The organism is Arthrobacter sp. Hor0625 (genome assembly GCF_052567525.1).
The window spans coordinates 3,401,649-3,451,454 of the sequence record NZ_CP199586.1 but is presented as its reverse complement, the minus strand read 5'-3'; the positions used below and the strand labels follow the sequence as shown (position 1 = coordinate 3,451,454).

Annotated in this window: 44 protein-coding genes and 1 tRNA gene (1 of these 45 cut by a window edge); 34 read left to right on the top strand and 11 right to left on the bottom strand. The window is 67.8% G+C overall.

Annotation, left to right across the window (positions count from 1 at the left end):
• Window positions 1-684: 684 nt before the first annotated feature.
• Window positions 685-1,722, bottom strand: a complete 1,038-nt coding sequence (locus tag ACTWLI_RS15830; protein ID WP_445154701.1) for a hypothetical protein — start codon at window positions 1,720-1,722, stop codon at window positions 685-687.
• Here ACTWLI_RS15830 and ACTWLI_RS15825 point away from each other — a divergent pair.
• From ACTWLI_RS15825 to ACTWLI_RS15760, 14 genes are all read left to right on the top strand, one after another.
• Window positions 1,675-2,559: a hypothetical protein gene (locus tag ACTWLI_RS15825; protein WP_445154700.1), complete on the top strand. Its 885-nt coding sequence runs from the start codon at window positions 1,675-1,677 to the stop codon at window positions 2,557-2,559. The genes ACTWLI_RS15830 and ACTWLI_RS15825 overlap by 48 nt on opposite strands.
• Window positions 2,560-2,564: 5 nt before the next feature.
• A complete protein-coding gene (locus ACTWLI_RS15820) occupies window positions 2,565-3,557 on the top strand; it encodes an HAD-IIA family hydrolase (protein WP_445154699.1) in 993 nt (330 codons plus the stop codon).
• Window positions 3,558-3,567: 10 nt separating this feature from the next.
• A complete protein-coding gene (locus tag ACTWLI_RS15815) occupies window positions 3,568-3,810 on the top strand; it encodes a hypothetical protein (protein ID WP_445154698.1) in 243 nt (80 codons plus the stop codon).
• Complete coding sequence (locus ACTWLI_RS15810) at window positions 3,807-4,613, top strand: TlyA family RNA methyltransferase (protein WP_445154697.1); 807 nt, start codon at window positions 3,807-3,809, stop codon at window positions 4,611-4,613. Before ACTWLI_RS15815 ends, ACTWLI_RS15810 begins: the two co-directional genes overlap by 4 nt.
• 46 nt (window positions 4,614-4,659) lie before the next feature.
• Window positions 4,660-5,685 carry an NAD kinase gene (locus ACTWLI_RS15805; protein ID WP_445154696.1) on the top strand — a complete coding sequence of 342 codons (1,026 nt, stop codon included), beginning with the start codon at window positions 4,660-4,662 and terminating at the stop codon, window positions 5,683-5,685.
• Between the two features lie 3 nt (window positions 5,686-5,688).
• Window positions 5,689-7,422 carry a DNA repair protein RecN gene (recN, locus tag ACTWLI_RS15800; protein ID WP_445154695.1) on the top strand — a complete coding sequence of 578 codons (1,734 nt, stop codon included), beginning with the start codon at window positions 5,689-5,691 and terminating at the stop codon, window positions 7,420-7,422.
• A 76-nt stretch (window positions 7,423-7,498) separates the two neighbouring features.
• Window positions 7,499-9,259, top strand: a complete 1,761-nt coding sequence (locus ACTWLI_RS15795) for a CTP synthase (protein ID WP_445154694.1) — start codon at window positions 7,499-7,501, stop codon at window positions 9,257-9,259.
• A gap of 27 nt (window positions 9,260-9,286) precedes the next feature.
• The gene (locus ACTWLI_RS15790) at window positions 9,287-9,949 is read left to right on the top strand and encodes an NUDIX domain-containing protein (RefSeq protein WP_445154693.1); all 663 of its coding nucleotides are present in this window, start codon (window positions 9,287-9,289) and stop codon (window positions 9,947-9,949) included.
• A gap of 146 nt (window positions 9,950-10,095) precedes the next feature.
• Window positions 10,096-11,067 (top strand): site-specific tyrosine recombinase XerD, encoded by a 972-nt coding sequence (xerD, locus tag ACTWLI_RS15785; RefSeq protein WP_445154692.1) that lies wholly within the window; start codon window positions 10,096-10,098, stop codon window positions 11,065-11,067.
• Window positions 11,068-11,236: 169 nt separating this feature from the next.
• The gene (locus tag ACTWLI_RS15780; RefSeq protein WP_445154691.1) at window positions 11,237-12,952 is read left to right on the top strand and encodes a DUF222 domain-containing protein; all 1,716 of its coding nucleotides are present in this window, start codon (window positions 11,237-11,239) and stop codon (window positions 12,950-12,952) included.
• 85 nt (window positions 12,953-13,037) lie between these two features.
• Entirely contained in the window at window positions 13,038-13,541 is a 504-nt protein-coding gene (locus tag ACTWLI_RS15775; RefSeq protein WP_445154690.1) for an RNA polymerase sigma factor, read from the top strand.
• A gap of 2 nt (window positions 13,542-13,543) precedes the next feature.
• Window positions 13,544-14,311, top strand: a complete 768-nt coding sequence (locus ACTWLI_RS15770; RefSeq protein ID WP_445154689.1) for a hypothetical protein — start codon at window positions 13,544-13,546, stop codon at window positions 14,309-14,311.
• 36 nt (window positions 14,312-14,347) lie between these two features.
• Window positions 14,348-14,836 (top strand): 8-oxo-dGTP diphosphatase, encoded by a 489-nt coding sequence (locus ACTWLI_RS15765; RefSeq protein WP_445154688.1) that lies wholly within the window; start codon window positions 14,348-14,350, stop codon window positions 14,834-14,836.
• A gap of 156 nt (window positions 14,837-14,992) precedes the next feature.
• On the top strand, window positions 14,993-15,886 hold the full coding sequence (locus ACTWLI_RS15760) for a hypothetical protein (protein ID WP_445154687.1): 894 nt from the start codon (window positions 14,993-14,995) through the stop codon (window positions 15,884-15,886).
• 77 nt (window positions 15,887-15,963) lie between these two features.
• Here the strand turns inward: ACTWLI_RS15760 and ACTWLI_RS15755 are convergent, their stop codons facing one another.
• The 4 genes from ACTWLI_RS15755 to ACTWLI_RS15740 are packed head-to-tail and all read right to left on the bottom strand — an operon-like array spanning window position 15,964 to window position 20,235.
• Window positions 15,964-17,103 carry a bifunctional 2-methylcitrate synthase/citrate synthase gene (locus tag ACTWLI_RS15755; RefSeq protein WP_445154686.1) on the bottom strand — a complete coding sequence of 380 codons (1,140 nt, stop codon included), beginning with the start codon at window positions 17,101-17,103 and terminating at the stop codon, window positions 15,964-15,966.
• Window positions 17,104-17,163: 60 nt separating this feature from the next.
• On the bottom strand, window positions 17,164-18,066 hold the full coding sequence (prpB, locus tag ACTWLI_RS15750) for a methylisocitrate lyase (protein WP_445154685.1): 903 nt from the start codon (window positions 18,064-18,066) through the stop codon (window positions 17,164-17,166).
• Window positions 18,066-19,586, bottom strand: coding sequence for an MmgE/PrpD family protein (locus tag ACTWLI_RS15745; protein ID WP_445154684.1), 1,521 nt, complete (start codon window positions 19,584-19,586; stop codon window positions 18,066-18,068). The genes prpB and ACTWLI_RS15745 overlap by 1 nt, the downstream gene beginning before the upstream one ends.
• Entirely contained in the window at window positions 19,579-20,235 is a 657-nt protein-coding gene (locus ACTWLI_RS15740) for a GntR family transcriptional regulator (RefSeq protein WP_445154683.1), read from the bottom strand. The genes ACTWLI_RS15745 and ACTWLI_RS15740 overlap by 8 nt, the downstream gene beginning before the upstream one ends.
• Window positions 20,236-20,409: 174 nt before the next feature.
• Between ACTWLI_RS15740 and ACTWLI_RS15735 the strand changes: the two genes are divergently transcribed.
• Window positions 20,410-22,305 (top strand): propionyl-CoA synthetase, encoded by a 1,896-nt coding sequence (locus ACTWLI_RS15735; protein WP_445154682.1) that lies wholly within the window; start codon window positions 20,410-20,412, stop codon window positions 22,303-22,305.
• A 126-nt stretch (window positions 22,306-22,431) separates the two neighbouring features.
• Here the strand turns inward: ACTWLI_RS15735 and ACTWLI_RS15730 are convergent, their stop codons facing one another.
• Entirely contained in the window at window positions 22,432-23,151 is a 720-nt protein-coding gene (locus ACTWLI_RS15730; protein ID WP_056740854.1) for a response regulator, read from the bottom strand.
• Complete coding sequence (locus tag ACTWLI_RS15725) at window positions 23,148-24,812, bottom strand: sensor histidine kinase (protein WP_445156209.1); 1,665 nt, start codon at window positions 24,810-24,812, stop codon at window positions 23,148-23,150. Before ACTWLI_RS15725 ends, ACTWLI_RS15730 begins: the two co-directional genes overlap by 4 nt.
• Window positions 24,813-24,946: 134 nt before the next feature.
• Between ACTWLI_RS15725 and ACTWLI_RS15720 the strand changes: the two genes are divergently transcribed.
• From ACTWLI_RS15720 to ACTWLI_RS15670, 11 genes are all read left to right on the top strand, one after another.
• Complete coding sequence (locus ACTWLI_RS15720) at window positions 24,947-26,308, top strand: cation:dicarboxylate symporter family transporter (protein WP_445154681.1); 1,362 nt, start codon at window positions 24,947-24,949, stop codon at window positions 26,306-26,308.
• A 331-nt stretch (window positions 26,309-26,639) separates the two neighbouring features.
• Entirely contained in the window at window positions 26,640-27,539 is a 900-nt protein-coding gene (locus tag ACTWLI_RS15715; RefSeq protein WP_056740860.1) for a ParA family protein, read from the top strand.
• Between the two features lie 14 nt (window positions 27,540-27,553).
• The gene (locus tag ACTWLI_RS15710) at window positions 27,554-28,396 is read left to right on the top strand and encodes a segregation and condensation protein A (protein WP_445154680.1); all 843 of its coding nucleotides are present in this window, start codon (window positions 27,554-27,556) and stop codon (window positions 28,394-28,396) included.
• Window positions 28,397-28,497: 101 nt separating this feature from the next.
• On the top strand, window positions 28,498-29,043 hold the full coding sequence (gene scpB, locus ACTWLI_RS15705; protein ID WP_445156208.1) for an SMC-Scp complex subunit ScpB: 546 nt from the start codon (window positions 28,498-28,500) through the stop codon (window positions 29,041-29,043).
• Between the two features lie 49 nt (window positions 29,044-29,092).
• Entirely contained in the window at window positions 29,093-30,280 is a 1,188-nt protein-coding gene (locus ACTWLI_RS15700) for a pseudouridine synthase (protein WP_445154679.1), read from the top strand.
• Window positions 30,281-30,283: 3 nt separating this feature from the next.
• Complete coding sequence (locus ACTWLI_RS15695; protein ID WP_445154678.1) at window positions 30,284-31,393, top strand: prephenate dehydrogenase; 1,110 nt, start codon at window positions 30,284-30,286, stop codon at window positions 31,391-31,393.
• Entirely contained in the window at window positions 31,393-32,130 is a 738-nt protein-coding gene (cmk, locus tag ACTWLI_RS15690; RefSeq protein WP_445154677.1) for a (d)CMP kinase, read from the top strand. Before ACTWLI_RS15695 ends, cmk begins: the two co-directional genes overlap by 1 nt.
• Before the next feature lie 49 nt (window positions 32,131-32,179).
• The gene (locus tag ACTWLI_RS15685) at window positions 32,180-32,878 is read left to right on the top strand and encodes a lysophospholipid acyltransferase family protein (protein WP_445156207.1); all 699 of its coding nucleotides are present in this window, start codon (window positions 32,180-32,182) and stop codon (window positions 32,876-32,878) included.
• The gene (der, locus tag ACTWLI_RS15680) at window positions 32,875-34,425 is read left to right on the top strand and encodes a ribosome biogenesis GTPase Der (RefSeq protein ID WP_445154676.1); all 1,551 of its coding nucleotides are present in this window, start codon (window positions 32,875-32,877) and stop codon (window positions 34,423-34,425) included. Before ACTWLI_RS15685 ends, der begins: the two co-directional genes overlap by 4 nt.
• Window positions 34,426-34,586: 161 nt before the next feature.
• A tRNA-Pro gene (locus tag ACTWLI_RS15675) sits at window positions 34,587-34,660 on the top strand.
• Between the two features lie 951 nt (window positions 34,661-35,611).
• Window positions 35,612-36,115: a hypothetical protein gene (locus ACTWLI_RS15670; protein ID WP_445154675.1), complete on the top strand. Its 504-nt coding sequence runs from the start codon at window positions 35,612-35,614 to the stop codon at window positions 36,113-36,115.
• 593 nt (window positions 36,116-36,708) lie between these two features.
• Here ACTWLI_RS15670 and ACTWLI_RS15665 read toward each other — a convergent pair.
• Window positions 36,709-36,900, bottom strand: a complete 192-nt coding sequence (locus ACTWLI_RS15665; protein WP_445154674.1) for a hypothetical protein — start codon at window positions 36,898-36,900, stop codon at window positions 36,709-36,711.
• Window positions 36,901-37,461: 561 nt separating this feature from the next.
• Here ACTWLI_RS15665 and ACTWLI_RS15660 point away from each other — a divergent pair.
• On the top strand, window positions 37,462-38,424 hold the full coding sequence (locus ACTWLI_RS15660; RefSeq protein WP_445154673.1) for a CBASS cGAMP-activated phospholipase: 963 nt from the start codon (window positions 37,462-37,464) through the stop codon (window positions 38,422-38,424).
• Window positions 38,421-39,758: an SMODS domain-containing nucleotidyltransferase gene (locus ACTWLI_RS15655; protein WP_445154672.1), complete on the top strand. Its 1,338-nt coding sequence runs from the start codon at window positions 38,421-38,423 to the stop codon at window positions 39,756-39,758. The genes ACTWLI_RS15660 and ACTWLI_RS15655 overlap by 4 nt, the downstream gene beginning before the upstream one ends.
• 571 nt (window positions 39,759-40,329) lie before the next feature.
• Here the strand turns inward: ACTWLI_RS15655 and ACTWLI_RS15650 are convergent.
• Window positions 40,330-41,199, bottom strand: coding sequence for an Fpg/Nei family DNA glycosylase (locus ACTWLI_RS15650; RefSeq protein WP_445154671.1), 870 nt, complete (start codon window positions 41,197-41,199; stop codon window positions 40,330-40,332).
• A gap of 153 nt (window positions 41,200-41,352) precedes the next feature.
• On the opposite strand from ACTWLI_RS15650, the gene gcvH reads away from it, so the two are divergent.
• The 5 genes from gcvH to ACTWLI_RS15625 all read left to right on the top strand — a co-directional run bounded on the left by gcvH (window position 41,353) and on the right by ACTWLI_RS15625 (window position 44,482).
• Entirely contained in the window at window positions 41,353-41,739 is a 387-nt protein-coding gene (gene gcvH, locus ACTWLI_RS15645; RefSeq protein ID WP_056740880.1) for a glycine cleavage system protein GcvH, read from the top strand.
• A 142-nt stretch (window positions 41,740-41,881) separates the two neighbouring features.
• Entirely contained in the window at window positions 41,882-42,355 is a 474-nt protein-coding gene (locus ACTWLI_RS15640; protein ID WP_445154670.1) for an FHA domain-containing protein, read from the top strand.
• 23 nt (window positions 42,356-42,378) lie between these two features.
• Complete coding sequence (gene ftsR / locus ACTWLI_RS15635) at window positions 42,379-43,095, top strand: transcriptional regulator FtsR (RefSeq protein WP_056740884.1); 717 nt, start codon at window positions 42,379-42,381, stop codon at window positions 43,093-43,095.
• Entirely contained in the window at window positions 43,095-43,598 is a 504-nt protein-coding gene (locus ACTWLI_RS15630; RefSeq protein ID WP_445154669.1) for a bifunctional nuclease family protein, read from the top strand. The genes ftsR and ACTWLI_RS15630 overlap by 1 nt, the downstream gene beginning before the upstream one ends.
• 287 nt (window positions 43,599-43,885) lie before the next feature.
• Window positions 43,886-44,482: a MerR family transcriptional regulator gene (locus tag ACTWLI_RS15625; protein ID WP_445154668.1), complete on the top strand. Its 597-nt coding sequence runs from the start codon at window positions 43,886-43,888 to the stop codon at window positions 44,480-44,482.
• Between the two features lie 101 nt (window positions 44,483-44,583).
• Here the strand turns inward: ACTWLI_RS15625 and ACTWLI_RS15620 are convergent, their stop codons facing one another.
• Window positions 44,584-45,426: a ParA family protein gene (locus tag ACTWLI_RS15620; RefSeq protein WP_445154667.1), complete on the bottom strand. Its 843-nt coding sequence runs from the start codon at window positions 45,424-45,426 to the stop codon at window positions 44,584-44,586.
• 304 nt (window positions 45,427-45,730) lie between these two features.
• Between ACTWLI_RS15620 and ACTWLI_RS15615 the strand changes: the two genes are divergently transcribed.
• Window positions 45,731-49,129, top strand: coding sequence for a pyruvate carboxylase (locus tag ACTWLI_RS15615; protein ID WP_445154666.1), 3,399 nt, complete (start codon window positions 45,731-45,733; stop codon window positions 49,127-49,129).
• Window positions 49,130-49,209: 80 nt separating this feature from the next.
• On the opposite strand, the gene ACTWLI_RS15610 is transcribed toward ACTWLI_RS15615, so the two are convergent.
• On the bottom strand, window positions 49,210-49,806 hold the 3' portion of the coding sequence (locus ACTWLI_RS15610) for an AMP-dependent synthetase/ligase (protein ID WP_445154665.1). Its footprint extends 1,224 nt past the window's final position; the window shows 597 of its 1,821 coding nt (coding positions 1,225-1,821); the start codon falls outside the window, past its right edge; it ends in the stop codon at window positions 49,210-49,212.

Sequence of the window (49,806 nt, the reverse complement as noted above, 5' to 3'; positions counted from 1 at the left end):
CACACAACAAAACCTTCCCTCACAACCGGCGGGTATGGAACCGACGCCCCCTCAGAACGGGTGCCTATCCGCGGAACGCTCCCTCAGGACCGGCGGGTATGGTTCGGACGCTCCCTCAGCACCGGTGAAGTCCCGGACGGCCCTCCCGCAGATCACCCCGGCACACCACCAATCCTGAGAAACGACAGCCCCGAAGGCGCCGGAGGTAAGGGAGCCTCAGATGAGGCGGAACGGTTGGCGCGGACCACCAGGGACTCGGTCGCGACGCTCCCGCCCAGTTACCCAGGCGGGCAGCCGAGCGAGTCCGCGCCAACCCGGGGATTACCGAGGGAATCACGGCCGCGGAGCAGCGGTAACTGGGCTGGAGCGTCCGCACCAGGCCGCCGGGTGTCAGGAGGCGAGGGACCGAGCATCCCTCACATCAGGCAGGCCGGGAAGGTTCGAAAATCCATGGTGCCCACCCGGTATTCGGGTACGCAGCTCTTGCGGCTCGTCCTCGGTACGAGTGTCCTGGCACTGCTGTGAGACGCGCCACCGCCGGCTCTTCTGACGGCTACGGCGTTAGCCGGGCGCCGACGTCTCGCCTAGAATTGAATGAGATTTACGGACTTCGAAGCGCTTGATTTCGGGTTGCGTAGGAACGAAACACGGAACAGAGCGGCTGCGATTGCGCCAGTGGTCAGCTCATAACAGGAGGAATCCAGCATGGCTGAGCACAACGGCCCGCACCGCGGTGGCAATGACCGCGGCAACTTTGGCGGCGGACGGAATTCGGGCGGCGGCGGTTTCCGTGGCGCCAACAATTCGGGCGGCGACCCCCGAGGCTTCCGCGCCCGGGATGACCGTGAGGGTGGTGAGCGGCGCAGCTTCGGCGGTGACCGTGATCGCAAGCCCTTCAGCGGTGGCGACCGTGATCGCAAGCCGTTTGGTGATCGTCCGTCGCGTGAGGGTGGTGAGCGGCGCAGCTTCGGCGGTGACCGTGATCGCAAGCCCTTCAGCGGCGGTGACCGTGATCGCAAGCCCTCTGGTGATCGTCCGTCGCGTGAGGGCGGTGAGCGGCGCAGCTTCGGCGGTGACCGTGATCGCAAGCCCTTTGGTGATCGTCCGTCGCGTGAGGGCGGTGAGCGGCGCAGCTTCGGCGGTGACCGTGATCGCAAGCCCTTCAGCGGCGGTGACCGTGATCGCAAGCCCTTCAGCGGCGGTGACCGTGATCGCAAGCCCTTTGGTGATCGTCCGTCGCGTGAGGGCGGTGAGCGCCGTAGCTTCGGCGGTGACCGTGATCGTGCGTCGCGTGAGGGTGGTGAGCGCCGTAGCTTCGGCGGTGACCGTGATCGTGCGTCGCGTGAGGGTGGTGAGCGGCGCAGCTTCGGCGGTGACCGCGACCGCAAGCCGTTCAGCGGCGGCGACAACCGGAAGCCCTTCGGCAGCCGCGATGACCGACCCGCCCGCAGCTTCGACCGTGGCGACTCCGGCCCGCGCCGGTTTGAGCGCTCCGAGGACCGTCCCGTCCGCGAGCCGAATGCCAAGGACCTGCGGAGCGCCAACCGCCCTGACCGTGAGCGGTCGCCGCAGATCGACGAGGACGTCACCGGCAAGGAGCTGGACCGCACTACACTGCGCCAGGTCAAGACGCTCGAAGACAAGAGTGCCGAATGGGTGGCCCGCCACCTCGTCATGGCCGGCCGTCTGATCGAGGACGAGCCCGAACTGGCCTTCCAGCACGCCCTTGCAGCCAGCCGCCGCGGCGGACGCCTCGCAGCAGTGCGTGAAGCCGTAGGCCTGACCGCCTACGCTGCCGGCCACTACGGTGAGGCGCTCCGGGAGTTCCGGACCTACCGCAGGATCAGCGGATCCAACATGCACCTGCCCGTGATGGCCGACTGCGAGCGTGGCCTCGGCCGCCCCGACCGTGCCCTCGACGTGGCCCGCTCGGAAGAAGCCAAGGACCTCGACGCCCCGGGCAAGGTGGAGCTGGCCATCGTTGCGGCCGGCGCCCGTGCCGACCTCGGCCAGTTCGACGCTGCGGTCTCGGAACTGGAGATCGCCCAGCTGGACATCAACCGCGCCTTCTCCTACAGCCCGCGGCTCTTCCGCGCCTACGCGGACGCCCTGACGGCGGCCGGACGCGGCGCCGAAGCCGGCAAATGGGAGCGCCAGGCGGTCGTGGCGGAAAACGCCCTGGGCCTCGGCGAGGATGAGGAACCGGACATCATTGACCTCGGCTGGGACGAGGAAGAGGAAGCCCGCGAGGAGCAGCAGCGCCGTCGGATGCTCGAAGAGCAGGCCGCGCGCCGGTCCGGGGCCGATGAGGCACCCCGTGCGGCTAGCGCCGCCGCCGTGGCCGGTCTCCCGGAGACCGAGTCCGCCCAGTCCGCAGACCGCGACCTGGCAGCCGGCGGCGACGACGAGGAAGCCGGCTACTTCGAGTCCGACGACGCGGAGTCGGACCAGGACTCCGTGGAAGCAGACGAGTTGGAAGCAGGGGAGCACGGCGCGGACGACGACGCCACTGACACCTACGCCAACGGGTCCGGCACTCCGGAACGCGCCGAGGACTAGGACCCATGGCTGAAGCCGAGCTGATTTCGCGGTTCGATGCGCTGCTGTCCGATCTGGACGGCGTCGTCTACGCGGGGCCGCACGCCATCCCGGGCGCCGTCGAATCCCTCAGCCGGCTTGCCGGCATTGGCGTCGGCCTGGGCTACGTGACCAACAACGCCTCACGGACCCCCGCCGAGGTGGCGCAACACCTGCGCGACCTCGGCGCCCCGGCCGAGGACCACCAGGTGGTGAGTTCCCCGCAGGCCGCCAGTGAGCTGCTCGCGTCGCTGCTTCCCGCCGGCGCCCGGGTCCTCGTCACCGGCGGTGCGGCGCTGGCCCGCGAGGTGGAGTTCGTCGGCCTCGTACCGGTGCGCACCGAGGCCGAGGACCCGGTCGCCGTCGTTCAGGGCTTCCACCCGGACCTGGCGTGGAAGGATCTCGCGGAGGCGGCGTACGTCGTCGCGGCCGGCGCGCTGTGGGTGGCCACCAACATGGACCGTTCCATCCCGCAGGCGCGTGGCATGGCGCCCGGCAACGGCACCCTCGTGGACGCCGTCGCCGCCGCCACCGGCCGCGAGCCGCTGGTCGCCGGCAAGCCCGAAGCCCCGCTGTTCCACGCCGCCGCCAAGCGGCTGGCTGCCGAACGCCCCCTCGTCGTCGGCGACCGCCTGGACACGGACATCCTTGGCGGCAACAACGCCGGATTCGCCACCGTCGCGGTGCTGACCGGCGTCGACACCCGCGAATCCATCCTCGCGGCGCGGACCGCCGAACGTCCCACCTACCTGATCAATGACCTCACCGACCTCTACCGGCCGTACCCGGCGGTGGACGCCGACGCCGGCGGCCAGTTCCGCTGCGGCGCCGCCGCCGCCGTCGTGCACGGAAACACCGTGCAGGTCACCGGCGACCCCGCCGACCTCGACTCCTGGCGCGCGGCCTGCGCGGCGTGGTGGGCCGCGACCCCGGACGCGCCCACTGCCCAGGCCCCCGGCCTCGAATGGCTGCATCACTAGACTGGAGAGCATGACCGAGCCGAACCACAGCACCGACCCGCACCCGGACCACGCCGGTTCCGGCCCCGAGTGGCCGGCCCCGACCGACGGCACGGGTGACGCCTCCGTTGATGCCGTGCTGCTCCGGCTGGCTGACCTGCCGGACATGCCGGTCGCTGACCACGGCGAGGTCTACGCGGGGCTGCACGAGGACCTGGCGGCTGCCTTGAACGAGGACGTCGCCGGGGCGCCGGCGGGGGACACCCGCCCATGACCCGGCTCGACCAGGCCCTCGTCAGCCGCGGGCTGGCGAGGTCCCGCACCCACGCAGCCCGCCTGATCGCCGAGCGCAAGGTCAGCTCGGGCGGCGAGGTGCTCGCCAAAGCCTCCCTGCAGGTCGGCGACGACACCGCACTGGACGTCGCCACCGGCGCCGAGGACGACTACGTCAGCCGGGCGGCCCACAAACTGGCCGGTGCCCTGGACGCCTTCCCGGCGGTCGCGGTGGCGGGCAAGCGCTGCCTGGACGCGGGAGCCTCCACCGGCGGCTTCACCGAGGTCCTGCTCCGGCGGGGCGCCGGACACGTCGTCGCAGTCGACGTCGGACATGACCAGCTGGTGCCACAAATCCGCAACGACCCCCGGGTCTCCGTCCACGAGGGCCTCAACGTCCGCTATATGGGCCCGGACGACATCGGCGGGCCGGCCGCACTGATCGTGGCGGATCTGTCCTTTATTTCCCTGACCCTGGTGGTCGGGCCGCTGGCCGCGTGCACCGACCCCGGCGGGGACTTGCTCCTGATGGTGAAGCCGCAGTTCGAGATCGGCAAGGAACGGCTGGGACGCACCGGGGTGGTCGGCTCCGACCGGGAGCGCCGCCTCGCCGTCGGCAAGGTCGCCGCCGCGGCGTTCGACGCCGGACTGGCACTGAAGGGATTGGCGCAGAGCCCGCTGCCCGGCCAGGACGGAAACGTGGAGTACTTCCTGTGGATAGCACGCGGTAACGGCGAAGACCCGCCTAAGATCGAGGAGCGGGACGCGGCCGTTGCCACGTTACTTGGAACGATCTGGTCGTAGCCCTGAAAGCACAAGCAGCACGAGAAGCACTAGAAGGCGGAACCCGATGAGCAGGCGTGTCCTGATCCTTGCCCACACCGGCCGGGAAGAGTCCCTCAAGGCCGCGTGGGACGCGTGCGCCCAGCTGCACGCCTCCGGCATTGTGCCCGTGATGCAGAAATCCGAGCTCAGTGACATGGTCCGGTACTACGGCCGGCTGGACCAGCCCGTGGAGGTGCTCCACGACCACGTCAGGCTGCCCGACGTCGAACTCGTCATGGTGCTCGGCGGCGACGGAACCATCCTCCGCGCCGCCGAACTCGTCCGCGAAGTCGATGTGCCGCTGCTCGGCGTCAACCTCGGCCACGTCGGCTTCCTGGCCGAAAGCGAACGCGCAGACCTCGCCCAAACCGTCGAATGGATCGCCAGCCGCCAGTACACGGTGGAAGAACGGATGACCATCGACGTGCAGGTCTGGGTCCGAGGCCAGAAGATCTGGCACACCTGGGCGCTGAACGAAGCCGCCATCGAAAAAGGCAACCGGGAACGGATGCTCGAGGTCGTCACCGAGGTCGATGAACGTCCGCTGACCTCCTTCGGCTGCGACGGCGTCGTCCTCGCCACCCCCACCGGCTCCACCGCCTACGCCTTCTCGGCCGGCGGCCCTGTGGTGTGGCCGGAGGTCGAAGCCCTGCTAATCGTGCCCATCAGCGCGCACGCGCTGTTCGCCAAGCCGCTCGTGGTCTCGCCCAGGTCCCGGCTCGCCGTCGAGATCCTGAACCGCACCGACGCCCAGGGCGTGCTGTGGTGCGACGGCCGGCGGTCCGTGGACCTGCCGCCGGGAGCGCGGGTAGAGGTGACCCGTTCGGCCACGCCGGTCCGGCTTGCCCGCACACACCAGACCCCGTTCTCCGGCCGCCTGGTCCGCAAGTTTGAACTTCCCATCCAAGGCTGGCGCGGCCCCATGCCGCAGGCCGACGCCATCCCCACCGGGCCCGTCCCGGTGGTACGCACCCCGCGGCAAAGCCGAACGCTGCCCGCCCCGCGCCACGCGGGCCCGGACGCACCGACCGACCCCACGACTGCGAAGTGACCCATGCTTGAAGAACTGAGAATCCGCGACCTTGGCGTCATTACCGACGCGACCCTGCCGCTGGGCCCGGGCCTGAGCGTGGTGACCGGCGAAACCGGCGCCGGCAAGACCATGGTGGTCACCGCCGTCGGACTGCTCCTCGGTGCCAGATCCGACGCCGGCGCCGTCCGCAGCGGCGCGAAAAGCGCCTCCGCTGAGGCGGCCCTTAAGCTCGACGCCGGTCACGCCGCGATCCACCGCGCGCTGGAGGCCGGGGCGGACGTCGAGGAGTTCGACGGCGGCGCTGAGCTGCTGCTGGCCCGCAGTGTCGGCGCCGACGGCCGCAGCCGGGCCTATCTGGGCGGCCGCGCCGCGCCGGTGGGTGTCCTCGCCGAGATCGGCGGCTCCCTCGTGGTGGTCCACGGCCAGTCGGACCAGATCCGGCTGAAGAGCCCGGTGGCCCAGCGCGAGGCGCTGGACAAGTTTGCGGGGGAGCAGCTGGCCGGAGCCCTCGCCGCCTACCGCGAGCTGTACGCGCACTGGAACGCCAGCCAGGCCGAGCTTGATGGCCTCCGCAATGCCGCCCGAGAACGGCTCCGGGAAGCCGAATCGCTTGAGGCAGCCCTGGCCGAGATCGACGCCATCGACCCGCAGCCCGGGGAGGATGACCTGCTCAAGGCCGAGGCCGTCAAGCTGGCAAACGTCGAAGAACTCCGCATCGCCGCCAGCACCGCCCACCAGGCCCTCATCTCCGAGGACTTCGGCGAGGAAGCCGATGCGACCACGCTGGTGGACGCCGCCAAACGCACCCTCGAGCACGTCGCCGAACACGATACGGAACTGGGCGCTGCGGCGGCGCGCCTGGCCGAGGTCGGTTTCCTGCTCAACGACATCGCCAGTGAGCTTGCCAGCTACCAGGCCTCGCTGGACACCGAAGGGCCCGAGCGGCTCGCCGAAATCGAGGACCGCCGCGCCGCGCTGGCCAAGCTGGTGCGCAAGTATGCGCCCAGCATCGACGAGGTGCTGGTCTGGGCGGAGCAGTCCCGGGCGCGGTTTGAAGAGCTGCAGGACGATTCCACCCGGATCGAGGCGCTGGACGCCGAGGTGGCTCGCGCCGAGGCGGAACTGCGCAAGCAGTCCGCCGCCATCAGCAAGGCCCGCAAGAAGGCCGCCAAGGACCTGTCCTCACGGGTCAGCGCCGAACTCACCGCCCTCGCCATGGCCGATGCCACCCTGGTCATCAACATCGAGCCGGCCGGGCAGCTGGGCCAGTTCGGCGCCGACGAGATTTCCTTCCTGCTCCAGCCCCACTCCGGAGCGCCGGCCCGGCCCCTGGGCAAGGGCGCCTCGGGCGGTGAACTGTCCCGCGTGATGCTCGCCATCGAGGTGGTGCTGGCCGCCGTCGACCCCGTCCCGACCTTCGTGTTCGACGAGGTCGACGCCGGCGTGGGCGGCCGCGCCGCCGTCGAGATCGGCCGACGCCTCGCCATGCTGGCCCGGCACGTGCAGGTCCTCGTGGTCACCCACCTGCCCCAGGTCGCGGCGTTCGCCAACCAGCACATCCGGGTCACCAAAACCTCCGTGCGCGGGACGGACGGCGGAACCGCCACGGGCTTCACCTCCAGCGACGTGCAGTTGCTGGACGAGGCCGAGAGGGTCCGTGAACTCGCCCGGATGCTGGCGGGCCAGGAGGATTCGGAATCGGCGCAGGCGCACGCCCAGGAACTGCTGGACGACGCGCGGCTGCTGCCACAGTAGCCACAGCAGCCCCCTCCGCGGGGGACTGGGATGACCATCACAGCCGCGTTTCATCGACCCAAGGAAGCCCGATTTGATGATAGGCTCAAACTCCGTGGTGCAGCGATCAAATTCTCGTGTAAATTCCCGGTTCCCGGGCTCGTCCAAGACGACCAAACACATCTTCGTAACCGGTGGTGTGGCGTCCTCGCTCGGTAAGGGGCTGACGGCTTCGAGCCTCGGCCACCTGCTGCGGGCGCGCGGCCTGTCTGTAACTATGCAAAAGCTCGATCCCTACCTCAACGTGGATCCGGGCACGATGAACCCCTTCCAGCATGGCGAAGTCTTCGTCACCGACGACGGCGCGGAGACCGACCTCGACGTCGGCCACTACGAGCGCTTCCTCGACGAAAACCTCGAAGGCTCGGCCAACGTCACGACCGGCCAGGTCTACTCCACGGTCATCGCCAAGGAGCGCCGCGGCGAATACCTCGGCGACACCGTCCAGGTCATCCCGCACATCACCGATGAGATCAAGCGCCGCATGCGGCTGCCTGCCGAGGGCAAGAACGCTCCCGATGTGATCATCACCGAAATCGGCGGCACCGTCGGCGACATCGAGTCCCAGCCGTTCCTCGAATCGGCCCGCCAGGTCCGCCAGGACGTCGGCCGGAACAACGTGTTCTTCCTGCACGTCTCCCTCGTGCCCTACATCGGCCCCTCGCAGGAGCTCAAGACCAAGCCGACGCAGCACTCTGTCGCCGCGCTGCGCTCCATCGGCATCCAGCCCGAGGCGATCGTGATCCGCTCCGACCGCGACGTGCCCCAGGCCATGCGCGAGAAGATCGGCCGCATGTGCGACGTCGACATCGACGCCGTCATTGGCTGCCCGGACGCCCCCAGCATCTACGACATCCCCAAGACGCTGCACTCCCAGGGCCTGGACTCCTACATCGTCCGCGCCCTGGACCTGCCGTTCAAGGACGTTGACTGGACCAGCTGGGACAAGCTCCTCGAAGCCGTGCACAACCCCAAGCACGAGGTGGAGGTTGCCCTCGTCGGCAAGTACATCGACCTGCCGGATGCCTACCTGTCCGTCACCGAGGCCCTGCGGGCCGGCGGTTTCGCGAACGACACCAAGGTCAAGATCCGCTGGGTGCCGTCGGACGAATGCGACACCGAAGCCGGTGCGAAGAAGTCCCTGGCCGGCGTCGACGCGATCTGCGTGCCCGGCGGCTTCGGCATCCGCGGCCTCGAAGGCAAGCTCGGCGCGCTGAAGTTCGCCCGCGAATCCAAGCTGCCGGTGCTGGGCCTGTGCCTGGGCCTGCAGTGCATGGTGATCGAATACGCCCGCAACGTGGTGGGCCTCGAAGGCGCGTCTTCCTCCGAATTCGAGCCGGACTCGAAGTACCCGGTCATCGCCACCATGGAAGAGCAGCTCGACATCGTCGAGGGCAAGGGCGACCTGGGCGGCACCATGCGCCTGGGCCTCTACGAAGCCAAGCTGGACGAGGGGTCGGTCGTGGCCGAGACCTACGGCACCACCACGGTCAGCGAACGCCACCGTCACCGGTACGAAGTGAACAACAAGTACCGTGACCAGATCGCCGCCGAGGGCCTCGTGTTCTCCGGTACCTCCCCGGACGGCAAGCTGGTCGAGTACGTCGAGCTGCCCCGCGAAGTCCACCCGTACTACGTGGCGACGCAGGCGCACCCCGAGCTCAGCTCGCGGCCCACCCGCCCGCACCCGCTGTTCGCCGGGCTGGTCAAGGCCGCCCTGGAACACCAGCATGGCGCAGGCCAGCCGGTCGCGGGCAAGGCTGCTGCCGCGAAGTCGACTCCGGCAGAGTCAAAGTAACTCCCAACTGAATCAAAGGACGGCGCGATGCCCGGTACACCTGAGACCCCCAATGCTGCACGGCAGGTTTCGGATGAGCCGAGCCCGCGCCGTCTTTTGTCTTCGGAGAAGGTCTACCAGGGCCGGATCTGGGACGTCGTCAGCGACAGCTTCCAACTGAGCGACGACGGTGACCCCCTGGTCCGTGACTACATCGACCACCCCGGCGCGGTGGCCGTGCTGCCGATGAACGACGACGGTGAGGTGCTGCTGATCAAGCAGTACCGGCACCCCGTCGGCATGGCCTTGTGGGAGATCCCGGCCGGTCTGCTCGACGTCGAGGGTGAAGACTTTGCGGCCGGGGCCGCCCGCGAACTGGCCGAGGAAGCGGACCTGGTCGCCGCGGAATGGAACGTGCTGGCGGACTTCTTCAACTCGCCAGGATCGTCCAGTGAGGCCATCCGCATCTACCTCGCCCGGGGCCTGAGCGACGTGCCCGGCCACGAACTCCACGTCCGTACGGACGAGGAAGCCGAAATCGAATTGCACTGGATCCCGCTCGACGCCGCCGTGACGGCGGTCCTCGAAGGGCGGCTGCACAATCCATCGGCCGTCGTCGGGGTCCTCGCAGCCGCCGCTGCCCGCGCCGACGGTTACGCGACCCTGCGGCCGGCCGATGCGCCGTGGCCCGCCCACCCCAGCCAGCGCTGATGACCGGGGTGCTGGCGGCCGGGGCGCCGGCCGCTGAACCGACCGGCCCGGCTGGGCAGGGAGCTTCTGTTGCGCCCGGCGCTCCTGTTTCCGGGGCCGCCGCCTCCGCCGCCCCGCCGAAGCCGCCGACCGCCGTCGAGCGGGCCATGACCGATTACCTCCAGCACATGGGCGTGGAACGCGGACTAGCCGCGAACACCCTGGCCGCCTACCGGCGGGACCTGGCCCGGTATGCCCGGCACTTGGCCCAGGCAGGGCGGCAACGTCCCGAGGAGATCACCCGCCGGGACGTCACCGCGTTCGTCCAGGCCCTCGCGGACGGGTCCGACGGCGGGTCACCGCTTGGCGTGCGCTCGGCCGCGCGGACGGTGGTCGCGGTCCGCGGCCTGCACAAATTCTGGGCGTTGGAAGGGGTCACGGCCGCCGACCCCGCCAGCGATGTCCATCCGCCGATGCCCGGGAAGCGGCTGCCCAAGGCCATCAGCGTCGACGAGGTGACGCGCATCCTGGAAGCGGCGGGCACCGATACGGCCACCGGCCTGCGCGACCGCGCGCTCCTGGAGTTCCTTTACTCCACCGGGGCCCGGATCAGCGAGGCCGTCGGCCTCGACGTCGACGACGTCGCGCTGCAGGGCGATGATGCGCAAGGCGCCGACGGCGTGGGCGCTGACGGCGTGGGCGCTAGCGGCACGGGCGCGGGCGGCCCGGCCATCGTCAGGCTCTTCGGCAAGGGCTCCAAGGAGCGCCTGGTGCCCCTGGGGTCCTACGGCGCCCGTGCGTTGGACGCCTACCTTGTTCGCGGCCGACCGCTCCTGGCAGCCAAAGGCAAAGGCACACCGGCGCTGTTCCTCAATGCCAGGGGCGGGCGGATCAGCCGGCAAAGCGCCTGGACCATCCTCAAGGCCGCCGCCGAGAAGGCCAACATCACCAAAGACGTTTCGCCGCACACCCTGCGCCACTCCTTTGCCACGCACCTGCTGGAAGGCGGCGCGGACGTCCGGGTGGTCCAGGAGTTGCTGGGCCACGCGTCCGTGACCACGACGCAGGTTTATACCCTCGTCACCGCGGACACCCTCCGCGAAATTTACGCCGCGGCCCACCCCCGGGCACTGGGCTAGGGGACCGCGGGGCTCCGACCGGATTTCGGACGAGGTCCAGGGCGAGCCTGGTGGGCTGGCGTTGGCCGGTGTGTGGCTGGACTGTGGTTACTGCGAATCTGTGGCAGAGTCCCGCCGCTAGACAACCGCTCGCCCTATTAATGTCGGTGGTCCGTTCTAGTGTGAAGACATGGAGAGCGGAGATGCTTTCACAGCGGACCTCAGGGCGGCAGCAGCGGCCCTGAGGCAGTCCGCCGCCGCCCTTGAGGCTCTCCTTGATGGTCCCGACCGCACAACCCACTCCAACCCCGATGCCGATCCGGTGCGGCTGCTTGCCGACGCCTGCCTGGACGGGTTGTCCGAGGCGGCCCGGGTGGAGTCTCGAGTCGCGGCGCTCAAGGTCCACCTGGCTGCCGGGTACGTTGGCCTGGCCGAGGTTCTCGCGGGGCCGGCTGCCACGCCGCAGGACTGTACGGCCCGGGAGATGAGCACCGTGGCGGAGGTCGCGGGTGTGCTGACCGTCAGTGAGCGCTCCGCCTCTTCGCTGATTTCCGATGCGCTGGCCCTGACAACCTCGCTGCCGCTGACGCTCGAGGCTCTGGGTTCCGGGAGCGTGTCCTGGCAGCACGCCCGCATCATGGTCAATGAGACCGCGGGCCTCCCGCCTGCCGCGGCGGGATGTCTGGAGGCCCATTTCCTTGACCCGAACGCTTCTTCGCCGGCCCGTGGTTGTTTCGCGGGAGAGCTGGCACCGGGACGTTTCCGGGCCAAGGCCCGGACCTGGCGTGAGCGCCACCATCCGCTCAGCATGGAGGTCCGGCACACCCGCAGCACCGCCGACCGGCGGGTCGAGTTCGTCCCGGACCGGGACGGGATGGCGTGGCTGAACATGTACCTGCCGGCAGCGGCCGCGTCGGGGATCTTCGATCGACTCACCGCCGCCTCCCGCGCCCTCCAGGGCCCGGAAGAGCCCAGAACGTTGGCCCAGCTGCGGGCTGACGTTGCGGCGGCCGTACTCCTTACGGGCGGCTCCGGCGGCAGTGCCGGCATTGCGGCCGGCGGCGCGGACGCCAATGCATCGCCCACGCTGGCCGGCAATACAGCGGCCGGGGTCCCGGTGCCGCGGGCGCAGGTTTTGGTCACGGTCCCGGTGCTGTCGTTGCTGGGAGTGACCGACGAGCCGGCGATGCTGGACGGCTACGGCCCGATCCCGCCGTCGGCCGCCCGAAAGCTCGTGGCGGACGGCGCAGATTCGTTCTATCGGGTGCTGACTGATCCGCGAGACGGCGCGCCCTTGGAAATCGGCCGCACCAGCTACCGGATACCGAAAGCGATGCGGCACTGGCTCCGGCTGCGGGACGCCAAATGCACCTTCCCGGCCTGCAACAACTCCTCGCTGGACACCGAGGCGGACCACCTGCTGGCCTGGGCCGACGGCGGGACCACCGGGATCAGCAACCTGGGCCAGCCCTGCCGCAAACACCACCGCCTCAAACACACCACCGCCTGGACTCCCAGGCCGGCCACGCCTCAAGAACCCCCGGCATGGATCTCGCCCACCGGACGCCGGTACCGCAGCGAACAGCAGGACTGGGAACCACCTCAGTGGCCCGATGCCGTGGTGCCCGACGTCGGTTCGTCCGACACCTGGCCGCTACCGTCCGATGGTGCCTGGTCGGACACCTGGCGACGCCTGTCCGACGCCGACTGCCCGCCACCAGACCCCGAACCGTACCTGGACCCGAAACTTCCCGAGGACCCCTTCCCCGATTGGTACCGCTTCGCGGCCCCCGAACCGGACGAACCCGACGAATCAGACGAACCCGACTGGCCCACGCCTCCGGACCTCTGGCAGGATCCCGCCACACTGTCTCTGGCGGGGGACTTGCTGGCCAACTCCCGATGACGGCGGCGAGCCCCGTGTAAGAAATCCCCGGGTTCGGGAAACTAAGGGGGCGAGACCACGTCATCCGATGTCCGGGGGAAACACCATGTTGGCTGCCAAAGAACAGGCGTTCATCGACCTGCACGCGCAACATTCCGCGCGGGTCTTCAGCTATATCGCCTGCCGTATTAGCGACCAGCACCGCGCCGAAGAACTCGCTGCGGATGTTTTCAGGATTGCCTGGGAAAAGCAGCTCGCTGAGCCGCCCGGCATCGGCTGGCTGCTGGCAACCGCCCGGAACGTGATCGGCAACGAATATAAGGGCCGCCGTCGCCGCCAGGAACTGGTAGAGCGGCTAAAAGACGAGGCTCGCATCCAGGACCCCGGGCCGGACACGGAGCAACGGTCCGCCGTCGCGGATGTCCTGGCGCGGCTGAGGGAACGTGATCGTGAAGTCCTCATGCTCAGCTACTGGGACGACCTGACCACCGCCGAACTGTCCCAGGCGCTGGGATGTTCTCCTTCGGCCGCAGCAGTCCGCCTGCATCGCGCACGCCGGGCATTCGAGAAGGCCGCGCCGACCCAACTCATGACCGAACGGAAGGACTAGCCGTGGACCGCATCGAACAGCTCATGAAGGACGCCAAACCGCGCGTCGGCGCACCGGCCGTCGCACCGGGCAGCGAGGCCGCCCGCTCTGCCGTCCTGTCCACGGACCCCAACGTCGTCCAGTTGGCACGGCGCACGCCGGCAAGGCGCAACACCGTCCGGGCCGCGGCGGCCACGCTGGTGGCCGCAGCCGCCGTTGTCGCGGCAGTGGCGTTGGGCGGCACCCTCACAGGCCAGCCGGCACCCGGACCCGCCCAAACCGGCGTCCCGACGGCGCCCACGTCCGTCAGCCCCTCGCCCAGCCCGTCGGCCAGCGCCTCGAACACCCCTACCCCCACACCTACCCCAACGCCCACACATACCACCGCCGCAGCCCTGACCACCGGTGGCGTTCCCTGCACCATGGCCTACGTCGACCAGCAGTGGAGTGACCAGGTGCGGGCGATCAGACCGGTGCCCGCCAACGAGCGCCAGTATTACACCGTGCTCGGCTGCGCCGACGGCTGGCTCGCCTACTCCACCTCGGATGAGGGGGCGAAGGCCATGAAACTCGACGGGGGCAACACCTGGTTTAACATCGGCAAACTGCAAAACGGGCGTTTTCTCGTCGACTACCAGCAAGCCTGGTCGAGCGTCTTCGACTGGGAATCTCAGGCGATGAACAACCAGGGGCTCACGGCGCAGCAGGCCATGGACAAGGAGTTTGCGGAGAAGGGGATTCCGGTCGAGCTGCGGCCGAAGTTGGTCGGCGACGGCCCGGCTGGCAAATAACTAGGGCCCGGGACGGCAGCTACTAGGCTGGTGCACATGGCGTACACACCGGTCACTCTCTGCTTCCTGCTCCGGGACCGCCAGGACCGCACCGAGGTTCTGCTCGGCCTGAAGCGCACGGGTTTCGGTACCGGCAAGATCGTCGGCATCGGCGGCCATGTGGAGGCGGGGGAGAGCGACGTCGAAGCCGTGGTCCGCGAGGTCTGGGAAGAAGCCGGCGTCGTCGTGGACCAGGAGGACCTGGCCCACGCCGGTGCCGTCGAGTTCATCTTCCCGGCCCGCCCCGAATGGAACATGAGCTGCCGGCTCTTTACCGCCCGCCGCTGGGAAGGCGAGCCCGCCGAGAGCCCGGAGATCACGCCCGAATGGTTCGACGCCGCCGCGCTCCCGCTGCAGCGCATGTGGCAGGACGCGGAACACTGGCTCCCGCCGGCACTGGCGGGCGAAATTGTCGATGCCGTCGTGGTGCTCAACGACGACAACGAGACCGTGGCGTCCGTCCGGTATCCCGCCACCCCGGCCTGATCCATAACGCCGTGGCAACAATTGCCGCGGCTCATAGCTGTGCCGCAAACAAACCGGCCGACTGGCCGGTAGCCTAGGCCTCGAGCGCTGCGCCCCGTGAACGGGCGCTGCCTCTCTCACGGCCGAGCGGCACACGAACCAACTTGGGGTAACAGCATGGATCCGCAGAACAACAACCTTCCCGGCAGCCAGGACTACGACGACGTCCCCGCGGAGGATCCTGCCGCCCGCAGACGCTGGCCCCTCGCCGCCGCCGTCGTTGTCTTTGCACTGGCGGTCGTCGCCGGAGGTGTCGCCGTCGCCAGCAATATGCGTCCTGCAGACCCGGCCCCGGCTGCAGCCTCCACGGCTCCCGTCGCGACCGAATCCGCCTCCGCTACGACGACGCCCTCGCCGTCCGAAGCGGCCTCGGAAACGGTGTCCCCGTCCGCAACCCCGTCCACCGCGGCCGCCGCCTCCACCGCCCCGACCGCCGGGGCGTGGCAGACCTTCACGAGCACCAATTCAAAAGTCAGCTTCGACTACCCGCCCGAGTGGCGCGCTACCCAGCGGCCGCCGGCAAGCGCGGGCTTCGAGGGAATCTATGTCGACGTGGCGGACGAATCCGGCCTGGTGATCGCTTCCCTGACCTTCGGGCCCTCCGGCGGCATCGGCGGCGCATGCCAGGGTCCCGTGCCCTACACAGTGCTCGACTCAGCCGAGGTGGACCTTCCGCACCAGCCCGCCAAGGGCTCCGTCACACCCCGGTTCGCCTTCCGCGCGCTCCAGGAACCTCACCAGGTGACGGCGTCGTTCGGCCTGACGGACACCTTGGCCATGACCAACAACATGACCTGCATGTTCTACAACGTCGTCACCGGACCGGAGGAGTTGCCGCTGTTCTCCTTCGCCGACGCCTTCCAGGTCAACGTGGGGAACACCGACGCTGCCCCGAACCACAAGGGTGTCAAGACGTTCCCCTCGATGGACGCGGCCCGCGCCTACATGCAGACCCCGGAGTACCTGAACGCCAAGCGCATGATCTCCTCCCTGAAGATCAACCAGGGCTGAGGCAGCCCAAACCAAAAGCGCGGGCCGGCCACCTTTGAAAAGGTGGCCGGCCCGCGCTTTTTGCTGCCCCGGGACGCTTACGGCACGTGGCGCTCTTCCACGCCGTTGTATTCGCTCAGCGGGCGGATCAGCGAGTTCGCGTCCAGCTGCTCCATGATGTGCGCGGTCCAGCCGGTGATCCGGCTGGCCACGAACAGGGGAGTGAAGGTGGGGGTGTCGAAGCCCATCAGGTGGTACGTGGGTCCGGCCGGGTAGTCGAGGTTCGGCTTGATGGCCTTCGCCTCGTCCATCGCAGTCTCGAGGCCGTTGTAGAGCCCCAGCAGTTCCGGGCGGCCGTAGTGCGCGATCATCTTGTCCAGCGCGGCCTTCATGGTGGGAACCCGGGAGTCGCCGTGCTTGTACACGCGGTGGCCGAAGCCCATGACCTTCCTTTTCTTCGCGAGGGCATCTTCCATCCAGGCCTTCGCCCGGACCGCAGCTTCCTCGAGGGACTCCTCCTGCCGGATGCCGATCTCGTCGAAGGTGTGCATCACGGCCTCGTTGGCGCCGCCGTGCAGGGGTCCCTTCAAGGCGCCAATAGCGCCGGTCACGGCCGAGTGCAGGTCCGAGAGCGTCGAGGTGATCACCCTGGCGGTGAAGGTGGAGGCGTTGAAGGAGTGCTCGGCGTACAGGATCATCGAGACGTTGAAGGCCTCAACGACTTCCGGCACCTGCTCTTCGCCGAAGGCCATCCAGAGGAAGTTCGCCGAGTAGCCCAGGTCATCGCGGGGCTCCACAACGTCCTGGCCATGCCGGCGTCGCTGGTCGTAGGCGACCACGGCCGGCATGGCGGCGAACAAGTCCACGGCCTTCGCCATGTTGGCCTCACGCGAGGAGTCCTCGGCCAGCGGGTGGCGGGCACCCATCACCGAGGCCGCGGTCCGGCACACGTCCATCGGGTGCGAGGTAACCGGCAGCGCGTCGATCACCTGTTTGACGACAGGGTCAAGTGCCCGGCCGGCGCGCTCGGCGGCAGTGAACTCCGCCAGCTGTTCCTCGGTGGGCAGTTCGCCGTTCCACAGCAGGTAGGCCACTTCCTCGAAGCTGCATTTGGCGGCCAGCTCCTGGACGGGGTACCCGCGGTAGAGCAGCGAGTTGGTCTCCGGGTTGACCTTGGACACCGCGGTGTAATCCACCACGACGCCGGCAAGGCCCTTCTTGATCTCGTTTTCAGCCATGCTGAACTCCTTTGTTCCTAACGCCTGTGGACCGGCCAAAGCCGGCAGTCCGGGGGTGGCTCAGATGCCGGGGATCTGGAAATTGAAGACCCCGGTGTCAAAGCGGTTGTAGGCCTCGTAGTCCACGAGGTCGTAAAGCCGCGCACGGGTCAGCATGCTGGGGACCTGTGCCTCCTGGGTGCCGTCGGATTTGATCGATTCCAGAGTACGCTCCGCGGCGCCCATGGCACTACGGAGCAGCGTCACCGGGTAGATCACCATGTTGACGCCGACGCCGGCCAGCTCGTCCACGGTGAACAGGGCGCTCTTGCCGAACTCGGTCATGTTCGCCAGGATCGGCACGTCGACGGCGTCCCGGATGGCCTGGAACTCGGAGAGGTCCTTCATGGCTTCCGGGAAGATCGCGTCCGCACCGGCTTCCACCAGGGCCTTGGCGCGCTGTTGCGCCGCCTCCAGCCCGTCCGTGGCACGGATATCGGTCCGGGCCATGATCAGGAAGTTGGGGTCCCGCCGCGCATCCGCCGCGGCGCGGATCCGCTTCGTGGCCGTCTCCAGGTCCACGACGTTCTTTCCGTCGAGGTGGCCACAGCGCTTCGGGTTGAACTGGTCCTCGATGTGGCAGCCCGCGAGGCCTGCGTTCTCGAGTTCCTGGATGGTGCGGGCCACGTTCATCGGCTCGCCGAAGCCGGTGTCGGCGTCCACGATCGAGGGCAGGTCCGTCATCCGGGCAATCTGTCCGGCCCGGGTGGCCACCTCGGTGAGCGTGGTCAGCCCGATGTCCGGCAGGCCGAGGTCGTTGGCGAGGACGGCGCCGGAGATGTACACCCCGGCGAAGCCCTTCTCCTCGATCAGCCGGGCCGAGAGGGGGTTGAACGCGCCCGGGAACTGCGCGATGGTCCCGGAGGACAACAGCTCGCGGAAGCGGATCCGCTTCTGCTCCGGCGTGGTCTTCGAGTACAGCATCAGAAGAGTCCCTTCGGTGCGGCGTTGAGGTCGATCACGCCGTCGGCGGCCTTGATGTTGAGCTGGTCAAGCTCGCCGGCGGCGAGTTCGGGCAGCCGGGCGGCGGCGGCGAGGAAGCGCTCGATCTCTTCCTCGGCGACCAGGCCGGCGGCGAGTGTGCGGAACTTGTTCACGTACTGCTCGCGGGCGAACGGACGGGCGCCTAGCGGGTGCGCGTCGGCGACGGCGATCTGGTCGGTGATGACGGTGCCGTCCTTGAGCGTGATCTCCACGGAGCCGCCGAAGGCCTTCTCCGCGATGTCCAGGGAGTGGTACCGGCGGGTCCACTCCGGGTCCTCGACCGTGGTGACCTTGTGCCACAGCTCCACGGTGTCCGGCCGGGCGGCGCGCTCCGGCGCGTAGGAATCGACGTGGTGCCAGGCGCCGTCCTGCAGCGCGACGGTGAAGATGTACGGGATGGAGTGGTCCAGGGTTTCGCGGCTCGCGGTGGGGCTGTACTTCTGCGGGTCGTTGGCGCCGGAACCGATCACGTAGTGCGTGTGGTGGCTGGTCTTGATCAGCACGGACTCGACATTTGCCGGGTCGGTCACCTCAGGGTGTTCGCCGTGCAGCTTGCGGGCCAGGTCGATCCACGCCTGCGCCTGGTACTCGGCGGAGTGCTCCTTGGTATACGTGTCCAGGATGGCGCGCTTGGCTTCGCCGTCCTCCGGCAGCGGCACGGTGTACTCGGCATTGGGGCCGTCCAGCATCCAGGCGATGACGCCGTCTTCGCCTTCGTAGATCGGCACCGGGGAGGTCTGGCCGCGCATGGCACGGTCCGCGGACTCAACGGCCATCTTTCCGGCGAAGGCGGGGGCGTGCGCCTTCCAGGTGGAGATCTCGCCCTTGCGGGACTGGCGGGTGGCCGTGGTGGTGTGCAGCGCCTGGCCCACGGACTGGAAGATGGTCTCGACGTCGAGGCCCAGCAGGGTGCCGATGCCGGCGGCCGCGGACGGGCCCAGGTGGGCGACGTGGTCGATCTTGTGCTTGTGCAGGCAGATGGCCTTGACCAGGTTGACCTGGATCTCGTAGCCGGTGGCGATGCCGCGGATCAGGTCCTTGCCGCTGGAGCCTACGTGCTGGGCCACCGCGAGGATCGGCGGGATGTTATCGCCCGGGTGGGAGTAGTCCGCGGCCAGGAAGGTGTCGTGGTAATCCAGTTCGCGGACCGCGACGCCGTTGGCCCAGGCCGCCCACTCGGGAGCGACCCGTTCCTCGATGCCGAAGACCTTTGAGCCCTTGCCGCCGGTGCTCGGGCCGTGGGTGAGCGCCTGGGCGCGGGCGGCGACGATCGGCGCGCGGTTCAGGGAAGCGATGGCAACCGAGGCGTTATCGATGACCCGGTTGATCACCATGTCGGTGACCTCGGCAGATACCTCGACGGGGTCTGCGGCGACCTTGGCGATCTTGTAGGCGAGCTGGTCCTCACGGGCCAGGTTTTCCTCGCTCTTGTAGACGCGGACGTGGTGTTCCTTAACCATGGTGCTCCTTCTGGTGCGGTACGTGGGTGGCTTTGACGTGGGAAAGACTGCGGTGCAGGTGCACGGTGGTGGCGGCCTCGGCAAGCCGAGGCTTGCCGGCGGCGATCGCCTCGGCGATGGCTGCGTGTTCGGCGGCCGCGGCGGTGAGGCGCTCGGCGTCGTCCGCGGCGAGCCTGCGCACCCGGACCAGGTGCACCCGCAGGCTGCGCATGGCCTGGGCCAGGTAGGCGTTGGAGATCGCGGCGTCGATGGCTGCGTCCAGCCGGCCCACCAGGTCGTAGTAGGCCTGCAGTGCCGGTTCGGTGCCGCCGATCAGCTCGGGCGCGTGCAGCAGCTCGCGCCGCAGCTGCTCGAAAGTCGCGGCGTCGCCGCGCTCGGCCGCCAGGGCGGCGGCCCTGCCCTCCAGGGTTTCGCGCAGTTCGAAGAGCTCGTCGATGTCCTCGAGGGAAATGTCGGTCACGACGACGCCGCGGCCGCCGGCCGCCGTCAGGCCTTCAGCCGTCAGCCGGCCCAGGGCCTCGCGCAGCGGGGTCCGGGAGATGCCGAGGCGCTCGGACTGTTCGACCTCGGTCAGGACCGTGCCGGGGGCCAGGCGCCACTCGATGATGTCGTCGCGCAGGGCCGCGTAGGCCTTGTCACTGGCGCGCATGCCGGTCTCCTTCCTCGGTCGACTCCCTTCAGTGTATACACAAATACCCGCAAGTCGAGGTGCAAGGGGCAATTTCCCGATAAAAGTACTGGATCTGTATACACAGCCCTTGTGGCGCGACCCTCCGCGGCGCTACCATGAGCTGCATCACAACGCCGTGGACGGGATGGTTTGATGCTCACCAACAGCTACCGGGACAGCTACCAGCGAAGCGTGGAGCAGCCTGAGGACTTCTGGCTTGAGGCCGCCGAGAAGATCGCCTGGAGCACGCCGCCGGGCCGTGCCCTCGATGCCAGCCGCGCCCCGCTGTACGGGTGGTTTCCCGACGGGGTCCTCAACACCTGCTACAACGCCCTGGACCGGCACGTCGCGGAAGGCCGCGGCGACCAGGACGCCCTGATCTATGACTCCGCGATGCTCGGAACCAAGCAGCGCTACAGCTACGCCGAACTCACGGACCTCGTGGCCCGTTTCGCCGGCGTGCTCCGCAGCCGCGGCGTGGGCAAGGGGGACCGGGTGGTGATCTACATGCCCATGATCCCCGAAGCGGCGATCGCCATGCTGGCCACGGCCCGGCTGGGGGCCATCCACTCGGTCGTCTTCGGCGGCTTTGCACCCAAGGAACTCGCCGCCCGGATCCGGGACGCCGCCCCCGCCGCGGTGGTGACGGCCTCCGGCGGCATCGAGCCGAGCCGCCGGATTGAATACCTTCCCGCGGTCGCCGAGGCCCTCGATCTGGCCGGCGCGCCGCACATCCCGGTGCTGGTCAAGGCGCGCGAAGGGTTTACCGCCGCCGCTGCGGACCACGACGGCTGGCTCGACTGGGACACGGAGCTGGCCTCGGCCGAGCCGGCCGCCCCGGTCGACGTCAACGCCACCGACCCCCTTTACATCCTCTATACCTCCGGCACCACCGGGACGCCCAAGGGCGTGGTGCGGGACAACGGCGGCCACGCCGTCGCCCTGCGCTGGACGCTGGACAACATCTATGACGTCCGCCCCGGCGACGTCATGTGGACCGCCTCGGACGTCGGGTGGGTGGTGGGGCACTCCTACATCGTCTACGGGCCCCTGCTGGCCGGCGCCACCACCGTGCTCTACGAGGGCAAACCGGTCGGCACCCCCGACGCCGGCGCGTTCTGGCGCGTCATCGAGGAGCACAAGGTCAATGTGCTGTTCACCGCGCCGACGGCGTTGCGGGCCATCCGGAAGGCCGACCCCGAGGCGAAGCTGCTCGAGAAGTACGACATCTCCAGCCTGCGCACCCTCTTCGCGGCGGGGGAGCGGCTCGACACCGACACCTTCCACTGGGCCTCGCGGATCCTCGGCGTCCCGGTGGTGGACCACTGGTGGCAGACGGAGACCGGCTGGGCCATCTGCGCCAACCCGCGCGGCCTGGAGCAGCTGCCGATCAAGGCGGGTTCGCCGAGCGTGCCGATGCCCGGGTTCAAACTGCGGATCCTCGATGGCGCCGGCGATGAGGTCGAGGCCGGCACCGAGGGCAACATCGTCCTGGACCTGCCGCTGCCGCCGGGCACCCTGGCGACGCTGTGGCGCAACGACGAGCGCTACATCTCCTCCTACCTGCAGGCCTTCGAGGGCTGCTACGCCACCGGCGACTCCGGCTACCGGGACGAGGACGGCTATCTCTTCGTCATGGGCCGCACGGACGACATCATCAACGTCGCCGGCCACCGCCTCTCCACCGGCGCCATGGAACAGGTGATCGGCCAGCACCCGGCGGTCGCCGAATGCGCGGTGATCGGCCTCGCGGACCCGCTCAAGGGCCAGCGCCCCAGCGGCTACGTCGTGCTGAAATCCGGCGTCGACGTCCCGGAAGACGTCCTGGTCAAGGACCTGGTCGCCCTGGTCCGGCGTGACATCGGTGCCGTGGCGGACTTCAAGCACGTCACCGTCGTGGAGGCGCTGCCCAAGACGCGCTCCGGGAAGATCCTGCGCAAGACCATGCGGCAGATCGCCGACGGCGACGACTACGTGGTGCCCTCGACCATCGAAGACGCCGGGGTCATCGACCAGCTGGTGGGGGTTCTCCGCCCGGGACCGTCCTGATCCGGCCCGGGCCGTCCTGACCCGCGCCGAGGTGGTTCGTCGCGGCGGTGTTTCCCGGCATCATTGCCGCGAAGTGCCACCTCGACGGAGTCGCCCCGCGGGGGAGTGGCCGGGCCATGTGTACACCTAGGAACCGGGACGGCTCCAGCGGTACTCGTTTTCCGGCCGGCCCGGCGCGCCGTAGCGGGCGGTCCGGGTGACGGTGCCGGCGTCGGCCAGGTACTCAAGGTAGCGGCGGGCCGTCACCCGGGACATGCCGAGCGCCTCCATCACTTCGCTGGCGGAGACCGCACCGGACTGCTGCCGCATGAACTCCTGCACGGAGTCGAGGGTGGAACCGGACAGGCCCTTGGGCAGCGGCAGCTCCGAGGGCGCCCGGAGGCTCGCGAACGCCTGGTCGACGTCGCTCTGGGACGCCCCGGCCCCTGTCCCGCCGGGCCCCGTGGAGGCCAGCTGTTCCCGGAACTGGCGGTAGCTGCCTAACTTGTCCGCGAACGTGGCATAGGTGAAGGGCTTGATCAGGTACTGCACGACGCCGGTCGCGACGGCGCTGCGGACGATGGCCAGTTCCCGCACCGCCGTGATCGCGATGATGTCGGCGAACAGCCCCGAGGCCCGCATCCGCCGGGCGATGTCCAGTCCGTGCAGGTCCGGCAGGTTCATATCCAGCAGCACCAGTTCCACCGGCTGCCCCGCGGCGGAAAGCTCGCTCATCAGGCGCAGCGCGGACTGCCCGTCCGGCGCGGACCCGGCCACGGTGAAACCGTCCAGCCGGCCGACGTACGCGGCATGGGCCGCCGCGGCGATCGGTTCGTCCTCCACGACGAGTACGCGGATGTCGCTCATTGCTTTTCCTCTGCTGTCCCGGCCGCCGGCAAAGTGACCCGGAATAACGCCCCGGCCGGGCTGGTGATGCTCATGCTACCGCCCAGGCGCCGGACGGCCTGGCGGACCAAGGCCAGGCCCAGCCCGCGGCCGAACGGTCCCGGCGTCTTCGTGCTGAAGCCGTGCCGGAACACATCCTCGACCGCATCCGGGTCGATGCCCGGCCCGCTGTCCTCCACGGTGATCTCCAGGCCGCCGTCGCGGGCGGCCACGGAGAGCTCCACTAGGCGCGGGGGAGGGGCGTCTGCGGCGGCGTCGATCGCGTTGTCCAGCAGGTTTCCGAGGATGGCCACGAGGTCCTGGACCGCCGGCCCGGTGACCGCCGTCGCACCCTCCGTGGTGAGCAGTAGTTCGACGCCGCGTTCGTGCGCTTCCGCGGCCTTGCCCATGATCAGGGCGGCGAGCACCGGCTCGTCGATGGAGCCGACCAGGTCATCGGTCAGCCGCTGGCTCAGTTCCAGGTCCCGGGTGGCGAAATCCAGCGCCTCCCCGCCGCGGTCCAGCTCCAGCAGGGACACAATCGTGTGCAGCCGGTTGGCGTGCTCGTGGGTCTGGGCGCGGAGGGCATCCGAGAACGTGCGCATGGTTTCCAGCTCGCTGCCCAGCGACTCGATTTCGGTGCGGTCCCGGATCGTGGCAACGGTGCCGAACACCGGACTGCCGGCCGCCGGCCGCTGCCGCGCCGCGGACCGCGGACCCACCGCCGGTCCCTGGTTCACGACCAGCACCCGGTCGCCGGTCAGGTGGATCTCGTCACTGGCGCTCCGGCCGGATTCGAACAGCTCCTTGAGGCTCGGCGCCAGCGGCAGCTCCGCCAGCGAGGGCGCCTCCGGCGCGCGGCCTGGTTTTCCGACTGGGGCTCCGCCGTCGATGGCCCGCGGCGGAATGCCCAGCAGCGCGGCCGCCTGGTCGTTGTACATCACCACCATGCCCCGGGGGTCGACGAGGATCACGCCCTCGCGCACGGAGTGGAGCACCGACTCGTAGTAAGCGAACAGCTGCGCCAGCTGCTCCGGTCCCCAGCCGCGCGTGACGTTGCGCAGGTACCGGCCGAGCAGCCATGAGGCCACCGAGCCGCCCGCCAGCAACGCGACGGCAATGGCGACCAGGGCAGGAAGCCGGCCGGAGAACGCCACATCCACCGTCCCCACCGTCACGCCCGCCGCCACGAGGGCCGTGACCTTGCCGTCCGCATCCTTGACCGGGGCGATCGTGCGCACCGACGGACCCAGGGTCCCGGCCATGATCTCGGTGAAGACCTCCCCGCGCAGCGCGGCATCGATCGAGCCGATGTACGGCTTGCCCAACTCCTCGTCGCGCGGATGCGTCCACCGGGTCCGGTCCGGCGCCATGATGGTGATGAAATCGGCGCGGGCGTCCTTCATCACCTTGAGGGCATAGGGCTGCAGCGCCGCCGAAGGATCCGCCGCGCCCGCCGCCTGCAGCACCAGCGGGTTGTCCGCCACCGAGGTGGCCACACCGGCCATCCGGCGGCCCGCCTCTTCGTACGCGTGGTCCCGGGCATCCACGAACGTCGCCGTCCCTACCAGCGCCGTCAGCGACAGCATGAACAACAGGTGGGCCACGAACAGGCGGCGGGCAATGCTCCAGTGGTGGATCAACTGCACCCTCCATGACCAATATGAACGCAACGGTGATGCGCGTCACTGAATCCCCAATGATGGAGGAACACGCAGAACGGACGTGATGCGCGCCCCAGTCCGCATCACCGTCCAGCCTATCCAAGGAGAACACCATGGCCTCTCAACGAGGAGAGTCGGCGGCCCAGGCCGCGGCGCCGCTTGCGAAGCAGCGCAAGGGGCTGGACAAGTCCCATTACCTTTACATTGCCGTCATCGTCGCCGTCGTCCTCGGTGCCCTGATCGGGCTGATCTTCCCCGAGTTCGGCAAGTCGCTCAAGCCGCTCGGCGACGGCTTCATCAAGCTGATCAAGATGATGATCGCCCCGGTCATCTTCTGCACCATCGTCCTCGGCATTGGCTCCATCGCCAAGGCTGCCACCGTCGGCAAGGTCGGCGGACTGGCCCTCGGCTACTTCATCGTCATGTCGACCTTCGCGCTGGCCATCGGCCTGGTCGTCGGCAACCTGATCCACCCGGGTGCGGGCCTCAAGCTCGCCCCGTACGATCCGAACAAGAAGGCCGCCGCGGACAGCACCGTCGACTTCCTGCTCGGCATCATCCCCGGCGACATCCCCGTCCTGCCGACACTGCTCGCCGCCATCCTGGTCGGTTTCGCGCTGCAGAAGATGGGCCCGCAGGGCACCCCGATCCTGAACGCCATCGGCCACGGCCAGGCCCTCGTCTTCCGCATCCTGATCATGGTCATGTGGCTCGCCCCGGTGGGTGCGTTCGGTGCGATCGCCGCCGTCGTCGGTGCCACCGGCGTCCAGGCCATCATCAGCATGGCCACCCTCATGGTTGCCTTCTACATCACCTGCGCCGTGTTCATCGTCGTCATCCTCGGCGGCCTGCTCCAGATCGTCTCGGGCGTGAACATCTTCCGGCTGATGAAGTACCTGGGCCGCGAGTACCTGCTGATTTTCTCCACCTCCTCCTCCGAAGCGGCGCTGCCCCGCCTGATCGCCAAGATGGAGCACCTCGGCGTGTCCAAGCCGGTCGTCGGCGTCACCGTCCCCACCGGCTACTCGTTCAACCTTGATGGCACGGCCATCTACCTGACCATGGCCTCGCTGTTCGTCGCCAACGCGATGGGCACCCCGCTGGACCTCGGCGCACAGATCTCGCTGCTGGTCTTCATGATCATCGCCTCCAAGGGTGCCGCCGGCGTCACCGGCGCCGGCCTCGCCACGCTGGCCGCCGGGCTGCAGGCGCACCGTCCGGAGCTGCTCGGCGGCGTCGGCATGATCGTCGGCATCGACCGCTTCATGTCCGAGGCCCGCGCCCTGACCAACTTCACCGGCAACGCCGTGGCCACGGTCCTGATCGGCACGTGGGTCAAGGAGATCGACGGCGGACAGGTCGAGCGCGTGCTCTCCGGCGCCGAGCCGTTCGACGAGCAGACCATGATCGCCGGACACGGCGGCCGTGCGGCAGCCGCTGAGCCGGCTCCCCAGCCCGTCGCCGCCAACGCCTGAGCATCTGGCTGAACGCACCGAAGCCACCCGGACGCAGCTCCCGCGTCCGGGTGGTTTTGTCTGCCGGGCGGCACCGCCGCGGGCAACCCTCGACCTCTACCAGAGGGTCAAGGCGCGCGGAACGGCAGTTGTCAAGGTCCGCCGAATCCCGTGTCGGGGGCTGTAACCTTGGGAGGAATAACGATCCCGCCGGGCGGCCGCCGGTTAGGTAAGGCAGCCAGCAAGGCAGCCAGCCAGCTACGCCAGTCAGCACGACCAGCCATTCACCAAAATAAGGCAGCCGGCAGGATCCAGCACGAACATCACCGTCATCGAAAGTGTGGATAGATACGTGAGCAGCGAACAGGGTTCAGCCACTCTGGAAGGCACCGGACTCGACCTGGACGACGCCATCATGGGCCCCACCGGGCGCCCCCAACGCGACTTCCCGGAGCCCGCGCCGCTGTCATCCCACGGCCCGGCCCGCGTCATCGCCATGGTTAACCAGAAGGGCGGCGTGGGCAAGACCACGTCCACGATCAACCTGGCCGCGGCCCTGGCTGAATACGGCCGCCGCGTCCTGCTGGTTGACTTCGACCCGCAGGGCGCCCTCTCCGCCGGGCTCGGCACCAACCCGCACGAGCTGGACCTGACCGTCTACAACGTGCTGATGGACCGCAAGGTCGACATCCGCGACGCCATCCAGCAGACCGGCGTCGAGAACGTGGACCTGCTGCCGGCCAACATCGATCTCTCCGCGGCGGAAGTGCAGCTGGTCAATGAGGTGGCCCGTGAGCAGGTCCTGGACCGCGCCCTGAAGAAGGTCGAGGACGACTACGACGTGGTCCTGATCGATTGCCAGCCCTCCCTGGGCCTGCTCACCGTCAACGCCCTGACCGCGGCGCACGGGGTCATCATCCCGCTGATCTGCGAATTCTTTGCGCTGCGCGCGGTGGCCCTGCTGGTGGAGACGATCGACAAGGTCCAGGACCGGCTCAACCCCCGCCTCCAAGTCGACGGCGTGCTTGCCACGATGTACGACGCCCGCACCCTGCACGGCCGCGAGGTCATCGCCCGGCTGGTGGAGGCGTTCGGGGACAAGGTCTTCGAAACGGTCATCAAGCGTTCCATCAAGTTCGCCGACGCCACCGTCGCGGCCGAGCCGATCACCAGCTACGCCGGCAACCACGCCGGTGCCGACGCCTACCGCCGCCTGGCCAAAGAGCTGATCTCGCGCGGCGGCGCGCCCTAGGCAGGACCGTGGCGGTGGCGCTCACCCCTGCGGCGGAGCTGTCGCCGGCCGGGAAGAAGCCGGGCTTCGAGGTCCGCCTGGCCAACTTCACCGGGCCCTTCGACCTGCTCCTGGGCCTGATTTCAAAGCACCAGCTGGACATCACCGAGGTCGCGCTGGCGACGGTCACCGATGAGTTCATCAAGTACATCAAGGGACTCCAGCAGCTGGGGGAGGACTGGGCGCTCGACGAAGCCAGCGAGTTCCTCGTCATCGCGGCCACACTGCTGGACCTCAAGGCCGCCCGCCTGCTGCCGGCCGGCGAGGTCGAGGACGACGAGGACATCGCCCTGCTCGAAGCCCGGGACCTGCTGTTCGCCCGACTGCTGCAATACAAGGCCTTCAAGCACGTGGCCGGGCTTCTGGGCTCCACCCTGGAACTGGAGGGCCGGCGCTACCCCCGGCAGGTCGCCCTCGAGGAGCACTTCGCCGCGCTGCTGCCCGAACTGGTGTGGAAGCACACCCCGCAGCAGTTCGCCGCCCTCGCCGAGGCCGCGCTCAAACCCAAGGAAGCGGCGCCGTCCGAGGTGGGCCTGGCGCACCTGCACGGGTCCCCGGTCAGCGTCAAGGAGCAGGCCGAAATCATCGGACTCAGGCTGCGGCTGGGCAAGGCCCTGACCTTCCGGGCCCTGATCGCCGACGCCGAATCCACCCTCGTGGTCGTCGCGCGCTTCCTGGCGCTGCTGGAGATGTACCGGGACAAGGCCGTCGGCTTCGACCAGCTGCAGCCGCTCGGTGAACTGTCCGTGCACTGGACCGCCGACAGCGCCGACTGGACCACCGCCAACCTGAGCGAAGAATACGAGGAACAGCCGTGACTGACAGCGCACCCTTCCCCGTCCCCGACACCTCCGACGCTTCCGGCCCGGACCTCGCCGCCCTGCCGGGCGGCCCCCGCGCCGCCCTCGAAGCCGTGCTCATGGTCATCGACGAACCGGCGACGGCCACCGAGCTGGCCGCCGGCCTGAACCTGACCGTCGACGCCGTCGAGGACCTGCTCGACGAACTGCAGCGGGAGTATAACGGCTATACTGGTAGTACCCCGGATGCGGATACCGCCCCCCGGGGTTTTGAATTGCGGAACATCGCCGGTGGCTGGCGGATCTACTCCCGCGCCGAATTCGCCGACATTGTCGGGAAATTCGTGCTGGAGGGCCAGACGGCCAGGCTGACGCAGGCGGCGCTCGAAACGCTCGCCGTGATCGCCTACCGCCAACCCGTCTCCAGGGCGCGGGTCTCCGCGATTCGAGGGGTCAACGTCGATTCCGTGGTGCGGACGCTGACCCAGCGCGGACTGATCGAGGATTCGGGGCACGACCCTGAATCCGGGGCCATCCTGTACCGCACGACGTCGTATTTCCTCGAACGCATGGGAATCGGCTCGGTGGCTGAGTTGCCGCAGCTTTCGCCCCATCTTCCCGGGCTCGAAGGCATTGCAGAGTACTACGACGCGGGAAGAATGTAGGCAGTGCCCCCTGCCTACGCACGAACAGTAAACAGACGAAGGACGGGTCATGACACAGGCGGGACGCCAGGGTTCACCACGTAACGGTTCGGGACGCAACAGCGCCGGACACCAATCAGCACGCACCCAGGGTGCGGGCGGCGCGGGCCGCGGCCAGCGCGACTTCCCCAAGGGCGGCGGCGACCGTCCGTTCAAGCGGCCCAAGCCGCGCGAAGAAGCTTTCGTCGACCCGGACCTCGCTCCCGGCGGCGGCGCCCCGCAGCCTGACCCGCGCAAGGGCGGCAAGCCGGCGGCACGCAAGCCCGGTGCCCGCAAGCCCGGCGCCGGCAAGGTGCCCGGCACGCCCGGAGCCCCCAAAGCCAAGCCGCGCGTCGGCGCCGGAGCGGCGAAGGCCGCCGGTTCCCGCGCGTTCGGCAGCGAACGCTTCGGCCAGAACCTCGGCCCCGTCCGCAAGCCGGCCCGCAAGCGCGGCCCGCGCCAGGACGTGCCCCAGTCGGAGCTGCACGACGCCGACGGCGTCCGCCTGCAGAAGGTCATGGCTTCGGCCGGCGTCGCCTCACGGCGTGTCTGCGAGGAAATGATCGCCGAAGGCCGCGTCGAGGTCGACGGCCAGGTCGTCACCGAACTCGGTGTCCGGGTCGACCCCAAGACCGCCGTGATCCACGTCGACGGCCTGCGCATCCAGCTGGACGAGAACATGGTCTACCTGGTCTTCAACAAGCCCAAGGGCGTCGTGTCCACCATGGAGGACCCCGACGGCCGCCCTTGCATCAGCGACTTCATCCGCCACCAGCACGGCGAACGCCTCTTCCACGTCGGCCGGCTCGACGTCGCCACCGAGGGCCTGCTGCTGCTGACCAACGACGGCGAACTCGCCAACCGCCTGACGCACCCCTCCTACGAGGTGCCCAAGACGTACCTCGTCCAGGTCCGCGGGCCGTTCCCGCAGGGCGTGGGCGCGCAGCTGAAGGCAGGCATCGAACTCGAGGACGGCGTCGCCGCGGTCGATTCCTTCCGCCTCGTCGACTCCACCCCCGGCCACGTGCTGATCGAGGTCGTGCTGCACTCCGGCAAGAACCGGATCGTCCGGCGCCTCTTCGACGCCGTCGGCTTCCCGGTGCTGCGCCTGGTCCGCGTCAAGGTCGGCCCGATCGGCCTGGGCGACCAGCGCCAGGGCAGCATCCGCAACCTCGGCAAGCAGGAAGTCGGCCACCTGCTGGCATCCGTGGGGCTGTAAGGCATGTCCGCTTTTCGCACCCACGGCCGCGGCCACCTCAACGGCCCGGTCCTCGTCCTGGGGACCGGGCTGCTGGGCACCAGCATCGGGCTGGGGCTGCGGGGCCGCGGCGTGGCCGTGTTCCTCTCCGACCCCTCGCCGACCAACCAGGCCGTCGCCGTGGACATCGGCGCCGGCCTGCCGGCCGCGCGGATGGACGGCGACTCCCCGGAACTCGTCGTGGTCGCCGCGCCGCCGGACGTGACCGCCGACGTCGTGGCCCGGGCCCTCACGGACTACCCGGACGCGATCGTCGTCGACATCGCCAGCGTCAAGGCCGGCATCCAGGCCGAGCTGCGCGCCCGCGGCGCCGACCTGGGCCGCTACGTCGGCACCCACCCGATGGCCGGCCGGGAGAAATCCGGGCCGGTTGCCGCCCGCGGCGAGCTGTTCACCTCCATGCCGTGGGTGCTGTGCGCCGCGCCGGAAACCCGGCCCGAGGCACTGCAGGCGGCGCGCGCGCTGGCCGGGGACCTGGGCGCCGTCGTCGCCGAGTTCGACGCCGAGGAACACGACGAAGCCGTGGCGCTGGTGTCCCACCTGCCGCAGGTGATGTCCTCGCTCGTGGCCAGCCGGCTGCAGGGGACACCCCTGCACGCCCTCTCGCTGGCCGGGAACGGACTCCGCGACGTGACCAGGATCGCGGCAAGCGACCCCACGCTGTGGGTGCAGATCCTGGGCGCCAACGCGGAGAAAGTGGTCAAGATCCTCCACGGCGTGCGCGAAGACCTGAACCGGTTGATCGCCACCCTGGAGAACCCGACCGCACCGGGCGCCCGCCTGGACCTTGCCCAGCTGATCAGCGAAGGCAACGCCGGCCAGTCCCGGATCCCGGGCAAGCACGGCGGCCCGCCGCAGGCGTACTCGTGGCTGACCGTCCTGGTCGACGACACGCCCGGGCAGATCGCCCGGCTGCTGACCGAGATCGGCGAAATCGGCGTGAACCTCGAGGACCTCCGGCTGGACCACTCCTCCGGCCAGAACGTCGGCATGGTGGAAATCTCCGTGCTGCCGAACAAGCACGAACTGCTCATCGAAGCCCTTAACGACCGTGGATGGCGGGTACTCCAGTAATGACCCAGGAACTTCTTGAAACTGTGGACGTTGTCCGCCCCGGCAAGAGCCTCGTCGTCGCCATCGACGGACCGTCCGGTTCGGGCAAATCGAGCGTCAGCAAGGAAGTGGCGCGCCGCCTCAAGCTGGCGTACCTCGACACCGGCGCCATGTACCGCGCCCTGACCTGGTCCTGCCTGCACAACGGCACCGACCTGACCGACGGCGCGGCAGTCGAAGCTGCCGCGGAGAACCTCGAGCTGGAGATCAGCACCAACCCGGGCGAGGACTACGTCCGCGTCGCCGGCACCGACGTTACCGAGGCGATCCGCGAACCGGCGATCTCCGCCGCGGTAAGCGCCGTCGCCACCACGCTCGGCGCCCGGACCGAGCTGATCCGCCGGCAGCGCGCACTGATCGAAAAGCACCACCGCCGCATGGTGGTCGAAGGCCGGGACATCACCACCGTCGTCGCGCCCTCGGCCGAGGTGCGGATGCTGCTGACCGCCAGCGAGGAAGCCCGGCTGCGGCGCCGCGGCATCCAGCTCGGCGGCAGCCAGAACGCCGAACAGCTCGCGGCGCAGGTCACTGCGCGGGACGCCAAGGACTCCACCGTGGTCAACTTCACGCAGGCCGCCGACGGGGTCGTGACCCTCGACTCCTCGGACCTGGACTTCGAACAGACCGTGGACGCCGCCCTCGGAATCGTGCACAAGATCATCAGCCACACCGCCATCAACCAAGCCGCCCGTGACTAAGGCCGCAACCGCGGCGCCGCGCCCCGGCCGCTGGTTCCTGGCCGGCACCATGGCCTGGAGCCGGTCGGTGGGCTGGATCCTGGACCACCTGGTGTACCGGACCACGGTCCGGGGCCGGTCCAACGTCCCGGCAGCGGGCCCGGTGATCTTCGCCGGCAACCACATCAGCTTCCTGGACGGCCCGGTCATGTTCGGCGCCGCGCCGCGGCCCATGCACGTCCTGGTCAAACAGGAGATGTTCACCGGCGCCCTGGGCCGGGTCCTCACCGCCTCCGGCCAGCTCCCGGTCGACCGGTCCGGCGGCCGCGCAGCGCTGCAGCGGGCCAAGTCCATCCTGGACGCCGGCCACTGCGTCGGGATCCTTCCCGAAGGCACCCGGGGGAGCGGGGACGCGGCCTCGATCAACAACGGCGTCGCCTGGCTCGCGCTGAACTCCGGCGCCACCGTCATCCCGGTCGCCATCCTCGGCACCCGGATCGGCGGCGAACACCTCAACGCCGTTCCGCGGCCCGGCCGGCGGCTGCACGTCAGCTTCGGCGGGGCCCTGACCGTTAGCCGCAGGCCCGGGGAGACCGGGCGTGTTTCAATGGACAGGGTGGGAACCGAGATCCGTGCCGCGCTCTCGCGGCACGTCCAGGACACCATCCGGAGCAGCGGGCAGCAGCTGCCCGACGCGGACGCCCCGAACCCACCCCAGACAGCAGTAGCCGGGACGCCGGCAGATCACCACCTAAGGAAAGTGCAATGAGCGATACGACTCAAACCCCCGGCAACTTCGGCGCCGGCGAAGACGAATACACGCCCACCGGCACGGACCAGGTGGCGGAGAACCTCGCCGCCCTGGACGACGAGGAAGCCGACCTCCGCGCGGCCTCGCTCCGGGCCGGGCTGGAAGACTACGAGCTGGACGAGGAAGACGCGGCCCTGCTCAGCGGCCGCTTCGAGGACGAGCATTTCGACGGCCCGGTCAAGCTGGACCCGGTGCTGGCCATCATCGGCCGCCCGAACGTCGGCAAGTCCACCCTGGTTAACCGCATCCTGGGCCGCCGCGAGGCCGTGGTCGAGGACACCCCGGGTGTCACCCGTGACCGCGTCATGTACTCGGCGCACTGGAACGGCCGCAACTTCACCGTGGTCGACACCGGCGGCTGGGAACACGACGCCCGCGGCATCCACGCCCGCGTCGCCGAGCAGGCCGAGATGGCCGTCGAACTCGCCGACGCCGTCCTGTTCGTGGTGGACTCCGCCGTCGGGGCCACCGCCACCGACGAGAGCGTCATGAAGATGCTCCGCAAGTCCAAGAAGCCGGTCATCATGGTCGCCAACAAGGTCGACGACTTCGCCCAGGAGGCCGATTCGGCCGCGCTCTGGGGCCTCGGCTTCGGCGAACCCTACCCGGTCTCCGCGCTGCACGGCCGCGGTGTCGCTGACCTGCTGGACCACGTCATGGATACTCTCCCCGAGTTCTCCACGATCGAGGGCCTGGAGCGCAGCGGCGGCCCCCGCCGCATCGCCCTGATCGGCCGGCCCAACGTCGGCAAGTCCTCGCTGCTGAACAAGCTCGCCGGTTCCGAGCGGGTTGTCGTGGACAACACCGCCGGCACCACCCGCGATCCGGTCGACGAGTTCATCGAACTCGGCGGCCGCACCTGGCGGTTCGTGGACACGGCCGGGATCCGCCGCCGCCAGCACATGGCGCAGGGCGCGGACTTCTACGCCTCGCTGCGCACCCAGAGCGCGCTCGAAAAGGCCGAGGTCGCCGTCGTGCTCCTGGCCGTGGACGAGGTGCTCAGCGAACAGGATGTCCGCATCCTGCAGCTCGCGATCGAGTCCGGCCGCGCGCTGGTGCTCGCGTTCAACAAGTGGGACCTGCTCGACGACGAACGCCGCACCTACCTGGAGCGCGAGATCGAACGGGACCTCGCCCACGTGGCCTGGGCCCCCCGGGTGAACATCTCCGCCAAGACCGGCTGGCACAAGGACCGGCTCGTCCCGGCCCTGGACACCGCCTTGGAAAGCTGGGACAAGCGCATCCCCACCGGGCGCCTCAACGCCTTCCTCGGCGAGCTGGTTGCCGCCCACCCGCACCCGGTCCGCGGCGGCAAGCAGCCCCGCATCCTCTTCGGCACCCAGGCCTCCAGCCGGCCGCCGAAGTTCGTGCTCTTCACCACCGGCTTCCTGGACCCCGGCTACCGCCGCTTCATCACCCGCCGGCTCCGCGAAACCTTCGGCTTCGAGGGCACACCGATCGAGGTCAACATGCGGGTGCGCGAAAAGCGCAGCCGGAAGCGTTAATTCGGACACACCGGAGGGGAAAGTGCCCGTGGCGGCGGCGTAATGTCACGGGCACCCTCCGGGATCGTGTAAGCTTTTCAAGGTGGTTCGGCCGGACTGCTCAGTGAAGACCGCAGGGAGAAATCCCCACGGTGGCACGGGGCGGAGAACGACGGAACCAGCGGGCTGTAGCGCAGCTTGGTAGCGCACTTGACTGGGGGTCAAGGGGTCGCAGGTTCAAATCCTGTCAGCCCGACCGGTCGAAAACCGCTCCATCACTGGGAAGTAATCTGGTGGTGGGGCGGTTTTGCTTTTGCACTCAGCCCGAAATATTGGCTTGTGTTTGCACTGTGAGTGCAGTCGCCTCCTCGGACGGCACCAGAGCGGCCGCGTTCCGGCTCGCGGAGCCGATTGGGTGCGTGTACAGGTCCGACGTGGTCGACAGGCTGCAGTGCCCCAGCCCTTCAGGTGGGTGGCCGTCTCCCCAGCTTCCTACCGGCGTAGTGTTGCCGTTCGCCATGCGCCGGTCCTATTAGGGGCGGAAGGCTTCCCACCACCAGCCTTGATCGAGGAAGTAGATGAGGAACGGCGCGACCACGGCGGCGAACGAAAGAGCGATCGCCACTGCAGTCATGCGTTTGCTGAAGAGAGATTGCTCATTGCGATCCGCCTCAGCGCGCCGGCGGTCTTCCTCGGCATTCTGGACGGTCCGCTGTCCGCTGCATGGTCCTGAGTAGGGCCTTGTTTCCTCTAAATGCCGGGCTGCTCCCCGGTCTGGTCACGTGTTGGCGCGGGCAGCGGTGGAGCAACTTCATAAGTTGCTCGACCGCGCCGTGCATGCTTTCTGCCTGGTCTCGTACGCCAAACCTGTACACCGGCGTGGGCTTGGCAGACTCCTCAGCCAACCCCCTGAGGCGATCTGTAAAGCCGTCGGAGAAGTTGCCCATGGCCCCCAATAGTCGTCGTCGCTCGAACATAGCCTGTCGGTAGGTGCTCACCTCGTGCTCACGCCCGAAAGTTGTCTTCATTGGCAAGGGACATGAGCGGGGGATCAGATATCAAGTAAGCTCGCGAAGCCCGGCCGCTATGCTAACGGGCGCGCTCATTTCGAATCCTGCGCTTGTGGCGAACGCGCAAATTGGTCGCCGGGGTCACAACTACGATCACTCTAGGGCTCCCGCCCCAAGCACGTGACCAGGAGGAACAGATGACCGAAAACGAGACTGAGCAGATCGACCTCAGCGACGAGACAAAGACAAAGCTGCAGCAGTACCGGGAAAACTTTGCGGCCCAGTCCTGGTACGAGGTCGACCCTCGGCTCACGAACGTGCTACGTCTCGTATTCGGGGTCGGCATGGAAGCGGAGGATGGCGCCATCGATATGACCGTACTTGTCGACGGCCAGATGATTTCTGGCAAGGTCGTGTCCGAAGCCGCTTGGGCGAAGGCGCAGGCGGACTTCGTCCGGGAAGCCAGCGACTACCTGGCGACGGGCCTTGACGCGTTTCAGGAACTGAAGGCAGAACAGACAAGCAAGCTTGAACAGGACGAAGCCGCAAACCCCTTGCTGAAGGGCCAAGTGCGGTACATCCACTTCAGCGGTCCAAAGGTTCATAACCACGGGGGATTCCCGGTCACCCTTGCGCCGACTCGGGTTGACATTCGGGATGTATCGGCTTGGTCAATCGGCAGTGTTGACTACGAGGGCTAGGAAACCTCTGGTGACTGGCGAGCGACGACCAATGGGCCGGCCGCCAGTCTCCACGGATTTCCACCGCAGCCAAGTCTTGTAAGCGCCATCGTCACGGGGCATGAAAAAGTGTCCAGGATCTCGTCTATGCGGTCACGCACTGGAACACCGCCCAATGTCCTTGTCCACACTCTTCTGCACCGGCCGTGAAGTCCTTGCGGCTCAGCCCATGCTGGCCTCCGCGGATATCTTTCAGCACCTTATCGATATGGCATCGACTACTGGCGCTTCGCATCGTCATCCGTACTTGCTCTGTCGGACCCTATCCGCAGCCTGCCGGGATGGTGAAGTACGACCCTGGAGGTTTCGTGGCGATGATGGGCCGGATAGCGGAGGAGGATGAAGAGACGGCCGCGGCTTCCAGCCACGAGGAGGTGGAACCCGACTACGAGTACATGACTGCCTCATCGCGTTGCTGCTGCCGGTGCCACTGACAAGCGGGCTTAAGGCTTGCCGGCGGGGGAGCTTCCCGGCCTGGCAGATATCAGAGCACTGCGGCGCAAAGCTCGGGGAGGAGCCTTTCCATGTGTTCTGCGCCTGCCTTGCTCAGCCACTTAGAGTTCGGTGAGTGGAAGGTTGACCCGTCCGCCGACGCAGAGCATGGGTGTCTGCTCGCCTAAGGTGCTGCTGACCTCGGCAAGGACCTCGCGTACGGGGGAGCGGAGCACGTACTTATCAACGCTCGCCGCCCAATCCTCGTTGTCGGCCGCGAGGGCATCCCATGGGGTGCGCCAGACGTACCCCATTTTCTCGAAGACCAGCGAACGCTTAGCTCTAATGAAAGTCCGGAATCCGGCCATGGAAAGGCTACGTAGTCTGCGCGTACCTTTGCCCCTGATCTGGCCTGAGCCTGGCGCCTTGCTTAGAGCGGACTCTTCGAAGCGCTCAGTGCGTGCGAATGCAGGAACGAGTGCGGGCTTGGCAGACGCACTGCTGACGTCGGAGAGTGTGTCTAGTGACCACCTCCTCTCCCAGTTCGGATCGATTCGAAGTCCCAGAAAACGTCGAAGATGAACCGCTGCCTCGGGCCCGCCGAGGTGTGCAACCGGTAGCCAAGCGGCCTCGGCGTCAAAAGACACGGCAAGCTCCTTGACGCGGAGTAACGGGGTGGGCTCGCTTTTTACCTACTCACCGAACACCCCTATCGCCTCCAATAAGGCGGCCATGGGCTTGGTTGCAGAACCATTTCCTGATTCCTTGGGGCGTGATGGGGGCGACAGTACCGACCGGAAGAGTCGGGCCAACAGTTGCCGACTATGATCACAAAGCTAAGCGAAGCGCCGTAGATGCTATAATATACAACTAATATGAAGCGGATTTTGACTATCGATGGCGGCGGAATCAAGGGCGTGTTCCCCGCAGCCTTTTTGGCTGATCTGGAAGACGAACTTGATCAGCCTATTGCCTCTTATTTCGACCTGATTGTCGGTACGTCTACGGGCGGTATTATCGCGATTGGTTTAGGCCTCGGTATTCCTGCGCACGAAATCCTACGCTTCTACGAAGAGCGCGGACCAGAAATCTTTCGGGGTGGCAAGGGTCTTGGCCGACTGAAACAACTGTTTACCGCGAAATACAATCCAGCTCCCCTGAAGGCAGCGCTTGTTGATGTCTTTGGTGATCGAAAGCTCGGTGAGAGCTCAACTCGCCTCATGATTCCCTCCCTGGACCTCGAGACCGGGGCCGTCCATGTAATGAAGACTGCTCACCACCCGCGGTTTGAGCGCGACTACAAGATGCTGGCTGTCGATGCGGCACTGGCAACCGCAGCCGCACCGACTTACTTCCCCACCCATCGCCTGTCAGTGGGGATTCCCCTTGTTGATGGTGGCATGTGGGCGAACAATCCCATGGGCCCAGCTGCGGTTGAGGCGCTTGGCATTCTTGAGTGGCAGAAGGGTGATGTAAAGCTGTTAAGTATTGGCTGCACCGATGAAGTCTTCACTATGAAGGCGGATCGCAAACGCCAGCTTGGATTGAACTATTGGGCTACAAGGCTTGTTGGCGTGTTCATGGCTGGCCAGTCATCTTCTTCTTTGGGCACCGCTCAACTCTTACTTGGTCATGAGAATGTCGTTCGTGTCTCACCCACGGTTAGTCCTAAGCGATTCCAGCTTGACGGTATCGAAGAGATTTCGTCACTTCGTGGCCTCGGTTCAAGCCTGTCGCGGATCGAGTCGCCAAAACTGAGGCCAGTCTTTTTCAACGAGCCGGCCGAACAGTTCAAGCCAATGAGGCAGCTCGCCACGACCGATGGGGGTGTGCTGTGAAGCTCACCAAGAACTTTGATGCGTTCCTAAAGAACAAGGTGAACCTCAGTGATGGGCGTATCGATTCGCTCGATGCACGGGTTGAGGCCGTTGAGAACTTCCTGCAGCGCGGCGACGACGACTTGGCCAGCAATTTCATAGATCTTATTCCACAAGGCTCTTATGCGCACCGGACAATCATCAATCCGGTAGGCTCATCGGATGAATTTGACGCTGACGTACTTCTTGAAATGAATGAGATTGACGGATGGGATGCTGACGATTATGTCGAGGAACTCTACAAGAAGTTCCGAGGTAGTTCTGTTTACCGCGACATGGTGAGCCGTCACGACCGGTGCGTCAAGGTCGACTACGCCAACGAGTTTCACATTGATGTAGTGCCCTATATGGAACGCCACAGTCAACACTTCATCACAAACCGAATTACAAACGAGTTCGAACTTACCAACCCCGAAGGGTTCAACAACTGGCTCATTGAACGCAACAGGCTCGCCAGCGGTCATCTCATCAAAGTGATTCGCTTGATCAAGTACTTGCGAGACTTCAAGAACACGTTCTCAGTCAAGTCGGTTATCCTGACGATCCTCTTAGGGGATCGGGTAAACGACCAGGCTGTATGGGGAGCCAATGACGAGTACTCCGACCTGCCAACTGCCCTCAAGAGTATCGTTGGAGCGCTCGATGACTATCTCCAAGATAACGAGGAGATGCCTAGCATTGACGATCCGAGCGAACCCACCGAGAACTTCAACCATCGCCTAAAGCAAGATGAGTACACGAACTTCCGTAGCAAACTCCATCTGTATAGAGGTTGGATCGACGACGCCTATGGGGAGGCTGACGTCGACGAAAGTAAGGCAAAATGGCGTAAACTTTTTGGTGAAAAGTTCGGTACGTACTCAGAGGTCAAGAAGAGCACGGAAGCGCACCGAGGTGTTCCAGGCATTACCGATACTGAGCAACACGTTACTGATAAGTTCAGCCTCCGCCTCGATCCACGATTGAAGGTCAAGATTGGCGCGCGGGTTGCGAAACGCAGCGGCTTCCGGGACTACGAACTCAGCTCCAAGGGAAACGTTGTAATGCGGGACCAAAAGATCCGTTTCCGAGTCGCTCATAATATTCCTGGTAGCTTCGATTTGTATTGGAAGGTCAGGAACACTGGCGCGGAAGCGATCAAGGCGAACGCCATTCGAGGCCAGCTAGAAAAAGATGCGGGCAGCTTGCAGCGAAACGAGCCTACGTCTTACAGAGGGCGACATTTTGTAGAAGTGTACGTCGTGGTTAACAATACTTGTGTTGCTATGGACCACCACGACGTAATCATCAAGTAGTCAGTCGACGACACACATCGAGACACCAAACGGGCCATAGGACTAGTTACCCTGCAGATCCGGCATCACCTTGAAGAGGGCTTGTGCCGTGACATAACTGCAACCCACTTGGTAGCGACCGCACGAATGGCCATACCCTGCGGAGGCCGAATCTGATCAGCTGTCAGACTCTGCTGCCGCATCGCGACACCTCGCTCTTTGAGCAGTCGAAGCAGCGAGGACTTGGCAGTGCCGCACTCGGCGGAAAGCGCCGTGGTCGGTTCGCCTGCTTGGCAGCGAGCGCCATTTTGTTCCGGGACGTCAGGGCCCAGCCGATCCGCGAGGCGGTAGCGCTGGCGGCTGAGCTCCTTCGCTGACGGAACCGTATTACAGTGTCCGCGGTCTGGGATTCGAGGGCTGGTTGGATAGCATCGAACCTTTCGAGATAGTGGCGGGCACGCTTGGAATAGTGTGCGAGGACCTCGACCAACAGAAAGAACCCCGCCATCTTCGGCAACGGAGAGGGCGGGGTTTTCTGTTTCCACCGCCGGTTTTCCGCGGGCGGGTTTTCCGCCGCCGGCTAAACCCGGAACTACTTCAGGAACCGTGAGGTCCGCCGGTCGGCGAGGATCTTGCCTTTCGTCTGGCAGCCCGGGCAATACTGGAGGGCACTGTCCGCGAACGACACCTCCCGCACCGTGTCGCCGCAGACCGGGCACTTCTCGCCGGCGCGGCCGTGCACCCGGAGGTGGCTGCGTTTGGCATCCTTCAGCGCGGCGGGCGGTTTGCCGCGTGCCTCCGCCACGGCGGTGCCGAGCACCTCATGGATTGCCGCGTAGAGCCGTTCGACGGCGTCCCGGTCCAGCGAACTGGAGATCGCGAAGGGGGAGAGCCGGGCCGCGTGCAGGATCTCGTCGCTGTACGCGTTGCCGATGCCGGCGATCACGCTCTGGCTCCGCAGCACCCCCTTGACCTGCTGGGAACTGGCGGCCAGGATCCCGGCCAGCGCGTCGGCGTCGAAGCCCGGGGCGAAGGGATCCGGCCCGAGCGCGGCGATGCCGGGGACCTCCGCAGCATCGCGGACCAGGTACACCGCGAGGCTCTTCTTGGTCCCCGCCTCGGTCAGGTCCAGATCCAGCGCGCCGGCGCCGCCGGTAAAGGACAGCCGGACCGCGATATGGCCGCCGCCGCGTTTGAGCAGCGCACCGGTCGGCGCGTCCGTGACGCGCACCCAGCCCGCCCGGGCCAGGTGGAACACCAGGTGCAGGCCGCCGGCCTCAACGTCGACGAACTTGCCGTGCCGCCGGACCCCCGTGACGGTCAGGCCCTCCAAGGCGGAAATCGGCGGGTCCGCCGTCTTGAGCACGGCGAAGGAAACGACCCGGATTTTCGCCACCGTGGTTCCGCTCAGCCGGGCGTCCAGGAAGTCCGCCAGTGCCGCCACTTCCGGAAGTTCAGGCACGGGGGTTCCCCTCCGGGCCGGGTGCAGCTGCTGCCATGGGCCCATCATGCCAGAGTCCTCCCGGGGCCCGGACGGATGTGCCTATACTTTCTGCGGCGGCCCGTTGCACCGGCCGCCGTCGACCTTGGTGATTGACCCGACGAAAGGCCCGCCATGAGCAACATTCCCGAAGAGCTGTCCTACACCGCCGAGCACGAGTGGGTTTCCGCCCCGGACGCCGACGGCGTCGTGCGCGTGGGGATCACCGATTTCGCCCAGGATGCCCTCGGCGACGTCGTTTACGCCCAGATGCCCGAAGTCGGCACCACCATCACCGCTAACGACGTCGTGGGCGAGGTCGAATCCACCAAGAGCGTCAGCGATATCTACGCTCCGGTCACCGGTGAAGTGGTCGCCCGCAACGAGGCGCTGGACACCGATTCGGCACTGATCAACTCCGATCCGTACGGCGAAGGCTGGCTGATAGAAATCAAGCTCGCCGAGGCCGACGCCGTGGAGTCCCTGCTCAGTGCATCGGAGTACGAACAGCAGGTAGGCTAAGGGGAAGGCCGCCGGGCCGTGTCGCTGGACACAGCGTGCTGGAGACGTGACCGGCCGGGGCTGATTACCGGGACTGCCAGGCTTTTCCGGACGGCATGCGTTGTTTGCAGGGGGGACACCTGCAACGAATGAGGAGGACTCAATGGTTGGGCACGGACAGAACGACACCGGTGAATACGGCACGGGTGGAGTGAAAGCCTCGGAGACCACCTCCATCCATCTCACGCCGATCCGCGACGAGCCCACCCTCACCCCGAAGGTCTCCGCCGAGGAACGCTCCGCGATCGAGGCGCTCCCGGCCGGGTCCGCCCTGCTGGTCGCGCACAGCGGCCCCAACGCCGGCGCCCGCTTCCTGCTGGACTCGGACATCACGACGGCGGGCCGCCACCCGGACGCGGACATCTTCCTCGACGACGTGACCGTCTCCCGCCGCCACGTCGAGTTCCGCCGCACCCCGCGCAGCTTCGAGGTCGTCGACACCGGAAGCCTCAACGGCACCTACGTCAACCACGACCGCGTCGACAGCGTGGAGCTGAAGTCGGGCAACGAAGTACAGATCGGCAAGTTCCGGCTCACCTTCTACCTCAGCCCTGCCCGCACCGCAGGCAACGCCTGATATCGGGGTAACTGGCTGTGGCCATGGCACAAGCCGAACGGCGCGGACCCCAGGTTTTGAACATCGGGGAGGTCCTGGCTCAGCTGAGCGACGACTTCCCCGGCATGACCGCGTCGAAAATCCGGTTCCTTGAAGAAAAGGGGCTGATCAACCCGCAACGCACCCCGGCCGGGTACCGGCAGTACTCCGAGGGCGACGTCGAACGGCTCCGCTTCGTGCTTGCGCTCCAGCGCGACCAGTACCTGCCGCTGAAGGTGATCAAGGACTACCTTGACGCGATCGACCGCGGCGAACGTCCGGAGAACCTGCCGCCGGGGGTCACCGTCTCGCCCCGGGCCGTGTCCGACCAGCTCGCCGCCGAACTGAACAGCCGCGGCCGGCTGCTTAGCGAGGAACAGCTCCGCACCGAATCCGGCGCCAGCGTGCCGCTGCTCGAATCGCTGCTCAGCTTCGGCCTGATCGACCACGTCAACGGCGCCTTCGACGAACACGCCCTGCAGGTGGCGCGCGCCTGCGTGCAGCTTGAAGGGCACGGCCTGGAGCCGCGGCACCTGCGTCCCTTCCAAGCCGCCGCCGACCGCGAATTCGGGCTGGTGGAACGCGCGGTGGCCACCTTGACCTCGCGCAAGGACGCGGCCTCGCATGCGCGGGCCGCGGAAACGGCGCGGGAAATCAGCGAGCTCTGCCTGTCGCTGCACCGCGCCCTTGTCCAGGACCGCATCTCGAGGATGGACAGCTGATGATTGAGGTGGAAATCGTAGGCGTACGGATCGAGCTGCCGTCGAACCAGCCGCTCGTCCTGCTTAAGGAACTGCACGGCGAACGCCACGTCCCGATCTGGATCGGCACCCCGGAAGCCAGCGCAATCGCCCTGGCCCAGCAGGGTGTCGTGCCGCCCCGGCCCATGACGCACGACCTCCTGGTGGACGTCGTCGAGGCGCTGGGCCACGCGATCGTCAGCGTGAACATCGTCGCGGTCGAGGACAACGTCTTCTACGGGCAGCTGCAGTTCGACGACGGAACCACCGTCAGCTCCCGAGCCTCGGACGCGCTGGCCCTGGCCCTGCGGGCCCAGTGCCGGATCTGGTGCGCGGACGCGGTGATGGACGAGGCCGGTGTCCGGATCACCGAGCACGACGACGGCGAGGAAACCAAGGCCGGACCCGCCGTCGACGAGGAGGGCGAACTGCGCCGCTTCCGCGAGTTCCTCGACGACGTCGAACCCGAGGATTTCGCCGGCTGAAGCGGTCCCCGGAAGCTCCAGCGGAGGACCCCAACGTTAAAGTTGTGGTCGAAAGTTTCGACACGCCCCGGCAATAGCCCCAACGTCTTTGACCTTGGGCCCCGGCGGGCCTAACGTCGGAGATACAAGTTCCCATTGCATACAACACCCGCGCAAGTCACACTGGAACGTGCAGCCGGATCCGATCCGGCACGAAGCCTCTTCGTGCCGCGTCGCCCCGGGGCCGGACACGGGCAGCGCGGAGTTGCGGCAAGTTCCCGCGGGAGCTCATGACAAGGAGGATCCACGTGAGTCCGAAAGGCGAAGCAGGCGAGCTTAAGCAGGCCTCGGCAGCAGGTGTTGCCGTACCCGCAAGCGGTGCCCAGGGCCTGCTCTTCACCGAGGATCTTCCTGTCCTGGACGAAGACGCCGGCTACCGCGGCCCGACCGCATGCAAGGCGGCCGGCATCACCTACCGCCAGCTGGATTACTGGGCCCGCACCGGCCTGGTCGAGCCCGCCGTGCGCGGCGCCGCCGGCTCCGGTTCGCAGCGGCTCTACGGATTCCGCGACATCCTGGTCCTCAAAGTCGTCAAGCGGCTCCTGGACACCGGGGTCTCGCTGCAGCAGATCCGCACCGCCGTCGAGCACCTGCGCGAACGCGGCGTCGAGGACCTGGCCCAGATCACCCTCATGAGCGACGGTGCCAGTGTCTATGAATGCACCTCCGCTGACGAGGTCATCGACCTGGTCCAGGGCGGGCAGGGCGTCTTCGGCATCGCCGTCGGCCGGGTCTGGCGCGAAGTGGAGGGCAGCCTTGCCGCGCTGCCCAGCGAGCACGCCGCGGACCAGTCGTTCCCTGACGATGAGCTCAGCAAGCGCCGGGCCGCCCGCAAGACCGGCTGACCTTCCCCGGACACTTTCCACGCACGACATTAAACGCAGAACGCGGGGCCACGATCGTGGCCCCGCGTTCTTTGCTGTGCGGGAGGGGCGGCCGTGACCGGCTAGCGCTGGCTGCGGTTTCGGACCGGCCCGGCGGCGGTGAGTTCGCCGCCCGTGCGCATCAGGTTGGCCAGCAGGAGGTCGAACAGCCCGGCGGCGTTCTTGGCCGATTCCCCGGGCCAGTGGTGGACCGAATGCGCGGCGCCCTGGATCTGCTGCCAGTTGGCCTGTTCCGGGATATGCGGGGTCAGCAGCAGCTCGCCGAACATCGACTCCATCTCGGCCAGCCGGAAGCTGTGCTCGGATGAACCGGAGCGCACCCGGTTGGCCACGATGCCGGCGGGGGACAGGCCCGGGGCGAATTCCTGCCGGAACAGCTGGATGGCCCGCAGTGTCCGCTCCGTGCCGGCGACCGAGAAGAGCCCCGGCTCGGCGACCAGGGCGACCTTGTCGCTGGCCGACCACGCCATCCGGGTCAGGCCGTTCAGCGAGGGCGGGCAGTCCACGAGGACCAGTTCGTAGCTCCCGGCGCCGGCCAGGACCGTGGAGAGCCGGCGGAGGTCGCGGCGGCCCAGGTCCGGGCGGTCGTAGATGCCGGTGAAGGCGGAGCCGACGGCGACGTCGAGCACGGAGGGCGCGCGGCCGGCGGTGTCAGTGCCGCGCTTGACCCAGCCGCTGGGCACGACGTTCTCGGCCAGGCGGGCACGGCGGGGAGCCTTGAGCATCCGGCCGATGTCCTGCTGGCCGTCCGGCCGGACGCCGAGGGCGGTGCTGGCATCCGCGTGCGGATCGAGGTCGACGACGAGCGTGGGAATCCCGGCTGCCAGTGCGGCGGATGCCAGTCCGGTGGTCACTGACGTCTTGCCGACGCCGCCTTTAAGGCTGCTGATACTCACTACTTGCACTTGAAAACCAATACCTAACGCCGGTTGCCGGGACGGGGTCCTGCCGGCCCCTGCGTTCCCGGGGCCGGGGCGAGCATGCGCCACCCACCCCTTCATCATATGTTGACCGGCTGCCGATTCCTGTCTTCTCCGGCCCGGTGGGCGCGGGAAGCCGCCGGAGCGCCGCCTGCGGGGGACGGGCTGCCGAGCGCCGCGGAAATGACGCATAATCATGTGACGGCCACCACAATGATTTGTGTTTGCGCACACGGGTCTTAGAAACTGTGACGACTTACCGACCCACCCGCGATGATGCAGGAGAAGTATGTTTTCGAAGATTCTGGTGGCTAACCGCGGCGAAATCGCGATCCGGGCCTTCCGTGCCAGCTATGAGCTCGGAGCCAAGACCGTTGCCGTGTTCCCGACCGAGGACCGCAACTCCATCCACCGCCAGAAAGCCGACGAGGCGTACCTGATCGGCGAGGAAGGCCACCCGGTCCGGGCGTACCTGGACGTGGGCGAGGTCGTGCGGGTGGCGAAGGAGGCGGGCGCCGACGCGATTTACCCGGGCTACGGCTTCCTCTCCGAAAACCCGAACCTCGCGCGCGCCGCCGCGGACGCCGGGATCACCTTCGTCGGTCCGCCGGCGGAGGTCCTGGAGCTGGCCGGCAACAAGGTCGCGGCGCTGGAAGCCGCCCGGCAGGCCGGCGTCCCGGTGCTGAAGTCCAGCAAGCCGTCCAAGGACGTTGACGAGCTCATCGCCGCCGCGGACGAGATCGGGTTCCCCGTCTTCGCCAAGGCTGTTGCCGGCGGCGGCGGCCGCGGCATGCGCCGCGTGGACACCCGCGAGGCCCTGCCCGAGGCCCTGCAGGCCGCCATGCGCGAGGCCGACGCCGCGTTCGGGGATCCCACCATGTTCCTGGAGCAGGCCGTGCTGCGGCCCCGCCACATCGAGGTGCAGATCCTGGCCGATGCCGAGGGCAACGTCATGCACCTCTTCGAGCGCGACTGCTCCATCCAGCGCCGCCACCAGAAGGTCATCGAGATCGCCCCGGCGCCCAACCTGGACGAGGGCATCCGGCAGGCCCTGTACCGGGACGCGGTCAAGTTCGCCAAGGCCCTGAACTACGTCAACGCCGGCACCGTCGAGTTCCTGGTCGACACGGTCGGTGACCGCGCCGGCCAGCACGTCTTCATCGAAATGAACCCGCGCATCCAGGTCGAGCACACCGTCACCGAAGAGGTCACCGACGTCGACCTGGTCCAGGCGCAGTTGCGCATCGCCGCGGGGGAGACCCTCGCCGACCTGGGCCTTTCGCAGGACACGGTCCAGCTCAAGGGCGCCGCGCTGCAGAGCCGGATCACGACCGAGGACCCCGCGAACGGCTTCCGGCCCGACGTCGGCAAGATCACCGGCTACCGCTCCGCCGGCGGCGCCGGTGTCCGGCTTGACGGCGGCACCGTTTACTCCGGCGCCGAGATCAGCCCGCACTTCGACTCCATGCTGGTCAAGCTGACCTGCCGCGGCCGCGACTACCCGACGGCCGTCGCCCGCGCCCGCCGCGCCCTGGCCGAGTTCCGCATCCGAGGCGTGTCCACCAACATCTCCTTCCTGCAGGCCGTCCTGGACGACCCGGACTTCGTCGCCGGGAACGTCGCCACATCCTTCATCGACGAACGCCCCGAGCTGCTCAAGGCCCGGGTCTCCGCGGACCGCGGTACCAAGCTGCTGACCTGGCTGGCGGACGTCACCGTCAACAAGCCCAACGGCGAGCTCACGGTGCACACCGACCCGGCCGACAAACTCCCCGCCCTGCCCGAGGCGGAGGCGCCGGCAGGGTCCCGCCAGCGGCTGCTGGAGCTGGGGCCGGAAGGATTCGCCCGCGCCCTCCGCGGCCAGGACGCCGTCGCCGTCACGGACACCACGTTCCGGGACGCGCACCAGTCGCTGCTGGCCACCCGGGTGCGCACCCGCGACCTCGTCGCCGCCGCCCCGGCCGTGTCCAGGCTCCTGCCGGAGCTGCTCTCCGTGGAGGCCTGGGGCGGTGCCACGTACGACGTCGCCCTCCGCTTCCTCGGCGAGGACCCGTGGGACCGCCTCGCGGCCCTGCGCAAGGCCCTGCCGAACGTCTGCCTGCAGATGCTGCTGCGCGGACGGAACACGGTCGGCTACACCCCCTACCCGGAAGAGGTGACGGTCGCGTTCGTCAACGAGGCGGCCAGGACCGGCATCGACATCTTCCGCATCTTCGACGCCCTCAACGACGTGAACCAGATGGCGCCCGCCATCCGGGCCGTCCGGGACACCGGCACCGCTGTTGCCGAGGTGGCGCTCTGCTACACCGCGGACATGCTCGACCCGGACGAGAAGCTCTACACCCTCGACTATTACCTGGACCTGGCGCAGAAGATCGTCGACGCCGGCGCGCACATCCTGGCGATCAAGGACATGGCGGGGCTGCTCCGCCCGGCCGCCGCCGCGCGCCTGGTCTCGGCGCTGCGCGAGCGGTTCGACCTGCCGGTCCACCTGCACACGCATGACACCGCCGGCGGCCAGCTGGCCACCCTGCTCGCGGCCGTGGACGCCGGCGTGGACGCCGTGGACGTCGCCTCCGCCTCGCTCGCCGGCACCACCAGCCAGCCCTCCGCCTCCGCCCTGGTCGCGGCACTGGCCCACACGCCGCGCGACACCGGCCTGGACCTGGACAGCGTGTGCTCGCTGGAGCCCTACTGGGAAGCCGTGCGCCGCGTCTACGCGCCGTTCGAATCCGGGCTTCCGGGCCCGACCGGCCGGGTCTACCAGCACGAAATCCCCGGCGGCCAGCTCTCCAACCTGCGCCAGCAGGCCATGGCGCTGGGCCTGGGTGAGCGCTTCGAGGCCATCGAGGACATGTACACCGCCGCGGACCGCATCCTCGGCCGGCTCGTCAAGGTCACCCCGTCCTCGAAGGTCGTCGGCGACCTCGCCCTGCACCTGGTGGGCCTGAACGCGGACCCGGCCGACTTCAACGAGAACCCGCAGAAGTACGACATCCCGGACTCCGTGATCGGCTTCCTGTCCGGCGAACTCGGCGACCCGCCGGGCGGCTGGCCCGAACCGTTCCGGACCAAGGCCCTGCAGGGCCGCAGCGTCAAGGTCCGCGACGTCGAACTCAGCGCCGAGGACAGCGCCGCGCTCAAGGGTGACTCGAAGACCGTGCAGGAAACCCTGAACCGGCTGCTCTTCGCCGGGCCCACCAAGGACTACCAGAAGAGCGTCGAGACCTACGGCAACCTCTCGGTGCTGGACACCCGCGACTACCTCTTCGGGCTGCAGCGCGGGGCCGAACACGAGATTGAACTGGAAAAGGGCGTCCGGCTGATCGCCTCGCTCGAGGCCGTGTCCGAACCGGACGAGAAGGGCATGCGCACCGTGATGTGCACGCTCAACGGCCAGTCCCGCCCCGTGGTGGTCCGCGACCGGTCCGTGGTCAGCAACGTCAAGGCCGCCGAGCGGGCGGACGCCTCGCAGCCGGGCCAGGTCGCGGCGCCCTTCGCCGGGGCCGTCACCCTGACCGTCAAGGCCGGGGACACGGTCAGCGCCGGGGACACGGTGGCCACCATCGAGGCCATGAAGATGGAGGCGTCCATCACGACGCCGGTGGCCGGCACCGTGGCGCGGCTCGCCGTCGGCGCCGTCGAGCAGGTCCAGGGCGGGGACCTGCTGCTGGTCATCGAGGAGTAGCTCCGCAGTAACGAGGAAGGGCTCCTCCGGCCGCTGGAATCCAGCGGCCGGAGGAGCCCTTCCTGTGTGGGTGGTGCGGGTCAGGCGGGGGTGGGGCGCTTGGCCGCGTACATTTCCTCGATCACGGTCTCGAAGTCCTTCATCACCTGGGCGCGCTTGACCTTCATCGACGGCGTGAGGTGGCCGGACGCCTCGGTGAAGTCCGAGGGTACGATCCGGAAGGACCTGATCGCCTCGGCCTGCGACACGGACTGGTTGGCGTGGCTGATCAGCTCCTGGACGGCGGCCTTGACGGTCGGGTGCTCGGCCGCCTCGGCCAGCGTGGTGGACGCCGGCAGGCCGTGGCGCTGCAGCCAGCCCGGCAGGGCCTCCTCGTCGAGGGTCACCAGGGCGCCGATGAAGGGGCGGTTGTCGCCGACCACAAGGACCTGCGAGACCAGGGCGTCGGCCCGGATCTGGTCCTCGAGCAGCGCCGGTACAACGTTCTTGCCGCCGGCGGTGACGATGATTTCCTTCTTCCGGCCGGTGATGGTCAGGAAGCCCTGCTCGTCGAGCCGGCCGATGTCGCCGGTGCGGAACCAGCCGTCGTCGAAGGCCTCGGCGGTGAGGTCCTCGCGGTTGAAGTAGCCGCGCATCACGCTGACGCCCTTGGTGAGGATCTCGCCGTCGTCGGCGAT

Excerpts from the sequence above, each read along its gene's own strand:
- ACTWLI_RS15685 (WP_445156207.1), top strand. The coding sequence starts at position 32,180 with ATGGCCTGGAGCCGGTCGGTGGGCTGGATCCTGGACCACCTGGTGTAC.
- der (WP_445154676.1), top strand. The coding sequence starts at position 32,875 with ATGAGCGATACGACTCAAACCCCCGGCAACTTCGGCGCCGGCGAAGAC.
- ACTWLI_RS15630 (WP_445154669.1), top strand. The coding sequence starts at position 43,095 with ATGATTGAGGTGGAAATCGTAGGCGTACGGATCGAGCTGCCGTCGAAC.
- ACTWLI_RS15780 (WP_445154691.1), top strand. The coding sequence starts at position 11,237 with ATGGAGAGCGGAGATGCTTTCACAGCGGACCTCAGGGCGGCAGCAGCG.
- ACTWLI_RS15775 (WP_445154690.1), top strand. The coding sequence starts at position 13,038 with ATGTTGGCTGCCAAAGAACAGGCGTTCATCGACCTGCACGCGCAACAT.
- ACTWLI_RS15695 (WP_445154678.1), top strand. The coding sequence starts at position 30,284 with ATGTCCGCTTTTCGCACCCACGGCCGCGGCCACCTCAACGGCCCGGTC.
- gcvH (WP_056740880.1), top strand. The coding sequence starts at position 41,353 with ATGAGCAACATTCCCGAAGAGCTGTCCTACACCGCCGAGCACGAGTGG.
- ACTWLI_RS15745 (WP_445154684.1), bottom strand. The coding sequence starts at position 19,586 with ATGGTTAAGGAACACCACGTCCGCGTCTACAAGAGCGAGGAAAACCTG.
- ACTWLI_RS15825 (WP_445154700.1), top strand. The coding sequence starts at position 1,675 with ATGGCCGGCCGTCTGATCGAGGACGAGCCCGAACTGGCCTTCCAGCAC.
- prpB (WP_445154685.1), bottom strand. The coding sequence starts at position 18,066 with ATGCTGTACTCGAAGACCACGCCGGAGCAGAAGCGGATCCGCTTCCGC.
- ACTWLI_RS15730 (WP_056740854.1), bottom strand. The coding sequence starts at position 23,151 with ATGAGCGACATCCGCGTACTCGTCGTGGAGGACGAACCGATCGCCGCG.
- ACTWLI_RS15665 (WP_445154674.1), bottom strand. The coding sequence starts at position 36,900 with ATGGGGTACGTCTGGCGCACCCCATGGGATGCCCTCGCGGCCGACAAC.
- cmk (WP_445154677.1), top strand. The coding sequence starts at position 31,393 with ATGACCCAGGAACTTCTTGAAACTGTGGACGTTGTCCGCCCCGGCAAG.
- ACTWLI_RS15760 (WP_445154687.1), top strand. The coding sequence starts at position 14,993 with ATGGATCCGCAGAACAACAACCTTCCCGGCAGCCAGGACTACGACGAC.
- ACTWLI_RS15735 (WP_445154682.1), top strand. The coding sequence starts at position 20,410 with ATGCTCACCAACAGCTACCGGGACAGCTACCAGCGAAGCGTGGAGCAG.
- ACTWLI_RS15755 (WP_445154686.1), bottom strand. The coding sequence starts at position 17,103 with ATGGCTGAAAACGAGATCAAGAAGGGCCTTGCCGGCGTCGTGGTGGAT.
- ACTWLI_RS15615 (WP_445154666.1), top strand. The coding sequence starts at position 45,731 with ATGTTTTCGAAGATTCTGGTGGCTAACCGCGGCGAAATCGCGATCCGG.
- ACTWLI_RS15810 (WP_445154697.1), top strand. The coding sequence starts at position 3,807 with ATGACCCGGCTCGACCAGGCCCTCGTCAGCCGCGGGCTGGCGAGGTCC.
- ACTWLI_RS15700 (WP_445154679.1), top strand. The coding sequence starts at position 29,093 with ATGACACAGGCGGGACGCCAGGGTTCACCACGTAACGGTTCGGGACGC.
- ACTWLI_RS15820 (WP_445154699.1), top strand. The coding sequence starts at position 2,565 with ATGGCTGAAGCCGAGCTGATTTCGCGGTTCGATGCGCTGCTGTCCGAT.
- ACTWLI_RS15795 (WP_445154694.1), top strand. The coding sequence starts at position 7,499 with ATGATAGGCTCAAACTCCGTGGTGCAGCGATCAAATTCTCGTGTAAAT.
- ftsR (WP_056740884.1), top strand. The coding sequence starts at position 42,379 with ATGGCACAAGCCGAACGGCGCGGACCCCAGGTTTTGAACATCGGGGAG.
- ACTWLI_RS15815 (WP_445154698.1), top strand. The coding sequence starts at position 3,568 with ATGACCGAGCCGAACCACAGCACCGACCCGCACCCGGACCACGCCGGT.
- ACTWLI_RS15670 (WP_445154675.1), top strand. The coding sequence starts at position 35,612 with ATGACCGAAAACGAGACTGAGCAGATCGACCTCAGCGACGAGACAAAG.
- ACTWLI_RS15640 (WP_445154670.1), top strand. The coding sequence starts at position 41,882 with ATGGTTGGGCACGGACAGAACGACACCGGTGAATACGGCACGGGTGGA.
- ACTWLI_RS15740 (WP_445154683.1), bottom strand. The coding sequence starts at position 20,235 with ATGCGCGCCAGTGACAAGGCCTACGCGGCCCTGCGCGACGACATCATC.
- xerD (WP_445154692.1), top strand. The coding sequence starts at position 10,096 with ATGACCGATTACCTCCAGCACATGGGCGTGGAACGCGGACTAGCCGCG.
- scpB (WP_445156208.1), top strand. The coding sequence starts at position 28,498 with ATGGTCATCGACGAACCGGCGACGGCCACCGAGCTGGCCGCCGGCCTG.
- ACTWLI_RS15765 (WP_445154688.1), top strand. The coding sequence starts at position 14,348 with ATGGCGTACACACCGGTCACTCTCTGCTTCCTGCTCCGGGACCGCCAG.
- recN (WP_445154695.1), top strand. The coding sequence starts at position 5,689 with ATGCTTGAAGAACTGAGAATCCGCGACCTTGGCGTCATTACCGACGCG.
- ACTWLI_RS15790 (WP_445154693.1), top strand. The coding sequence starts at position 9,287 with ATGCCCGGTACACCTGAGACCCCCAATGCTGCACGGCAGGTTTCGGAT.
- ACTWLI_RS15720 (WP_445154681.1), top strand. The coding sequence starts at position 24,947 with ATGGCCTCTCAACGAGGAGAGTCGGCGGCCCAGGCCGCGGCGCCGCTT.
- ACTWLI_RS15660 (WP_445154673.1), top strand. The coding sequence starts at position 37,462 with ATGAAGCGGATTTTGACTATCGATGGCGGCGGAATCAAGGGCGTGTTC.
- ACTWLI_RS15805 (WP_445154696.1), top strand. The coding sequence starts at position 4,660 with ATGAGCAGGCGTGTCCTGATCCTTGCCCACACCGGCCGGGAAGAGTCC.